Here is a 56,898-nt window from a genome sequence, read left to right on the forward strand (position 1 = left end):
CACGTTTGCGCCAGCCGACGAGTTCAAGTCCGAGCTCCTTCAACACGGGATGCGTGAACCAATTCCGATGCCCCGCGGGAGCGCGGAAGAATCGCACCTTCACGCCCGTGACTTCCTCGATCGCCCGCTGACATCCCTCGATCTCGCGGCGGGTGCGAGTGGGTCCATATCCCCAGAAGAAACCAACCGGGTGAGTCATGGTGTGATTCCCCAACTCATGGCCGCGACGAACAATCTCGCGCGCCAACTCCGGGAAACGTCGTACTTTCTCGCCGATCACGAAGAAAACCGCCTTGCGGCCATGCCGGTCGAGCAGATCGAGGAGGGCCGGTGTGTCCTCGGGGTCAGGCCCATCATCGATGGTGATCAGCACGTCCTTCCCATGAACCCGACGCGCGATGGGGCCGAAGATGCGGGCATTCGGCAGGAAGGTGCCACAACACCAAAAGGCAGCGGCGGCAAGCATCACCGCCACGCCGCCCCGCCAACCATAGTGCCACACGCCAAAGCCCGCCGGCACATGGATCACGACCGCGATGAGCCAGCGGACCGCCGCGGTGCAAACGATATCCGCCGTCATCAACGCGCGCCAGATCAAGACCATGGCTCCGGCGGCATTTGCCAACAGCATCGCGAACCACAGCCACATCGCCCAAGCGACCTCGCAGTCCGGCACCATGAACCACTGGAAGGCCGCCCACAGCGTCAGCAACAGTGCCCAGCGCCGCCATTGCGCGGTGGCGTCATTCCCGCCCAAGACGTAGGCGACGACATGCAAGACAACCAGCAATGTGGGTAGCACGCCACACCACGCCAGCCACGGCCCGCCGATCCACCACAAGCCATCGAACACCGCGGCACCCGCCACCAGCGGGATCAGCACGGAAAGCACCCGCCACTCGAAGCGATGGTGGCCCGCACCCTCGGCCATGTGAACGGCATCGCCTGACAGCGTCCTCAAGCGTCCGCCAAAGGCTTGGAAAATCGACGTCACCGCACGATTCGGCCGATCTTTCTCCAGCACGATCACGCGGTCCCTCCTTTCTCGCGGCGCAGCACCGGCTCGAAGACAAACCACTGTTTCCAATGCTCCTTCACCCCGCTTAGGATCGCCCCGGCCCAAACCGGCGTGGCCGGATCCTCGCCACGACCACGGACGCGCGCGGGCAACTCCAGCGGCGCGTGGACCTGCACACGATACCGCCGCCAGCCATCGCGCACGATGAACAGCGGAAACACCGCCGCACCCGTGATCCGGGCAAGATAGAGTGGCCCCCGCGGCAGCCGCATCAGCAGGCCCGGCTCGACCTCGGCCTCCATCGGCGACACCTCGAAGATCACGCGATCCCCCTGCACCGCGACGATATCGCCTTGGTTCAGGTAGCGGGCGAGCTCGACGCCTAACATCTCGCCATCGAGGTTGAAGCTGGTGCGGAAGTACGGGTTGAGCCGTTCCTTCTCCGCGATCTCGGCCTCGCGCAGCGCCTGCATCTCCGGCTCGCGCTCCGGGGCGCGCACCGCGTGGATGACTCGGCCGAACTTCTCCGAAAACAGCGGCGCGGCCATGTCATAGTTCCCCATGTGCGCGGTCAGCACCATACAGCCGGCCGGGCGCGACTTGAGGTCTTCGAAGTGCTCGAGCCCCTCGATGATCCAGTCCACCGCGCCGGTCCCCGTCTCGCAGCGCATGGCATCCACGTAGGTGAAGGCGAAATTCAGGAACACCCGGTAGGCACCCGTCCAAGCGCGTACGGCGGACCACGAGGGAAAGAGCGCCCGCAGGTTCCCCGCAACCGCCCGGCGCTGGGACTTCGCCACCGCGAAAAACAGCAGCGTCCACGGCGGGATCAGCACCGGCTCCAGAAACCACGGCGTCACCTTGAGCCCGCGCATCAGGAGGCGCGTCGGCAGATCGCCGAAGATCCCGATGCGCCGCCAGCGGCTGTGCTTTTTTTCCTCCAAGGCCCGGCGAGGTAAGCGGGCTGCCCCGCTGCGGGCAAGTTCAGCGTTCCTCGCCGCCGACGAAGGTCTTGAAGACGGTGTAGTCGTTGTTCAGCAGGACGAGGTCGGCCAGGAAGCCCGGCGCGACCTTGCCAAGGTCCTCCAGCCCGAGCGAGCGGGCCTGATTCCACGAGGTCACCTTGATCACCTCGTGCAGCGGCAGGCCGGTCGCGCCGACCAGGTTGCGGAAGCCTTCATTGGCCAGCAGCGTGGACCCGGCCAACGCGCCGCCTTCCTTCAGACGGGCGATCTTGTCCTTCACGACCACTTCCAGGCCGCCAAGGCTGATCTCGCCCTCCACGATCCACGACGCGGCGACCGAGTCGGTGATCATCATCAGGCGGTCGATGGGGATGGTGGTGAAGACAAGCCGCAGCATGTCCGGCGAGAGGTGAATGAGGTCGCTGATGAGCTCGATCATCAGGCGGTCGTCCACCATGCCGGCGCCAATCACGCCGATCTCGCGGTGGTGGAGCGGCGTCATCGCATTACCGTAGTGAGTGAGATGGGTCAGCCCGGCATCGCAGGCGGCAAAGACCTGCGCCGCGGTCGCCGAGGTGTGGGCGGCGGAGCAAGTAATGCCAAGGGCGCGGCAGCCCTCGATCAGCTCGATCGCGCCGGGCATTTCGGGGGCGAGGGAAAGCACCAGCGCGGGCATGATCGCGTGCAGTTCCTCGATCTCCGCGAAATCCGGCGGGCGGACATACTGCGGATTCTGGGCACCGGCGCGCTCCTTGTTGATGAAGGGTCCCTCGACATGCATGCCGGGGCAGCGGGTCAAGCCGCCCTGATCGCGGAAGGCAGCAACCTTCGCGGCGATCGATTTCAGCTTCTCCCGCGGCTGGGTCAGGGTGGTCGGCAGCCAGGTGGTCACGCCTTCCTGGAGCTTGCGGAGCGCGATGTGGCGCAGCGAGTCGAGCGAGTCGTCGCACACGTCCGCACCATCCGCGCCATGGCTGTGGATGTCGATGAAGCCGGGAATCAGGAGCTTGCCGGCGGCGTCGAGCTTGTGATCCACGCTGGGCAGGTTGTTGCCCTCGATGACGGCTTCGATGCGATCGCCTTCGATCAGGACAGCGGCGCGGGCGAGGTCGAGGTCCGGAGAAACGACCCGCGCGTTGGTGATGAGCTTTCTCATGTGTTAGAGGGAGGCGTGACGCGACAGCTTCTGTGACGAAGCCGTCGGTTTGGCGAGCCGGGATTTTTGCGGATTCGCGCAGCGGCGGCTTGGCATCGGTCCGGCGGTGGGTATCGGTGGGGCATGGGAAAGACGATGCTGAAGCTCGCCGGAGCCGTCTCCTGCGTGCTGGCCATGGCCGGCTGCGGGGGCGGAAGGATCGAAAAATGGGAAAATGCGAACAGCGCCCGCCACGGGATGCTCAAGCCCGGCGCCGACCTGCTGGGCGTGACCGTGCCGGTGCTCCGCGCCCGCGGCCTGGAACAGGTCTGGGGCGCGCCGAAGATCCAGCGCGACGGCGAAGGAGGCTACTGCCTGACCTACTCCGATCCCCGGACCCCTTTCACCCGCCTGATCATCCACGGGATGGCGGAGCCGCTGCCGAAGCTCTCTTCCCCGCCGAAGCTGGGCGGCGAGGACATGCGCAACAATAACACCTTGGCCGGCGACCAGCGCGAACGTGAGCAGGAGTGGCGCACGGTCACCGTGCTGGAGGAAAAGGTCCGCTGGTATCAGGAATCCGCCGGCGGCGGGGCGGATGGAGCCTATTTCAGCACGGAAGGCTTCACGCTCAAGGCCCCGGACGGCCGCAAGGGCCACTACCGGCTGGTCGCGGAGAACGGCGGCAACGCCGCGGAAGCGGTCGCCCGCTGGTTCAGCAGCGTGTCCTTTTAAATCCGGGAATCGTCACGGAAGAATGGCTGACACGGTCGGTTCGAGCTGCTAGACGAAGCGTCCGATGTCCGACCAGCCGTCCGCTTTTTCCGGCGCCCGCGCGGCGATCATTGCCGCGTGTTCCGACATGGAGCGCCTGCTGGGCGGGCTGAATGATTCCCACGGCCGGGTGGCAGACGAGATCCACCAGACGCGCAAGGCCGGGAAGAAGCTGCGCGGCGCACTGGTCATGACCGGCGAGCCGAAGCCATGCATCCGCTGGATCGCGGTGATCGGGCGCATGCTCGGGGGTTCGCGTGATGCCACGGTGCGGGTGAAAACCTGGCACGGGCTGGGCATCGCCACCCCTTCGGCGAACTCGGCCGAGGCGGCGGTAGCCGCGTTGTTGGACCTGGAAGCCCAAGCCTCGAACCGCCGACCGCCACAGGCGGTGATCGATTGGTCGCTGGCGGCGCTCGGCCAGGTGAAAGGCCGGCTGGAAGCGCAAACCGATGAGGAAGTCGCCAAAGCCGCGGAACACGGCGCGGCGAAGCTGGAGCGCCAGCTCCGCAAGCGCCTCAAGCACGCGCTTCAGCGGGTGAGCAACGAGGATTTCCACGACTGCCGCAAGGCCGTGAAGGCGTGGCTCGGCGGCATGGCCCTCGCCGCGCCGGGCGTGGAACTGCCCGCCAAGGAGGAGGCCGACAAGCTGGCGAGCAATCTCGGCGACGAGAACGACCTCGAAGTCTTGGCCGACTGGCTGGACGCCCGTGGCTTTTCCCCGAGCATCTGCCCGGCGGCCTGGAAGGTCCTGCGCAAGCGCCAGGAGAAGATCCGGCGGAGGTCGATCTCACTGATCCGCAAGGAATTGCTCCCGGCGCTGAAGCGGGAGGATTGAGAACGATCGGATGTAGCGGAAGCGCTGCGCGCTTCCGGCGGGGGGCGGCCCGCATCACCGGATCGGATTCGTTTTGGATGGACCCGCCGCCCCCAGCCGGAACGACGAAGTCGTTCCGCTACGAAGTCACTTCGCCACCGGGGTCGCCATGGTCTCGACGCGTTGCTTGTAGGCGAGGCCGAAGCGGTCGCGGAAGCACAGGTCATCCCACGAGGCCCGCCGGGTTTTATCGGTGTCCCGGGACAGGGCGAGCCACTCGCGCTCCTTGGCCGGACGCAGGATCTCGCTGCGGCCAACGATCACGCGGACGGATTTCTCCGGCTGCGGGCTGACTTGGAGCGGCAGGATCGCCTCGGTCTTGGCGGCCGGTAGCACCCAGAAGACCCGCAGGCCGTCTTGGGCGAAATAGCTGTTCCACCACGTCTCCACCATCGCCCGCGCCTCGCTTTGGAGCAGGCCGGTCGCAACCAAGCCCGAGACCATGTCGCGGTATACCGGTTCGACAAAGCTCATGGCGGGATTCGGGACCGCTTCCGCGAAGCCGGAGGTGGGGATCTCCGCCGAGGCATCGGCGCGCAGCCCGTCTTTCATGACCTTCCACCGCGTGGTGCCGCCGCTCTTTTCGAAGACGAAGGCGAACGGGATGTCGCCGCCGGTGCGATTGAGCAGGTGGAGGGTATCGTCGCCGCTCACCGTGGTGGTCAGCCCGGGATCGAAGGCTCCGACGCCGCGGTAGAAGAGAAATCCCTCGGTTTCCCCGTCGGCGGTGCGGATGGCATTGGCCTCGGGGATCCGCGGGCGCATCCAGTGAAGGGAGTCGCCCGGCTTGAAAAGGATCGCATCGCGCGATTCCGCTGGCGACAGCACCCGCGCCTGCCACTCGATCGAGCCCTTCCACGGCTTGGAGAAATCGAGCGTCCACTCCTCCAGCGGCCGCGGCTTCTTCGGATCGGCGGGCGGCGGGGGCACCGGCAGGGCTTCCCCGCCCGTGCGGTCGGGATACCACTGGCTGATGGTGCCGCCATTGAAGCCGACTTTCACGGACACGTCGAAGGCCTCGTCGGAGTGGAAGTAGATGACCGGCGTCTCCATTTTCACGGTCACGCCGCGGACCGGGCGATTGATACCCTTCATGAAGCCGAAGATCGGCATTGCCCCGTGACGGCGGGCCACATCGTCGAAACCACGCTCGATATTGCCGTTCTCCATCCCGAAATGAGAGTAGCTGAAGAGCGGCAGCGCCGCTTCCTCGCGCTCCAGCCCGGCGAGCAGCACGCCGTCCGAACCGGCGACGGTGGTGAAGGTGCCCCACTCGTGGAGCGTGTAGGCCGACGCCGCGGTGGCGCTCAGCAGCAAGGCGGTGATCGTTTTCATAACGGTCCACCATCACCATGCAAAGCTGAGGCAAACAAGGCCGCTAGTGTCGCTTTACGCCGAATTTACCCGCCCCCCGGGCGAATCCGGGGCGGAGAAAAGAATTTCCACTCGTCGCCGCGGGCTGCTACCCATCGGCATCGTTCGCAAGGAAACCATGAAACTCACGCTCCGCTCCCTCGTCGCCCTTTCCCTCGCCATCGGTGGAATTTCCGCCGCGCAGGAGAGCACCCGCCTGAAGATCGCCACGGTGGACATGCAGGCGCTGTTCCAGGAGTTCAACCCGACCAAGGACGCCAAGGCCAATTTCGAGGTGGAGCAGAAGAACGTCGGCAAGCAGTTCGATGACCGCCGGGCCCGTCTCTCTGAAATGAAGCAGGAGCTGGACACCCTCCAGAAGCAACTGGGTGACCCCTCCATCGCCGACGCCAAGAAGCAGGCTCTTTTCACCGACCGCCAGGTCAAGCAGCAGCAATGGGAAGCCTTGCAGCGCGAGGCGGAAGAATTCGGAAAGCGCAAGCAGCGCGCGATGCAGGAGCAGATGACGCTCCGGATGAAGGATATCCTCGAAAGGATCCGCACCAAGGTGCAGAAGCACGCCGAGACCGAGGGCTACGACTACGTCCTCGACAAGACCGGTGCCAGCACCTCGCAGGTGCCTGTGCTGCTTTACACGAAGGATGCCACCGACATCACCGAGTCTCTGCTCAAGACCATCAACGAAGGTCTGCCTGCTCCGGCTCCGGCCCCGGTCGAGGAGAAGAAGTAATCTCCGCCCGGACGGCCCGCCTCACCAGACGACCGTCAATCCGGTGCCGATCACGCACGGCATGCCGAGCTTGCCGGAAATCGGCAGCCCAAGGTTACCCATGGCAAGCGGCAGAACCATTCGATCGCGTTCGCGTCTATTCGCGGCCATTCGCGGTTTTAATCACAGCATCGCCCGATACTCCGTCAGCGCCTGATCATAGATCGTGGCCAGCGAGATCTCCGGCTCCAGGCGCGAGCCAGCGGCAGGCTTGCAGAAGTCAGCCTGCAAGCTGGTAAGATCGTGGCCGCAGGCATGAGCAGCTCGCAACGCCGCCCCGAGGCCGGCTCCATTGGCGATGGCGAAGCGCTCGACCGGGGCTTGAAAGACATTCGCGATCAGTTGCGCGATGCCATTGCTCTGAGACGCACCACCGGTAAGCCGGATCAGGTCCGCCTTCTCGCCGATCCACAGGCTGTGCAGGCGCATGTTGAGGAACTGGCCTTCGAGCAACGCCCGCACTTGCACGGGTGCTTCGGCATCGGCGGGGAAGTTGCGGACCGGGCCATCGAAATCGCGGCGCGGGGTGATCTCGGGGCCGTAGAACGGCAGCATGCGCTTGCCCTCGTTGCCTGCGGGAGTCTTGGCCAGGCCGTCGCGATCGAAGGCCGACCAATCGAGACCAAGTTCATCGCGCAGCGCCTCGCGGGCGAGCGAGCCATTGCGGAAGCAGATCAACGACATGAAGCCGCCGGCGGGATTGCCGAAGACGTGGCCGAAACCCTGCGGATCGGTCACCGGCTTCTCCATCGCGGCGAAGAAAGTATCCGAGGTGCCGAGCGAGATGACGATGGTGCCCGGCGCGGTCGCCCCCATGCCGACCAGCGACGAAGGATTGTCGCCGGTCGAAAGCACGACCTGGCAACTACTAGGCAAGCCGTACTTCTGGACGAAGTAGCTGGAAACCGGCCCGGCGATGCTCGCCGAAGCGCCGGCGGGCGGCAGCTTCGCGCGCAGGTCCGGCGCGGTGGCATCGAGCAGGGCATCGTCCCAATCGAGCGTCTGCAGGTTCAGCAGGTTCATCCCCGCACCGTCGCCGTGATCGATGGCGATGGATTTCCCCGCCATTACCGAGCCGACGAAGGAGCTGACGAGGTGGATGACCGCGGTCTTGTGGTAGGCCGCGGGATCCAGCTTGAAGAAGCGACGGATCTGCGGGCCGGTGAAGCGCTCGATCGCATTCGAGCCGGAGATCCGGCAGACCTCGGCATTCCCGCCGACCGCGTCAGCGATCTCGGCGCACTCGGCGCCGGTCGAGGTGTCCATCCAGATCGGCGCGGTGGCGCGGGTCAGCGCCGGGGAAAGCTGGCCTTCCAGCGATTCGGAGGCACTCAGCGCGGCGAGTCGCGCTTCCAGCGTGTCGTCAAAGTAGAGCGAGCCATGCTGCTGGCCGGAACAGGCGACCGCGGTGATTTGCGAAAGGTCGAAGCCATCGGCGAGCTGCTCGAAGACGAGATCGAGCGCCTCCATCCACATCCGCGGGTCGGCGTGGACCTCGCCACCCTTGCCCCCGGGAATGAAGCCGCTGGGCGAGTGATAGGCCGGCAGCGCGGCCCCGAAATTGACCGAGACTTCGCGGACGATTTCGCCACGGGCGGGATCGATGACGAGGGCGGAAAGCGACTGGGTCGAGGAATCGAGACCAAGGAACATGGGATGAATTAACCGTTTCACCTTTCCGGCTGGCCAGCCGGAAACGCGGCATCGCGGGCCGTGTCGATTCGCACGGATTGGCGCTTGGCAGCCCCCCTCCCCGCTCGCACGCTCCGCGCATGGAGTCCCACGAATGGCGCGAACGCAGTGCCGAAGGTCTGCGCTTTTGGCGCGCGTCCCGCCACGCGAATCGCTGGACCTTTCAAACCACCCTCAAGACCGATCCCGAGTGGCACCCGATCGATCCCGTGCCTAAGGAAGTGTGGGAGGCGCTGCGGGATGTGCTGTGGCGCAAGTACCAGCGCAAGCGCTGCCCGTGGGAGTGGGTCGAGCAGATCGACAAGATTTTGGCCGGGGACGAGGAATGACCGCTTGCGAACGCGGGCTCGCTTGACCCTACGAGGCAGGTAGAATGCTCGTATGGGTCAGCCGGTGAGATTCATTACAGATGAACACGGAACACGGATCGGCGTTCTCATGGATCTCGCCGACTACGAGAGCCTGCTGGGGGATCTGCACGATCTAGGGGCCATCGTTGATCGCAGGACCGAGCCAGCCATCCCGCACGAAGAACTACTGAAACTGCTCCGCGCCGAGGGACTGCTACCGGATTGAGCTGCGGAAATCGACGCTACTAGAAACCCCTCACCACCCCGCCTTGCCCGACTCGAACCCCCGCTCATAGCACAGCGGTGCGCGCCCTTGGCTCAGCATCCCCGGCACCGGGGTGATGGTGTCGATTTCAATGAGCCGCTTGCCCTTCATCCGTGCCAGCTCGGTGCGGTGGCGGTGGAGTTCATTGCAGACCGTGTGATGCGAGGCGCCGATGGACGTCGCGATGGTTTCCCACGAAACCGCCGGGCCGCTGTTTTCCTCATGGCGGATGCGATGGACGACGATGGTGTCGATCGCCGGGTCATCCAGCCAGTGCTCGAAGGGAGCCTCACAAGCCACGCCGCCATCGAGATAGCGCTTCTCGCCGACCCGCTGGATGCGGATCAGGCAGGGCACGGCACAGCTGGCCACGATCAGCTCCGCGAGGGGGCCACTGCGCAGGATTTCCGTGCAGTGGAGGTCGGCATCGGTCACGGCGATGTCCATCACGGGCGAGACCAGCGAGGAAAGATCCGCGCCATTCAGCAGGCCGTGGAGCTTTCTCACCGCATGTTTTCCGGAAAGAAGCCCGGTGGACCAGAAAGAGGTGCAAACACCGGGGAGACGCCAGAGGGCCGCCCAATCGAAAAACGACCAGCGGAGCGAGGGATCGAGCACCGCCGCCTTCAAGTCTTCCCCGCGAATGCCCGCGGCATGGAGCGAGCCCGCCAAGGCCCCTGCAGAGGCCCCGGACAGTCGCTCCGGGTAGAGTCCCGCGGCCGCCAGGCCATTCAAGAAACCGGCGTGGGCGTAGTAACCGAGGAAGGAAGATCCAAGGGCGACAGCGAGACCGGGCGTGACAGGGTGCTCCATGGGCGGCGCGCGGAAGGTAGGCATCCCCGCCGCCGTGGCGAGTTTTCAGTTTCCAGCGGGCGGCAGGGAGGCGATGGTCCCGGCGCGATGTCAGCCACGGCAGTGAATTTCAAGATCGGAAACGAGAAGCTGGTCCGCGTGATGGACGCGGCCTCGGCCCATCTGCGCGGCTTGCTCGAGAAGCAGGGCCGGCCGGAAGGCGGCCTGCGGATCGCGGTGATCGGCGGCGGTTGCAGCGGCCTGCAGTATAAGATGGATCTCATCGATGGCCCGCGCGACCGCGACATCATGGTTCCCAGCAACGGCGTGAACGTGGTGATCGACCCCAAGAGCGCCCTATTTGTCAGTGGCAGCGAGCTGGATTGGTCGGATGACCTCCAGCAGGGCGGCTTCAAGGTGAGCAACCCGAACGCCATCGTCACTTGCTCCTGCGGCGAGAGCTTCGCGGCGTGATTTGATGTGATGGACCCCTTCGCGATGCTCGGTCTAGAGCCGCGGCTGGCGCTTTCCGAGGTGGAATTGCGCGCGGCCTTCCGCGAGGCGGGCAAACGGGACCACCCGGACGCCGGCGGTAGCAGCGAGGATTTCGCCAAGGTGCAGGAGGCCTTTGCGCAGCTCTCCCGCCCATCAAAGCGCCTGCGCGCCTGGCTAGCGGCGAAAGGCGTCACCGGCGACGAGCGCGGCGCGATCTCACCCGGCTTGGTCAATATTTTCGGAAAAGTCGGCTCGGCACTCCAGCAGGCGGACGCCGTGACCCGGCGCCGCGAGTCGTCGCTCAGCGTGCTGGCCAAGGCGATGCTGGAGCCCGCCGTGCAGCAAGCGCGGGAAGCGCTGGAGGCGGCCCTTGAGGATGTGGCCGCCGCAACCGCAGCCGAGGAATCCCAGTTTCCCGCCATCGAAGCCGGCGAGGGCGACCCATGGCGGACCGCCCGGGACCTGGCATTTCTCGAAAAGTGGCAGGCCGAGCTGAAATCCCGCTTCGCAGGCCTGTGGTGACCCCTCATTTCCAGTCTTGAGTCTTGCGTCTTCAAGTCTTGCGTCTCTTCCAAAGAATTTGCCTTGACGCTCAGAGCTACCCGGCCATTCTCCCCGCCCCGCGCAAGCAACCCCTTTCCTACCATGGCCCGAGTCTGCAGTATCCGAGGAAGCCGAGTCCGTTCCGGCGGCAAAATCAATCGTTCCGGTCTCGCCAAGAAAAAGGGCGGTATCGGTCGCCACGTGACCAAGGTCGTGAAGCGCAAAGTCGCTCCAAACCTCCAGTCCAAGCGCATCTGGGTGCCTGAGCTGAACCGCTGGGTACGCCTCACGCTGAGCGCCAAGGCGATCAAGACCATCAACAAGAACGGTGCCTACGTGACCCTCAAGGACGCAGGTCTGGTCTGAACCACGCTACCTGAGCTAAATTTTTGCCAAGAGGCCCGGAGGAAACTCCGGGTCTTTTGCTTTTGCTGCGGCAAGCCAAGGACGGGATAAGATCAAGCGTTCCCCTCCTGCGGAACATCGATCAAATCATCGCACGCTTGAGTGCGATGCTGCCTGGCATCCAGGTCCGGCAACTGGAGGCCTCCCATCCAGGGGCCGATGACGACGGGCTGTGGTTCATCCGCATACCCGGTCGCACGGGGTCGCACGGGAGAAGTCCAATTCGAGTCTTCTCACGGCATCTGTCCTTTCCTTATTCGACGCAGATTTTTACGAAGGAGAGATTCACGGGTAAGGATATGGATGAGGTGATGGAGACCGTCTGCATCGATTCAGCGATTGCCCGGCCCGCTTATGAGCACCGTTGCATTCCGCGCTAACTTCGGGCGCCCGGGCTTCTGTTAGAAAAGCGTTCAACCCTGCCAGCGCAATGCAAGACGCACCAAATCACGCGTTTGCGTAGGTAGGAGAGATTTTCATTCAGGGAAGTGAGTATAACGGTTAGGATAGTTGCCGTTCTCTCCTAACACCCCCTCTCCCCTCCCCTGAATGAAACCCGTTGATCGCGCGTACGCGCTTGCCTTGTCGTTGCTTTGTGTCGGGACATCTAACACCCACGCGGAGATTATCGCTGCCACTCACGTCGACTGGTCGAATACCGGCTACGTCTCACCGACCGTCCAGAACCCGGTGAGCGGCTTCAGCTATGGATACTACCCGGCGAATACCGGAACCACCGGCACCTTCAGTACCGCCGGCATGTTCGCCGTCACCAATCCCGACGGCCAATTCTGGAACGGGGCCGATGGCGGGAATACGCCGGCCCAGAGCCAATACGACATTCACCCTGGTCTGGGCGGTGTGACTGCAGTCCGTCGCTACACGGTCTCCTCCGGCAGCGAACCCCTGGTATCCGGCCCGGTCCGTGTGGTGGGCCGCTTCTTTGAATTGAATAGCGGGTTCACTCACGTCTTCGTCACCACGGATCCGGACGGTGATGCCGGTCCTGCTGAACGCACCACGATCGTTCCTTCGCAGGATCCTGTTCCCACCCCTTCGGTCGAGGTCACCCTTCCCAAGCCGATACCCTTCGATGTGACGCTCAATGTGTCGCCGGGCGCGACCATCGACTTCGGTGCCTTGGCAATGGACAACGCGTACTCCGACAGCACCGGCTTGATCGCTTGGATCGTGAACGGCAACACCGCGGTTCCCACCAATCTCGTGTCGAGCCAACTCGGGTCCCCAGACTGGGGCTTTTTCAACGGCTATCAGGACGTCCGCGGACTCTGCTACGGCATGGCCACCGATGGCGTCACCGGCGGAACGGATCAAACTACCTTCGACCTTACCGGCGGCGGCTATCCCTACCAATACGCCGGCCTTCTCTATCTGGAAAATGCCGGCAGCGGAAAGGCCACGCGTTTCGATTCGATGCGGATCGATGTGACGTCTGCCAATGACTTCCCCCAGGCACCGCAGCTTTTCCTGCTGCGCCACAACTCCGACCCAGCCTCGATCAACCCCGTCGCGGACGACCGCTACGAACGCCTGCCTGTAGCAGCGGTGCGCCACGCGGCCAACACCAGCGGCCAGCCTTACTACACCTTCGATCTCACCTCGCTGCCCGTTTCGCAACGCGCGGGCTACGGCTTCGCGGTCCTCGGATCGAGCGTGAATAACAGCACTCCGATCACAGTGTCGGAAATTTCCGCGGTAGCGAGCCGCGTCTCCTCGAGCGAAGTGGTGTCGACCAAGCCCTTCCTCGTTGAGTGGACCAACGGCCACCGCTACGGCGTCTCCGCCACCCGCGGCACGTGGGAGCAAGTCCAGGCAGAAGCGGCTGCCTTGGGCGGCTACCTGGTGAGCTTGGGCAGTTCCACGGAGAACGATTTCGTCGCCCAGACCTTCACGGATACAGAGGGCTGGTACATCGGCATGAAGCAGAATTCACCCGCCCCCGCGCTGGAACCGGCGGGTGGCTGGGAATGGGCCAGCGGTGAACCGATGGCCTATACCCGCTGGCATCCCGGTGAACCGAACAACTACTTCGGCGCAGGCGAGGATTACGCCATGATGCTTCTCGGCGTCAGCAGCGCCGGCACATGGCACGACGTGAAGATCGGCGGCTACCCGGAGACCTCGAATTACCGGGGCATCATCGAACAACCGACGTTGGGCGCGGGCGAGCGGAACTTCTTCGTCTCCTCCGTCCATGGCCGCTCTAACATCTTCGACGCCGGACTGGCCTCATCAACCCAAGGCGGGATCCTGCCGCCATCGATCAACCTGACCGGCCTCGGCGGCAAAGTCCTACATTTCCCGAAGATCCACGGCAAGCTCAACACCGGCGTGGATCTCAGCGGTCCGGATGGCGCGCACACTCCCGGACGCTCCTGCAATCTGAATGCCGTCGGCGGCATCTCCGGCTACGTGAATGGCAATAACACGCCCGCCCTTGTGGGGGTGTTCCTGGGTGCCGCGCAACCTTCCACCGCACCCGCAGCCATCGATTTCTCGGCGAGCCAAACCGGCGAGAACTTCACCACCCTCTCCCCTCTGCTCGGCCAGATCTTCTTCATCGGCGATGGCCTGACCAGCCAGGGAGTGGCCCAGCAATTCACCATTCCGGCAGGCGCGGAGAAGCTCTACTTCGGCTATCCGGATGGCCACACCGGCCAGCTCTATCATGGCCCACCGCTCGGCTGGAGTGACAACAGCGAATCGATCAGCGTGCGCGCCACGATTGCCCCGGACCCCGTGCCGACGATTGGCCTGACCTTTCCGATCACCGGCGGCCAGCTCCATGTCGGCGGCGGCACCAGCCCCTTCAACTTCACCCTTCTCTCCGGGGCCCTGCCTCCCGGTCTCGTGCTCTCCAGCACAGGCCTGGTCACCGGCACTGCCGGCAATGGCCCCTACAGCTTCACCGTGAAGGTCACGGATGCGAATGGCGCCCACGCCAACCGGAGCTTCAGCGGCGTGATCCAGAATCCCATCCAGGTGCCCACCTCGCTCGTCTCGTGGTGGTCCGCAGGGAACACCTTGGCGGACGTCATCGGCAATAATCATGGCTCGATGAAGAATGGTCCCCTTCCCGGACCCGGCCAACCCGGCGGCCAGAGCTACGGTCCCGGCAAGGTAGGCCGCGCCATCGTCCTCGACGGCGTGAACGACTTCATCCAGGTGCCGCACGATCCCTCGCAGGACATCACCGGCGACCTCACCATCGAAGGCTGGATTCATCCGACGGCGAATTCGGTGAGCGAGCCGACCATCATCAGCAAGCGCTCGCTCGATAACAACAACTGCACCTATGTGCTCTTCCTGCGCGGCGATGGCCGCCTCAGCTTCGCCTCGCGCAATGGCGGCGGGGTGTGGCAGGATCCTTCGACCACTGCGGTGGTCCCGCTCAACCAGTGGACCCATGTCGCCGCCACCATCGGCAGCGGCCAGCTCAAGCTCTACATCAATGGCGCGGTGGCCTTCAGCGGCGCGTATGCCGTGACCCGCCCCTCCGTCACCGCTTCCCTGACGATCGGAGCCACGATCACGAATACCTATACCGAGACGAACCCCTCGGGCCCGTTCCCCGGCTCGATCGACGAACTGGCTCTCTACAGCCGGGCCTTGAGCGCGCAGGAAATCTCCGCGCTTCATCTCTCGGGCACCGGTGGCAAGGCGCATCATGACATCAGCCGCGACTTCGCGCCGATCTCGAATCCCAACGGCTCCTGGAGCTACTGGAGACAGCCATCCAATGCCCTGACCGGAACCTACAACCCCGCCACCGCCGCGCTCATGACCGGATCGGGCACGGATGCCCCGCTCGCCTATTTCGTCAACGGCTCCTCGGTCTCCTTCAATACGAACGAGAACTACTATGGCCGGGATAGCGGCGGCACGAGGTATGATTGGTTGGGCCACCAGTTCGGCATGGGCCCGAGCTCCAGCGGCGACTACGCGGTGCTCCGCTGGACTGCTCCCGCAAGCGGCCAGTATGCCGTCTCCGGCAACTTCGCCGGGTCTGACACGCGGCCCACCACCGTGGACGTGCACATCTTCCACAATGCCGGCGAACTCACTCCCGCAGGCAAGCGCTACCTCGATACCTACCGCGGCGACGGTGTATCCCACACGCAAGTGATCACCGTGGCAGCGAATGACACCGTCGACTTCCTCGTGGGAACCGGCGGCAACGGCTGGACCTACGACAGCACTTCCCTGGCCGCATCAGTCACGCTGCTTTCGGTCACCCCTTTGCCTAAAATCGCGGTGGAGCAACCGGCGGGCAACGCCTTGGCCGACGGCAACAGCACGCTGGCCTACGGCGCGGTCACGCTCGGAGCCTCGCTCACGAAGACAATCACGCTCCGCAATACCGGCACCGCCTCTCTCAACGATCTGGCCGTGACGGTGGATGGATCGAATGCCGCGGAGTTCGTCCCACCTGTTAGCCTCAGTGCCACGACGCTCGCTCCGGGAGCCACGCTGACCTTCGACGTGAATTTCACACCAGGAGGCTCGGGCTCGCGCAGTGCCGTGCTGCACATCGCCAGCAATGACACGCCGCGTAGTCCCTTCGACATCGCGCTCACCGGCTCCGGTTACTCCGCGGTGGGCAACAAGGTCTTCGCCTGGGGCGACAACGACAATGGTGAGATCGGCGACGGCACCACCATCGACAAGCTCAGGCCGGTACCGATCATCATGACCGGAGCACTCGCCAGCCAGCAGGTCACGCAAGTGTTCACCTCGTCTTCGCGCAGCCATGCGATCACCGCGGACGGCAAGGTTTACTCATGGGGATACAACGCCGACGGCCAAATCGGGGACGGCACCAAGATCTACCGCAAGGAACCGGTCGCGGTGAACATGAGCGGGGCCTTGTCCGGCAAGGTGGTCACCACCCTTGCCATCAGCATCGCCCACACCTTGGCCCTGACCTCCGAGGGAAAGGTTTACTCTTGGGGTAACAATTACACCGGCCAGCTCGGTCTGGGCGACACGACGGATCGCACCACGCCGCAACTCGTCCAAGGTGCCTTGGCCGGCAAGACCATCACTAGCATTGCTGCGGCCTTTTCCCATTCCGTTGCATTGGCTTCAGATGGAACCCTCTACGCTTGGGGTAGCAACTACAACGGGATCCTGGGTGATGGCACCACTGCCACCCGCCTGGCTCCGGTGGCAATGAATACCGCCAGCACCTTGCTTGCCGGCAAGACCGTCACCGCGATCACTTGCGGCTACTATCACAACGTGGTGCTCACCAGCGACGGCAAGGTCTTTGCCTGGGGATTCAATGGCAACGGCTACCTCGGCGATGGGACCACGACCGAGCGCTTCTCGCCGGTGGCGGTGAACGGCAGCCTCACCGGCAAGACGGTGACCAAGATCGTGGGCAGCAATTACCATCATCTGGCACTCACCAGTGACAACCAGCTCCATGCGTGGGGAGTCAATCTCTACGGCAACCTCGGAGACGGTACCAACACGGATCGTCACTCGCCGGTGCTGGTGAACTCCAGCGGCGCGCTCGCTGGCAAAACCTACGCCCAGATCTTCGCCGGCGGCGGCTGCTCCATGGTACGGACCACCGATGGTGGGCTCTTCACCTGGGGCATGGGCTTGGGTGGCCAGCACGGCAACGGGGATGAATCCGATATCAACCTTCCCACCGCGGTGGACATGAGCGGTGTGCTTGCCGGACGGACGTTGGTGACGGCGAGCATGCAAGGCTTCCACGCGCTCGTGGTCGCCTATGCTCCTCCGGCTCCGGAAATCGTGGTGGAGAATGAGGCCGGAACCGCCCTGGCAGCGGCCGACACGTATCGCCAGGACTTCGGCCCCGTCCAGCCGACCAAGCACAAGACCGCAGTGATCACGATCCGCAACACGGGCGATGACCTGCTCGGCAACATCGGCGCGACTATCGACGGCGCAGGTGCAACCGACTTCAGCGTGGTCAGCAGCAGCAGCGGCACCACCCTCACCCCCGGTGGTACCCAGACACTGACCATCACCTTCACCCCCACCGCCCAAGGAACGCGGGAAGCGGTTCTGCACATCACGAGCAACGATTCGGACGAGCCCGCCTACACGGTCGAGCTCGAGGGCTACGGCACCCAGCCCATCACCGAGTGGCGCGAGCAATTCTTCGAAACCACTGAAAACACCGGCGATGCCGCGGACGATGCCGACCCGGATGGCGATGGCGTCGAAAACCTGCTCGAGTTCGCCACCGGAGCCGATCCCACCGAGAGTGGCGTGATTGAGACGCCAGTCACCCGGCCCCTCGCCGGGATGATCGACTTCACCTACACGCGCAACAAGCTCGCCGCCGCTGAAGTGCAGTGGACCGTGGAGTGGACCGACACCCTGGAGGGAGGCTGGAGCTCGAATGGCGTGAGCGAAACCGTGATCGAGGATGACGGAACGGTGGAAACCGTGGTCGCCACCTTGCCCGCCGGGCCGGATGGGAAGCGTTTCGTTCACCTCAAGGTGATCCGGCCCTGAACTCCCAAGGGCCGGAAAAAGCGACGGCGGCGGGATTTTTCCCGCTGCTTGTCGCTTGACGCCTGCGGGACGCATCGGTTTCTTCCCGCCCGCCATGCTCCACCAGGTGCTCAAATCCAAGCTTCACCGGGCGATGATCACCGCCGCCGACGTCGATTACGAAGGCAGCATCGAGATCCCCACCGACCTGATGGAAGTCGTCGGCCTGTGGCCGGGCGAGAAGGTTCTCGTCGCCTCCATCACCACCGGCAACCGGCTCGAGACTTACGTGCAACCTGGCGTCCCCGGCACCGGCAACATTCTCATCAACGGCGGCGCCGCCCATCGCATCAAGAAGGGCGAGCGGGTCGCAATCATGGCTTTCGGCCTTTCCGACACCCCGGTGCTGGCCAAGAAGGTGGTCCTCGACGAAGAAAATCGCGTTCTGCGCGACGGGCGCTGAGTCGAATTTCGCAGGAAATAGCTTTAAACACTTCCAAACAAACCCCTCGACACGAAAACGACGATTTGTTTAAAATTTTTTACTTGAGAAAACTTAACGACTTTTTTGAATAGCGGACTTTTTTAGGGTCGCGCGTGGAGCATTTTGCTGCTATGATCGCCGCGCTATGGCAACCACCACGAAACGCACCCGGTTTTCACGCCGGCTTCCCGATCACGTCACGGATGAACTCTGCAACGTCCTCGCGGAAGACAAGGTGTTTGGCTTCAATGACCTGTTCGAGCGAGTGTTCGACAACCTCAAGGTCCGCAACGCCGTGAGCGGCGGCGAAGAGATGCTTCGCCTGCGCGCTTACGAGAAACTCCAGAACCTGGTAACCCGCGGCCTCGTCGAGAAAATCGGCAAGGAATACAAGGGCACCAAGCGCGTCCACGAGGCTTCCAGCGAGTATCTCGCCCAGCAGCAGGAAGATTGAGCCAGGGGGTGCCGAATGCACCCGTTGTTTGCCCTCCCTTTTGATAAAACCCGCGCCGCAACCCGGCGCGGGTTTTTTTTCTGTCCATGATCCGCTGTGGCTCCTATCACGCGGGCCGGATGTCGTCCCAGTACCTCCCCGTTTTCGTCCAGATCCTCGTGGCCATCGGCTTCGCGGTCGTGAGCCTGACTCTCAGCGTGCTGCTCGGCAAATCCGCCCGCCGCAATGCGACCAAGGACAGCGCCTACGAGTGCGGCATGTTGCCGATCGGCGAAGGGTCACCACGCTTCTCGGTGAAATTCTACCTGGTCGCGATGCTGTTCGTGATCTTCGACATCGAGGTGGTCTTCATGTATCCATGGGCGGTGCAGTTCCGCGACCTCGTTGCTGGTGGCAATGCCGTGCCGCTGGTCTCCATGGCAGGCTTCGCCGGCGTGCTCGCCGTGGCCTACGTCTATGCGCTCAAGAAGGGCGCGCTGACGTGGAAGAACTGACTGGCACTGACGAGTCCGGCTTGCCCAGCGCCATCGCGGCGACCGCGGGAATCGGGATTGCTTGCCCGACGACGAAGTCTTCCAGCAGCAACTGAAGCCATTCGCGCGACACAGTGATCGCCTCGATCACGATCGCGATCTTCCCGCCATCCGCCGGCAGGATTCGGTAGCGGTCGACCACGATGAGGATTTCCTCCGTCTCCCCGGTGAGCATGACTTCCACCAGCAGCATCTTCTCCTTGCTGCGGATCCGCAGATCGTTGAGCTGGCCATAGCGTTCGATGCGGCCCGCGAGCACGCTTTTCGCCGCCCGCGAGGCGAGGTTGTCTTTCAAGGCACCGAGCATGCGCGAACGCTAGACCGCCTCCGCCACCGGTGAAAGCCAGCACCGAGCCATCTTTTTCACGCTCGCCGCGATCGCGTAATGGGCAACCGGGGGGAAATCGGCCATGGTGGTCGGCGTAAGGGATAGTTGCACAGCCCCCCAGACAACTGGGATACGGCCCCCGGACACTGGAACGGTTCCCCCCTCTAGTGTCCGGGGGCTTCCCCACCCGAATCAGGCGCGGCGCGGCTCACATTCCCTCCCCCGGGAAATCTTTCTCCCGACGAGACCCGAATCGAATCTCCGGACCCCAACGGAAAAACGCCGCGCGGAGTGGTGATCCCGGGCGGCGCAGGTTTCTCAAGGACTCGAGGACCTCAGAAGTCGAACAGCGAGGTCACCGATTGTCCGCCATTGATGCGACGGATCGCTTCGCCAAGCAGCGGCGCGATGCCGACAGCCTGGACTTTCGGGCCGGACGCCTGCGGGACCGAGTCGGTGGTGATGACTTCCTCAATCACCGAATTCTGGATTCGCTCCTGCCCGAGATCTCCCAGCACGGCGTGGGAAACGGCGGCAAAGATCCGGCGGGCGCCGTGCTTGCCGAGGATCTCCGCGGCAGCGGTCAGGGTTCCGGCAGTCTCGGTCATGTCGTCGATCAGGATCACATCGCGGCCTTCCACTTCACCGATGACGTTCATCGCCTCCACACGGGTGGCGCTGACGCGGTGCTTCGCGACGATTGCCAGGTCGGCACCCAGCGCGTCGGCATAAGCGCGGGCCATCTTCACGCCGCCCACATCGGGCGATACCACGCACAGGTTCGAGGTGTCCGGATGGCGTTCGCGCAGGTAGTGGATGAGCGCGGGCTTCGCGTAGAGATGGTCCACCGGAATATCGAAGAAGCCCTGGATCTGCGGTGCGTGCAGGTCCATGGTCAGCACCCGGCCGACCCCGGCGGAGGTGAGCAGGTTGGCGACGAGCTTCGCGGTGATCGGCACCCGCGGCTGGTCCTTGCGGTCTTGGCGGGCGTAGCCGAAGAAGGGCATCACGGCGGTGATCCGGCCGGCGCTGGCGCGGCGGGCGGCATCCACCATGATCAGCAACTCCATGATGTTGTGATTCGTCGGCGGGCAGCTCGGCTGGATGATGAAGACATCATCCCCGCGAATGTTCTCGTTGATCTTGACGAACGTTTCACCGTCCGGAAACGCCGTGACGTGGACATCGGCGAGTTTGGTGCCAAGGGTATCGGCAATGCGCTCGGCGAGCGCGCGGTGAGCGGTTCCACTGATGAGTTTCATGCAGGAGCGACGGGGCGGGCGCATCGTCCGCCGGTCATGCCGCATTCCTCAAGGCGAATCCCCGCCGGAAGGGAATTACTTCGCTCCCCTGCCTAGCAGAACAGCCGGGATGGTCTTGAGCAGGATCTTGATATCCAGCCACAGCGACCAATTGTCGATGTACTTGAGGTCCATCTCCACCCATTGCTCGAAGCTGGTGATCTTGTTGCGACCGCCAGCCTGCCACTCACAGGTGATGCCTGGCTTCACGCTCAGGCGGCGGCGGTGGGCCAGCTCGGAAAAGGCGGCCACCTCGTAGAGCGGCAGCGGTCGCGGGCCGACCAGGCTCATCTCGCCGGTGAGCACGTTGAGGAGCTGTGGCAGCTCATCAATGCTGAGTTTGCGCAGCCAACCGCCGAAAGGGAAAATGCGCGGGTCGCGGTCGAGCTTGAAGACCGGTCCGTCCATCTGGTTGCCGTGCTCGGCCTTGATCTGTTCCAGCAAGGCCTCGGCATTCGGCACCATGGTGCGGAATTTCCACATCCGGAACGGCCTGCCGTAATGGCCCGCACGCTTCTGGCAGAAGAGAATCGGAGCACCCGGGCTGTTGAAGCGAATGCCGATGGCCGCAATCAGCCACAATGGTGAACTGACGGTGATCAGAAACAGGGCCCCCAACCGGTCGAAGGCCTCCTTGGTCAGAAGTTCCCAACTCAGCTCCGGTGTGGAACGCAACACCAGCATCGGCTTGTTCCCGATGGAATCGAACACCGGCCGGGCGATCTGGGTGCGGATGAAAGACGCCGCGATCCACGCCTCGACGCCTTGCAGCTCGCAAGCCTCCACGGCCTGCGCCACGCGGTCGAAGGCGGTGCGCCGGGTGGCGAAGATCACCCGCTCCACAGTTTCCCTCTTCAGCAATTCATAAAGCTCCTCCACGGGGCGGGAGGTCAGGTCGAAGCGCTCGACGATGTTCCAGCCACCGGTCGCCTCGGGATCGAGCTCCTCGATCAATTCATCCAGATCCTGTCCAGATCCCGCCAGAACCACCCGCTCGCGGCGTCCTTCGTTCCGCTCGAGGAGGATCATCCGCTTGCGAGTCACCCGGTCGCGCAGCAGCAGCAGGAACGCCACGATCGGCGCACCAATACCGAGGATCAGGCGGCTGGCTTCCTGCAGCCGGGAGAATACCGAGATCAAGCCGAGCACCAGTCCCATCACGGCCAGAGCCTTGACGATCTGTTGCAGCGCCTTGTGGCGGGACTTCCGGCGGACGTGCTCGTAGAACCCGAAATGCTCCAGCACCAGCGGCGTGAAAGGCACCGCGATGTAGAGCACCCAGCTCATGTCCGCGAGGATGGAACTCTCCATCGAGGGCAGCCCGTAGTAGTCACGGATCGGATCACGGACGATCGACGCGAGCCAAAATCCCAGCCAAACCAGCGCCGCATCCAGGAGCTGAAGCGCCTGAATGGAAAAAGCCTGTTTGCGTCCGGTGGACATCGGCATGACGGGGAGTCGTGGGCGACCTGAAGCAGTCGCGCCGACCTTGGATGGGGCGCCTTCCCATGGCAATCACGTAAACGCGGAGGGACAGGCGACAGCTTTGTCACCTTCGCCGGCACCCGGGAAAACACGCAGGCCCCGCTCCTTCCAATGAATCCGGAGCCGCACGATTCGATTGCCATGCCGCCTTTCGCCCCTAAAGTCCCGCCCTCCAAATCATGAGCGAACCCAAGCACGTCGCGATCGTCGGCGCCACCGGAGCGGTCGGCGAGGAAATGCTTCTCTGTCTCGAACAGCGGAATTTCCCCGTCGGAAAACTGACCTTGCTGGCCTCTGCCCGCTCGGCCGGCAAACGCATCCCATTCCGCGGCCAGGACATCGTCGTGCAGGAGCTCACACACGACAGCTTCGCCGGTGTGGACATCGCGCTCTTTTCCGCAGGCGGCGGCATTTCCCTCGAATTCGGCCCGTCCGCGGCAGCCGCCGGTGCGGTCGTGATCGACAATTCGTCAGCCTTCCGGATGGACGATGGCGTCCCGCTGGTGGTCCCGGAAATCAACCCCGCCGCCGCGAAGGATCATCCGAAGGGCATCATCGCCAACCCGAACTGCACCACCATCATCTCGCTGATGGCGCTCGCGCCGCTGCACGAGAAGTTCGGCCTCAAGTCGATCATCGCCTCCTCCTACCAGGCCGTCTCCGGCTCGGGCGCACAGGGCATCATCGAGCTGGAAGAGCAGGTCAAGGCGATCGCCAACGGACTGCCCTTCGAGCCAAAGGTGTATCCGCGCCAGATCGCTTTCAACGTCATCCCGCAAGTCGATTCCTTCACCGCCAACGGCTACACCAAGGAAGAGATGAAGATGCTCAACGAAGGCCGCAAGATCCTCGGTCACGCCGACCTCAAGGTCTCCTGCACCTGCGTCCGCGTGCCGGTCTATCGCTCGCACTCGGTTTCAATCACCGCGCAGTTTGAGAAGCCAGTCGATGTCGAAGCCGCCCGCGCCGCCTATGCCGGCAAGCCCGGCATCCAGGTCGTGGATGATCCGGCGAACAAGGTCTTCCCCGTGCCGCTCGACACCACCGGCAAGGACGACTGCCTCGTCGGCCGCATCCGCAAGAACCTGGTCCTCGACAACGCCCTCGACCTCTGGGTCGTCGGCGACCAGGTCCGCAAGGGTGCCGCGCTCAACGCCGTGCAGATCGCCGAGATCCTCTGACGAGATCGTAGATGGAGGATGGCAGATGGTAGATTTCTTGCCTTTCATCCGCCATCTACCATCTGCCATCTACCATCCATGGATTTAAAGTCCTACCTCGCCACCCGCGCCGCTGAAGTCGATGCCGCGCTCGATGCCTTCTTGCCGAAGGCGAAGGAAAAGCCGGCCACCATCCACGCGGCGATGCGCTACACCGTCTTCGCCGGCGGCAAGCGCCTGCGTCCCATCCTCTGCCTCGCCGCGGCTGAGGCCTGCGGTGGCGATTCCGAGTCCGCGATCCCGCCCGCCTGCGCGGTGGAGATCCTGCACACCTACTCGCTGGTCCACGATGACCTGCCATGCATGGATGACGATGACCTTCGCCGCGGACGCCCCACCTGCCACAAGGTCTATGGCGAAGGCATGGCCGTCCTCACCGGCGATGCGCTCCTTACCGAAGCCTTCCTCATCCTTGCCCAGACCCATCCGGCGAAGCGCTACCCCGTCGGCAGCTACGTCGCCGAACTCGCATTGACCGGCGGCTCGACCAAGCTCATCGGCGGCCAGGTGATGGACCTTGAGGGTGAAGGCAAGAAGCTAACCAAGGCCCAGCTCGTGAAAATCCACGAAGCGAAAACCGCCGCGCTGCTGACCACCTCGATCCGCCTCGGCGCGATGACCGCAAATGCCACCGACAAGCAACTCGAAGCTCTCAGCATCTTCGGCCGCGCCCTTGGCCTCGCCTTCCAGGTGATCGACGACATCCTCGACGTAACAGCCTCCACCGAAGTCCTCGGCAAGACCGCCGGCAAGGACGCCGCGGTCGAAAAGGCCACCTACCCCGCCATCCTCGGCCTGGAGAAGTCCCGCAAGGAAGCCGCCAAGCTCACCAAGGAAGCGATGGATGCCCTGCTACCCCTCGGCAAGAAGGCCCAGCGCCTGCGCGAGATCGCGGACTACCTGCTGAAGCGGGAGTATTGACCGGTCGGAGCCCGTCAGAATGCCCACAGTGAGAGCGTCCGGTTGACGGCGGAGGCGATTGTGGAGGCAAGCGCGAGGAAGAGGAGGCAGTTTCGGGTCTTCGGCGATTCGAGTCGGGAGGGAGGCAGAGGAGTAACCGGGGCCTTAGCAGTCGAGGAACCAAGTCTTTCGGATTTGGATCCGGATGCCTGTGAGCGGTTCAGGGATGGAGGAGAGGAAATCTTCACGGTGCGCCGAGCCGGATGCTGATGCGGTAGAAGCGATGGTCCGGTTCGCCGGCCGGCAGCGGATGGCTGGCAGTCGTTTCGGCGGTGGACTGCCGGGTGATGAGATCGGTCCACTCGTCGAGATCGGCCGAGCTCTGGAGGATATATTCGCGGCCGGGGATCTCATTCCACTCCAGGCCCAGGGATTGTTCGGTGCGGGTCACCCTGAGCCGCGGCAGTGAATCGCCGCGCGCCGGATCGGTGCCGGCCAGCCATTCGGCCTCCGTGTTAAAGCCATCTCCGTCCGCATCGCCGGTGTCATTGACGCGGGTGTCGATCTGGTAGCTCGCGCCGGCTTCCGCAGGAAAATCGAGCACGCCATTTTGGCGGGTCACCGAGCGCACGGAATTGCCGCTGCGGACGAAGGCACCGGGGCTGCTGATGCTCGCGGGCAGGCGGAGCTTGATTGCCTGCGCACGCGACGAGCGCACCGCCAGCGCGGTGGGAATCCCGCCCTGCCAAGCGGCATCCACCTCGTAGCCACCGCGGGCACGGATGCCGGTGAACGAGCCGCTCGCCCATGCCGAGGGCAAGGCCGGCAGCACCGATACCTCGCCGGCATGGGACTGGACGAGCATTTCACACACCGCGGCGGGGAAGCCAAGATTTCCGTCGATCTGGAATGGCGTGTGAGTCGTGTAGAGGTTCGACATCGTGTTGTAGGTCAAGAGACCCCGTACCATGTCGTAGGCCTTATTCGGATCTCCCAGGCGGGCCCACAAGGCGGCGCGCCAGGGCCAAGTCCACGAGCGGCGCGAGTCGCCGGTGGTGCCGCGGTCTTGCAGCGAGATCTTCGCGGCGGCGACATAGGCGGGCGTCTCCACCGGATTGAACTGCGAACCGGGATACGCCGCATAGAGGTGCGAGGTGTGGCGGTGGCCGTCGTGCTCGATCGTCGGCCTTTCCGTGGTCCACTCCATCACCTGCCCCCACGAGCCGATTCCCGGGACCAGCAGGCGCGAGCGCTTGTCAGCCAGCAAGGCGCGGAATTCTGGCTCGATGCCGAGGACATCCGCCGCGGCGATCGTATTCGAGAAGAGGTCCCACACGATTTCCTGCACATAGGAGACGCCGTCCTCGGTCGGCCCGTGCTCGGGCGACCAGCCATTCGGGCCGACCAGCTTGCCATCCGGCCGTGTCACCAGGCGGGCGATCCAGAATTCGCAGATCTCCTTCATGACCGGCCAGGCCGTGCCTTGCAGGAAAGCGGTGTCACCACTGTGGGCATAGTGTTCCCAGTAGTGGCGGGCCAGCCAGGCGGAGGATGGCGTGTCCCAGTCCCACCCGTGCCCGCCGAAGGGATTCACCGAGGTCCGCATGGTCCACCCCGGCGTCTCCGCGCCGAAGGAGGCCTTGGTCGCGGTGCGGCTGAGCGGCGCGATGGCACCGAGGTAGCGGAACAACGGCTCGTGGCACTCGGAAAGATTCGCCGGCTCCGCCATCCAGTAGTTCATCTGGAGGTTGATATTGACGTGGTAGTCGGAGAACCACGGCGGGTTGTTGCTGTTGTTCCAAAGCCCCTGGAGATTCGCCGGCAGCGAATCGCGCGAGCAGGAAATCAGCAGGTAGCGGCCGAACTGGAACAGCAGCGACTCCAAGTGGCGGTCGGTGCCACCCGCCTTGTACGCCGTGAGCCGCGCGGGAGTGAGCGTTTCCGCCGGAGCCGCGCCCAGGTCGAGCGTGACGCGATTGAAAAGCGCGTGATAGTCCGCAAGGTGCGCTGTCTTCAATCCATCGTAGCCGAGGGCCTGCGCGGCATTGAGGCGGGCGGCGACCGGCACCGCGGGATTGATGCCATTGCGGAAGGCCGGGGTGGTGGTGGCATCCAGCGCGTAGTCGGTGGCCGCGGCGTGGAGGATGACCAGCGAGTCGCAATTCTCCGCCCGCAGCGTGTTGCCGGAGACGGTCAAGGAACCACCCGTGTGGAGGACTCGGACCCGCGTGGCGTAGCGCAGGCCGTTGTTCGACAGTACGGCGGCGAAGCCGATCTCGCTGCCTGCAGCCACCGTGGTTTCCGCGTGGGCTCCCACGAGCCTGAAACTGGTGCTGATCTTCCCCGCTTGATCGGCCGAGAAACGGGTGGCGATGATCTGGTGCGGATGCGAGGCGAACGATTCACGGAGGAAATTCACTCCATTCCGTATCCAGGTCACGCGGTGGATGGAATCGGCGACATCGAGCGAGCGAACCAGATTGGCGGGTACTGCCGTGGTCAAAGCCGGCGTCAGCGTGATCTCCGCCACTTGGAAATGAGGGACCGCGGTATTCGGTGCGAAGACGAAGCGATAGTGCGTGTAGGCACCGGATGTCGCGGCGGTGAAGTTCACGGTCTGCTTCCGGTTCGGGAACGGCCACACCGGGGTGGTCGCCGCGCTGAGATTGCGGCTGTCGAGCTGGGTCCAGGAGCTGCCGTCATTCGAGCCCTCGAAGGTCCAGGTCTTCGGATCGCGGGCCGCCACGTCATTGGCCGAGGCCAGCGAGTAGCCGGTGAAGACCACTGGCGCCGGATAGGATGCCTGCCAGATGACGGTCTTGTTGAGGTGCTCGAAGCACCACTTGGTATCGACGCTGCCGTCCACGGACTTGGCGACCGTTTCGGTGGAGGAGGCCGCCATGTGGTCAGCCAGCGTGGGCCAGGACACCGTCGGGCCCGCGGCACCCTCCTCAAGGTAAAGGTCGCCGAAATTCTGATAGGCCCCGAACGAATTGACGTCATAGCCGCCGGAAGGATTGGCGCCGCCCGTCCAGAGGGTGATCTCGTTGAACTGCATCCGCTCGGCAAGTGGGCTGCCGTAGATCATCGCCCCAACCCGGCCATTGCCGATCGGCAGCGCCTGCGATTCCCAATCCGTCGCGGGAGTGGCGAAGCGGATTTCCAGCGGCCCGGCGAGCGCGGCGGCGGCGGCGACGAGCGAAGCCGCGAGGCAGCGATACAGAAAAGCGGAAAGGAACATCGATTCAGGTCAAATTGGAGAGCTTTGCGGAGCCGGTGCCCCGGCTGTATCCATTGTCGTCGGCATGGATTTTCATGGAGATCCTGGCAAGGCAAAGCCGCCAAGCCACGGCCACAGTGGCAGGAACATTACGTCACTCAATGGATATTTCTGTGCCATTTATTGATATAGAGAGACCCAATCGGCATTCCAAATGCTAACCCGCGCCCCGCTGAAGGGTCTCTCGGAATTCGTCGCAGCAAGTCAACCACCCCTCTCCCAGCGCCAACGGCGCGACATCCCTCAGCCCCGGGCAACGTCCATGGTGCCCGCGCGCGGATCATTGCGGCCTGAAGGGCCGCGAGACGGGCGGAGCGCACATCGTCATCGGGCGTGCATCTCCCCTAACAAGTTCGCACATGGGATGTGACCCAATGCCGCTTCCATCCTCTCCTAGTCTATCGGGCCTTCAGCCCTCCTTATGATCTGGATGGCAAACCACGCCCGTTGGGCGGGGCTGAGGGATTACGCCCCCTTGGGGCTTGGAGAATACCGGGTCGTTGACAGGACATCGTGCCGTTGGTGCGAGAAACCATAGACATTCACGCAATAGCCATGGTGTCGAAAATCGACCGGGGCTCCCGTCACAAACACAAGAACCATACCCCCAACGCAAAGGCCCCGACCCACACCGCGCCGATGTGCGCGAGGCCGAAGCTGCGGGCTCCCGGGGTCTCCGCGCGATGATCATGGTGCGGGCCGAAGAGCGCACCGTATTTCATCACAAGCCATCCTCCGAGGATGGTCCAGAAGACGAGGAATGCGACGATGATGAGCTTGATGACGAGTGGCATGGCGGACGAACCGACTCTGCCAGACTCCCCCGCAGTCGATAGGTACAGGTGAAAGAAAATCGCCGGAGTACAGAATCTGTACTGCATTCGTTTCGCGGCGGCTGTATCTGGCGGCGATGGCTAAACCGCCCAAGATCGTTGCCATGCCTACCGCTGCGCCGCTGCACCAGGAGCTTTCCGAAAAGCTCGCCGGATTGATTCGCGCCGGAACCTTTCCCGCGGGCTCGCGCTTTCCCTCAATCCGCCATACCAGCCGCGAGCACCGGGTTAGCATCTCGACGGTGATGGAGGCCTATCGGCACCTTGAGGACGAAGGCTTCATCGAAGCCCGCCCGCGCTCCGGCTACTTCGTCGCGCCCCCCAAGATCACGGCCGACCGCTTTCCCACGACAGCCACGCGCGCATCGAAGCCGCTGAAGGTCGGCTCGATCATCGAGGCGATCATGGACACCGCCGGCGACCCGGCCTTCGTGCCCTTTGCGACCGCGGCACCGGGCGACGGCATCGTGCCGGAGTCGAAGCTCGCCGGGATCACCCGCGAGGTAATGCGCAAGCACGGCGCAGAAGCCCTGCGCTATACACCGCCACAAGGCCGCCGCGAACTGCGCGCCGCGCTTTCCCGACGGCTCTTCGACATCGGCCTGAAGGTCGCACCGGATGAAATCATCACGACCCAAGGGGCCACCGAGGGCCTGCTGCTCGCCCTGCGCGCCACCACGAAAGCCGGCGATCTCGTAGCCGTGGAATCGCCCGCGTACTTCGGCACGCTCAATCTGGTCCGCGACCTTGGGCTGCGGGTCATCGAGATCCCCGTCGATCCACGCACTGGCCTCGTCGTCGAAGCCTTGGCCACGGCGTTGAAGAAGCACGCCATCGCCGCCTGCATCGTGCAGCCGCATTTCCAGAACCCGCTCGGCAGCGTGATGCCCGAGTCTAACAAAAAGGCGCTCGCCGCCCTCGCGGACAAGCACGGCTTCACGATCATCGAGGACGATGTCTATGGCGATCTCTCCCACGATGGAGTGCGCCCGCCCTCGATCGCCATCCACAGCGATCGCGTGATCCATTGCGGATCGGTATCGAAGACCATCGCCCCCGGCCTACGCGTCGGCTGGCTGGTGCCCGGTGCCCACCTCGCGGAAATCCGGCGCTTGAAAGGCATCCAATGCCCTTGGAATGGCACGCTCTCCGAACTCGTCATCGCCGGCTTCCTCGATGCCGGCGGATACGATCGCCACCTCCGCCGCATCCGCGGACTCTACGCCGGCCAATGCGCCCAGACGCGCGAGGCGGTGCTGCGGCACTTCCCCGACTACGCCCGCGTGAACCGCCCCGCCGGTGGCTTCGTGCTGTGGGTGGAAATGCCGGCTGGCTTCGACTCGCAGGCTTTCACCCAGGCCGCGCTGAAGAAAGGCATCAGCCTCTCGCCCGGGACCATCTTCTCCGCTTCCGGCGGCTTGAATCATTGCTTCCGCCTGAGCTGCGGCTTCGCCTTCGGCGAGCGCACGCTGGAAGCCATCGCCACTCTCGGCAAACTCGCACCGCATCACCGCTCGTGAACGCTTCCCGCAAAGGCATGCTCTTCGGGCTGGCGGGCGTGATGGCATTCGGCCTCACGCTGCCCGCCACGCGGCTGGCGGTGGCGTCACTCGATCCGGCCTTCGTCGGGCTCGGTCGTGCCGCGGTGGCAGCGTTGCCCGCGGCAATGTTGCTGTTTCTAACAAAGCAGCCATTCCCATCGCGCGATCAATGGCAGCGCCTCGCCATCGTCGTGCTCGGCGTAATCGTCGGCTTCCCGCTGTCGATCGGTTGGGCAATGCAACGCGTGGATGCCTCGCATGGCGGCGTGGTGCTCGGCCTGTTGCCGCTTGCCACCGCCTGCGCAGCCTTCCTCCGCGCGGGGGAAAATCCATCGCGGCGCTTCTGGGTATGCAGCCTGGCTGGCAGCGTCACCGTCGTTGCCTTCGCCCTTACCGCGAGCAGCGGCAAGCTGACTCCCGCGGATGGCGCGCTGCTATTGGCCGTCGCCTTCGCTGCGATCGGCTATGCCGAGGGCGGCCGGCTCGCACGCGAGCTGGGCGGCTGGCAGGTCATGTGCTGGTCGCTGGCGGCGGCGCTGCCCTTCATCCTCGGCCCGCTGATCTGGCTGGGACTTAACTACGGCGTCCATGGCACCACATCATCGTGGGCGGGTTTCGCTTACTTGAGCTTGGTCAGCTCCTTCCTCGGCATGTTCGCGTGGTATCAAGGTCTCGCCCTCGGTGGCGTGGCGAAGGTCGGCCAGATCCAGCTACTCCAGCCATTCTTCACCTTCCTCTTCGCGATGGCCTTCCTCGGCGAACGCTTCGGCTGGCAACCGGTCGCATGCGCGGCGCTGGTCGCCGGGCTCATCGCCCTTGGCCGCCGCGGCGCTGGTCCCAGAGGTACCAGCCTTCCACTTTCTCGCGCGCCCACGGTGTCTTCCGCAGAAACGTGAGGCTGGATTTGATGCTCGGGTTGTCGAGGAAGCACCTGACCCGGATCCGGCGACCCATCTCTTCCCAGCCGTAACGCTCCTGCAGCGTGCGGACGATGGTCTCCAGCGTCACGCCATGCAGCGGATCCCTCGGGTGCTCTCTCGATGGCGGTGGTTCCTCGCTCATGACTTACGACCCTCGTCGTACTCGTAGAAATCGAACATCGTCATCAGCTCCGCGCGGTCCGCGAAACCCCCATCGGCCTTGGCCTTCTCAAAGAACTCCGTGCCGCCGTCCTCATCGCGCCAACCGCGCTTGCAGGCGAAACCGTTCCACACCAGGTAGTCGATCGCATGCAGTCCGCGGCCTTCACCGAGACACCACGCGAGCGTATCCTCGTCGCTGGCCCCTCCGATAATGCGGGTTTTCACGTCCGCGTAGTCCACCCGGAGAAAGGCGCAAATCCGGCCATCGAACCCCTTCCCGAGGTAGCCGTGATAGTCCTGGCCGAGTTCCCCGGCGGCGTGCAGGCGGATCTTGTCGCACATCCGAGGGAAATAGACGAGTCCGCCGGTTTGATCGTAGGCGCTGCGGGGAAAGCGGGGCATGGCGGGATTCTCGCAGGATCAGGCCGCGGCGCAATTGTCATGACACACGCCTCGCGAGTGCGGCAGCTTCACCAAGAATCGACGCAAATCAGGAGCCTTGGGACCGGGCGACTGAAGACATCCAAGCATCCGATTTTCGGCGCGAAGGCCCGATCCCTTCAAAATTGGCGTTCATTCGCATCCATTCGCGGTTGATATCTCCAAATGCACCCGCGGGAAATCCGCTTGCCGGACCCCGCTGGCTCTGGTTCATTCCCGCCCGTTCCGCGAGGTAACGCCGATGTAGCTCAGGGGTAGAGCAGGTCATTCGTAATGATCAGGTCGGGGGTTCAAATCCCTTCATCGGCTCCACTTCCCACGCATTTTCCCGAAGGTGCGGGAATGCCGGGAGAGCCTCAGGGCTTGCAGACGCTACAGGTGCCGCCCGCCTTGCAGTGGCCGCAGTTTTTACAGTTCTTGCAGGCCGTGCATGTGCCCGTCGGAGAACATTTCGCGTTGGAATAATCGCCGCAGCACGCCGACACGGGCGCGGTCACGCGGGGAATGGACGAAGAGCACCCGGCCAACACGAGGGCGAGCAAGGGGAGGAATTTCATCGCTAGGACCCTAGCACGTGGGATGTGTTCACGCAATTCTTCTCACTTCAGGCCGAAGGGATTCGTCCCCTTCCCGCCCGCGGGTTCTACGATGCCCGTGCTACCGTCGGTCAGGTCGATCCGGCCGCCGGCTTGGCAGACGAGCTTGAGGCGGTCCGGCGAAAGGACCTCCACGGTCATGTCCTTGGCATCACGCTTCAGCGCGCTGATGCCCTTCGCCGCGAGCACGACCTCGCCGGCGTGCGGCGCGGTGAGGACGATCCAGCGGACATTCCCCTGCCCGGCGGCGGCATTGACCTCGAAGCCGCCCTCCGCCGTGAAGCCGCGGAAGACGGTCTTTTCCCACTTCGGCGACAGGGCGGGAAAAACGTGGATGATTCCATTCTGGCTGCGGAAGGCCATTTCCTGCAACGCGGTCGCACAGTGAAGCGGTGTCTCCATGACGGGTGCCGAGCCGCCTTCGCGGTAGAGCGTGTTCGCATCGACGAACTTCCGGAAGCCGTCGAGAAAGCCCTGCGCCCGTGCGCCATCGCCGAGGATCGCGGACATGGCGATGCCGCCGGTGAAGGAGTAGCCCAGCAGCGCGCCTTTCTTCGAGTGCCAATGGTCGAGGTTCGACTTGATCCACTCTGCGCCGTGGCTTTCCGGCGTCACGATCCCGTAGGGATAGATCATGAGCAGGTGCGACCAGTGGCGGTGGCTCTTTGCGTAAGGCATGCCGGCCCCGATGAAATACGAGTCCTCGTCCTTCGGGAAAGGGACCAGCTTCTCTAGGATGCGCCGCCACTCGGGGGCGAGCGGATCCTTCGCGCCGAACTTGCCATCCATCTCTAACAGCGTGCGGCAGCCCCACACGAGACCCGCAAGATCGTAGTTCGCATCGGCCGCCTCGCCATACTCGGGACTGTGGGTCTTCGGCAGGTGCAGCAGTCCATCCGGTCCCTCGGTGAGGAAATGCCGGTGGTAATTCACCGCGCGCTTGAGCAGCGGGAAGAGCTGTTCCTTGCCAATGCGCTCATCCATCGAGACGCGGTAGTGGCGATAGAGATTGTGGCAGATCCACAGCAGATTGCCGGCCTCCATGCCGATGTCGGCACGCTCGCGAATCGGCCGGCCACCCGGTTGGCCAGCCCAGCCGAAGAGGTCCGGCCCGGTATTGCGACAGAGGGCCGCGGAGTCGGCGCGATACTTCTCATCCACCGAGCGGATCATGCCATCGAGTCCCGCCGCGAGGTGCTTCGGCACGGACTCCGCCTCCGTGAAACGGCCGGACGAGTAGAAGGTCGAGTAGCTGAGCTGCACGTTCAGATTCCACCAGGTGGCGGCCCAGCCGGACGGTTGGAGCCACGGGCCGCTATTATCGATCAGGCCGCCCCCGGCCCGGGTAGCCGAGGCCATCTTGTAGATCTGGATCCAGTAGAAGGATTCCCAGTAGGGATCGCCAAAGCTGAAGAAGCTCTTGGGATACCACTGGTGCCACCACTCGCGGTGCGAGCTTTCGAGCGTGGCAAATGCAGCGGCCGCGGATTCCTTCACGAGACCTTGGGCCTCTGCAGCAGGAAGTTCCTTGGTGTCATAGGCCACGGTCCAAAATAGCTTGTTGTCCTTCTGCTCCCACGCCGTGACGTAGCCTCCGCCCGCGGCAAGCGATTGCCCAGAACGACCCTTGCTACGATCTCCCTCGTACTTCGCGGGTGGATTGGGAACGCGTTGGTTGCGGAACTCCGCGGACAAATTTTTCTCCCGGGGACTCACCGCTGGCTCGGCCACGAAGTCGAGCGTGGCTCCACCTTCACCCCCGCTTCGTTTCAGCTCGATGACGCCGGCCCCGTTCGTCGCGTGAATGAAGATCCGCCACGCGACCTCGCCGCGATCGGTGACCAGCTTGCCGCGCGCTTCGGCATTCCACAGGTCGATGCGCGCGGTGCTTTTCGCGGGGTCGATCTTTCCCTCCGTCTTCAACTCGAAGCGCCCGATCGGCAGGCGGCCGCGGTTCTGCACCTCGATCGCGTCCGGCACCTTGCCCTGCCACAGGTCATCGGTGCGGTGGTCGTGGACGCGATTGCTGCCCACTTGAAAACTGAGCGCATTTTCACCTGCCAGGCGGGCCATCATGCCAAGCTCGCCATTGCCCACGAAGGGAGCTTCCCACCACTCCTTGCCCATGCGGTTCCAGACCGGATCGTGGCCGCCGAGAAAGGCAGGCCAGTCGATCCTCTCTTCCAGGGCCGTAGCGGGGAGGAGTAGGGCAGCGATCAGAAATGCGGCGCGCAGGATCTTCATGGAACCGGTAGGCTGACAAACGCCGCCACAAAACGGCAAGCCACATTTGTCATACAAATTTATCCATGCGTCCCGACAGAGGGATTGCACGGGCGGGCGCTTCCGCTAGAGTGACTTGGCATGGACGCCGTTCTGGATCTCCCGCAAATCGGCGACCGGCACGCCTTCAATCTGGCGCGCTGGCAGGAGATTTGCGCCGACCCACAGGTGCGGGCAATCGCGGGCAGGGTCGAGTCGGACGCACACGGTCATATTCTCATGAGTCCACCCCCGGCATTCGAACATTCCCAATTCCAGTATCGGATCGCTCGGTTACTCGGCGAACTTCTTGGACATGACGGTGCATCAACGGAGTGCCCAGTCTCCACGACGAAGGGAATCCGGGGAGTCGATTCGGTCTGGATTTCAGAGGAACGACGGAAACAAGCACTTCGCAGCGGGGTCCTCTTCATCGCGCCGGAGATCTGCGTGGAAGTCCTATCGCCCGGCAACACCCGCAACGAAATGGAAGAGAAGCGTTCCCTTCTCTTCCAAGCCGGAGCCGACGAAGTCTGGTTCTGCGACACCAAGGGACGCATGTCTTTCTTTCTGCGCGACGCGCCCCTGGTGGCTGCCGAAAAGTCGCTCTATTGTCCGGGCTTCCCGGAGTCGATCGGGTAGGCAAAGCTCGGCCGTGCCCATCGCCATGCTCATCCTCGCCTGCGTCTTGTGGGCGGTCAGCTTTCCCGTCATCAAGGCGCTGGACCTGGAGCAAACCGCGCGCCTGCCGGAGGCCTCCAAGGTCTTCTTCGCCGCGTGGCTGCAGATGGCGCGCTTCGCCTTGGCCGCCGCGATCATGATCCCGCTGGTGGTAAGACAGTGGCCAACGCGCAAGGAGGTCATTCAGGGCACCTGGCTCGGCGCATGGGGCGGACTCGGCATGGCCCTGCAGGCATGGGGCCTCGGCTACACCGAGGCTTCCACCTCCGCCTTCCTCACCCAGGCCTACTGCGTGATCCTCCCGCTGGTGGCGTGCGTGAAAACGCGCCGCGCGCCGACGCTGAAGGTGGTGACCGCCACCGCGCTCGTCATCGTCGGCGGGGCGATTCTTTCCGGTGTGAGGCCCGGTGAATTGAAGATCGGCAAGGGCGAGGCCGCGACACTGGCCGCCGCCTTCATCTTCACCTTCCAGATCCTCACGCTGGAGAATCCGAAGTACGAGGGGAATCGTGGCTTGCCCGTCACTTTCGCGATGTGCGTGGCGATCGCGGCGATCTTCCTGCCCGTGAGTGCCTTCCTCGCCCCAGATGCCGCCCATCTGATCTCCCCTGCCGCATCGTGGCCGGCGATCACCTTGCTGCTGGTCCTCGCGCTGGTCTGCTCGGTGGGTGCCTATGGCCTGATGAATACTTGGCAACCTCGCGTCCCCGCCACCGAGGCCGGGCTGATCTACACCACCGAGCCGGTTTTCACCGCCGGGTTCGTGCTGTTCCTGCCAGTGATGTTAGGCCAACTTGTCGGCAGCAGCTATCCGAACGAATCCCTCACCTTCTCGCTGGTGGCGGGAGGTTCGCTGATCCTCGCCGCCAACCTCCTGATGCAATGGAAACGCCGACCCCACCCGCCCGCGATCGCTCCCGCACCCTGAAAGCCCTTCGCTTCATCGGCCGCAATCTGCTGCGGCTGCTGATGGTGGTTCCCGCGCTGTGGTGCTTCGGTGCGGTCAATTACGACGGCCCCTTTCCGGGCTCGGGCAATCTGGTCCTCGCCATCCTGTGGGCGGCACTCACGGTCTTCCTGCTGTTACGCGCCCGCTCAAAGCGCGACCGCTGGCTGTCCTTCGCTGGCGCGCTGGCGCTGGTCATTCTGCCATGGTCATTCAAGCAGCCGCGCAACGACCGCAACTGGTCGCCGGAATACGCCCGCACCGCGAATGCCACGGTGGAGGGCGACACGGTCACCTTCACGAATTTCCGCAACTTCGACTACAAGCTCGATGGCACCATCACCGAACGCTGGGAGACCCGCACCGTCCACCTCTCGAAGCTGCGCGGCATCGACTTCTTCCTCAACTACTGGGGCTCGCCCTTGATCGCGCACCCGATCTTTTCCTTCGACTTCGGCGATGAAGGACACATCGCCTTCTCCATCGAGACCCGCCGGGAAAAAGGCGAGACCTACACCACACTCGGCGGGCTCTACAAACTCTACGAGCTGAGCTATCTGGTCGGTGATGAGCGCGACTTCGTCCGCGTCCGCACCAATATCCGCAAGGACGAGGATGCATATCTTTTCCGGCTCGCTACCACGCCGGAAAACGCGCGGGTGCGCTTCCTCGAATACGTCAGCCAGATCCAAGAGCTCGCCGCCAAGCCGCGCTTCTACAACGTGCTCACCGCGAACTGCACCACCGCCATCCGCTCGCAGGTCCACATCAAGAAGAAGACCGTCCCGGACCTGCGGCTGCTGCTGAATGGCAAGCTCGACGAGATGTTCGCCGAGCACGGCCTGTTCGCGGTGAAGGACCTCCCCCTTGCCGAACTCAAGCAGCGCGGCCATGTCGATGAGCGCGCCATGGAGGCACAAGATGACCCGGAGTTTTCGAAAAAAATCCGGCAAAATGTGCCGGGATTTGCTCCGTAAGTCTGCATTTTATGCAAAGATGTAAAATTGGGTTTTCCTAAGGAAATCGTTGGGTATGAGTGAGGTGCTCCTCATTCCTTCCCATGAAACTCCGCCATCACCTCCCGGCCATGGCGCTGCTCGGCCTCACCAGCAGTGCCTTCGCGCTCAAAATCGAGTTCCGCTACGATTACGACACCAACGGCTTCTTCAACAGCGCCGCAGCCAAGGCCGCGCTCGAAGCAGCCGCTGACTTTTACGAGCCGCTGATCCATGACTCGCTCGCGGCAATCAATCCTGCCGGCGGCAATACGTGGGAGGCCAAATTCACCCATCCAGGAAATGGCACTACCCAATTCCCGGTCGCCAATTTGGTGGTGCCGGCCGATACGATCATCATCTTCGCCGGTGGCCGGGCACTCAGCAGTGCTGGCTTGGGCGGCTACGGCGGCTACGGCGCATCCGGTAGCCAGGCTTGGTTCGATCTCCTCGCTTGCCGCGGCCAAACCGGTGCCTTGGAGACAACGCCAACCGACTTCGCACGATGGGGCGGGGCCATCACGTTCGACACGGGAAGGACGTGGAATTTCTCGCTGACTGATCCCACGGCCCCCGGTTCTGCGGATTTCCTTCCGATTGCCCTCCACGAATTGGGGCATGCCCTGGGGCTTGGCGGCGCACCTTCCTGGACGACCAAGATTTCCGCCAGCACCTTCACCGGAGCGCACGCCGTCCAGGTCTATGGGGGGAATGTGCCTCTTTCGGGCACCGGCCATTGGCGCGACAACTCCTGCGGCGGAACCGATGGCTATCTGGCAAGCGACACCAATAAGATCCTCAGCAAGGCATACGGTGCCTTCGGCGCTCCTCACGGGTTCCCCCAAATCGCCCTGATGGATCCGAGCGTCTGCGGCAACGGCACTTTCCAGAAGGTCATGACCGACCTCGATATCGCCGCCCTCCGGGACGTGGGATGGGAGATCGATCCACCCTTGGATTTGACCGTCCCGAGTCTCGACCCCTCTGCCAGCCCCTTCGTCTTCTCCTGGCCGAGCACCAGTGGCTTCACCTACCGGCTGCAGCGAAGCCCTTCCCTTGCCGCGAATTCTTGGACCACCCTTTCGACCCAAACGGGCAACGGCACCATCCAACAGTTCTCCACTGCCACTCCCGGCCTTGCGACGGCTTTTTACCGTTTGACCACCGATGTTCCGGCGGCTGGCGCGTTGTTCGTCGAGCCTCCTCCCTTGGTTCCCGCTCCTCAATCGGCCCCTTCGATCGACGTCGAGGGTTGCCAATGCGGCACTCCTTGGCTCGACCATTGACCGCCGCTTGACGCGGGCAGCGCCGGCGCTATTCGGGACGTGTGACGCTGCTCAAAACCATCGGCCTCCTGACGCTGTCGAATATCTTCATGACCTTCGCGTGGTACGCCCACCTGAAGGACATGAAGGAAAAGCCGTGGATCATCGCCGCGCTCTTCTCGTGGGGCATCGCGTTGTTCGAGTACCTGCTGCAGGTGCCGGCGAACCGGATCGGGTCGTCCGCCTATAGCACCGGCCAGCTCAAGATCCTGCAAGAGGTCATCACGTTGTCGGTCTTCGTCCCCTTCGCGGTCTTCTACCTGAAGGAGAAGATCACGCTGAACTACCTCTACGCCGCCCTGTGTATGGGCGGGGCGGTGTTCTTCATGTTCCGCGACAAGATCGCCCCGAAGCCGCCGGAGCCTGCTTCGGTGGAAGTTCGGCAGGATGCCGAGTGATCAGGCCAACGGCTTGAACTCGACCTGCTCGATCACCTTCCCTTCGAGGTTCTTCATCACGAAGGTCAGCGCGTTCGCGTCCGCCTTGCCCTCGATCCACGTTGCCCGCTCCGGCTGCGGACCGCCGCCGACGAGCTGGCCGTAGGGAAACTCTTCCGTGCCCGGAAGCCACGCCGTCTGGTGGGTGTGACCGGAGATCACCACCTGGGTCTTCCACGCCACCAGCGAATCGTGCCAAGCCTCGCGGCTGAATCTACTAAAGGCATCGTAGCCGCCCTTCTCGTAGCCGGCATCCGGCACCTCCTTCTTCCAGCGCAGCGGGATGTGGCAGAAGACGACGCGATACGGAGCATCGCGGAATTCCGGGCGGGCGATGACTTGCTTCAGCCACTCAGCCTGCTCCTTGCGGAGCGCTTCAAAGGCGACACGGCCGCCGAAGCTCGGGTGATTGTCCGGCTTGTCCTCGCCGGTGTGCAGGCAGATCACTGCCATCGGCCCACTGCGGAAGGCATAGAACGGCCGGCCGCCGGGCGTGGCCACCATCTCCGGCACCTTGAAGGCCCACTTGCCACGCACGTCGTGATTTCCCCACACCAGCAACAGCGGGCGGTCTTCGCTGACATCCTGACCGGCGGGATGAAGCAGTGTCGGCACCAGCCAGTCCTCCTGATGCCAGTCATTGCAGGTATCGCCATTCCAAAGAAGGAAGTCCCCGCGCGGGGTCGAGGCGTGAAGCTTCTGGATCGTTGGCGCATTCTGGTGCGTGTCGTTCCAGATGACGAAGCTGGTTTCCTTCGCCGCGGGATCGAGGGTACCGAATTTCTTCCACGGCCCCTCCTCCTTGCCGCTGCCATCGGTCGCCTCGGTGATGGCCCGGAGCTGATACTTTCCGCCCGGCTTCAGGCCATCGATCTTCACCCGCAGGATCTCATCGCCCTGCGGCACGAAGCCGAAGCGGTCCGCCGCGGCGGTGCCGCTGCCGCCGTCCTCGCCCTTCCACTCCACCCGGCCGCGGGACAGCTTCGAGACCGCCCAGACCACCTCCACTCCATCGTGGCGCGGGGCCATGATCACCGCCGGGGTCTTCATCAAGGGTCCACTCGCGATGGCCGGCTGCTTCTCCTGCGCGGAGGTCACTCCCGCCACACCAGCCACCGCCCCGCCCGCTACCTTTCCGAGGAATCCACGTCGTTTCATGTCCGTCCGAATACGTCACGAAAGCGCCGAAATCACTCCAAAACCCCACCATTGGCGGAAATGCCAAGGGATTTGGGAAACTCGACAAAGTCGGTCCCCTATCCATCAGCGGGCGGCAATGCCTCGCGGGCCTCAAGCCAGTCCGCAGGAATGCCGGAAACTCCCAGCCGCGCGGTGACAATGGCCCCGACCATCGCGGCATTCGTGTCGCAGTCGCCGCCAGCCTCGACCGTCGAAATCAGCGCTTCCTGGAAATCACCTAACGAGCGAAGCGCCAACCAGATCACGAAGGGCACCGTATCCGGGGCGGTGACCAGCGAGCCATTGCCCAGCCGCCGGCCCACAACCTCCGGCGAAAGCCTTGGATCAATCGTCACCGCCGCCGCGATGCCCGAGCGCGTCTCGCTCTCCGGCGTGCGCTGAAGCAACTCCGTGGCGATGATTTCCAGGGCTGCATCCAGCGCCAAATCCCTCGTTCGCCACGCACAAGCCGTCGCCACCGCCACGGCGATCGCCCCGGCAATCCCCTCCGGATGCCAATGGGTCACCCGCGCCGACTTCATCGCGTGCTTCACGACGAGGTCCAAGTCCTCGGCAAACCACGCCCCTAGAGGAGCGACGCGCATGGCGGCACCATTCCCCATCGAGCCGCCGTTGAAGGCCTCTTTCGACACCCTCTCCCAAGGCTCGCCCTCCCCGATCTGTTGGAGAATGCGGGCCGCCATCTTGCCGTAGCCGCGGTCGGGATCGCGCTTGTAGTTCCTCGCGAAAATCCATGCCAGCAGGTCCTCCTCGATCGCTCCGCAGCGATGGAGGCATTCTTCAATCCCAACCGCCATGGCCGCATCATCCGTCCACCACCACGGTCCGGCCGGCACGCCGAGCGCGACCCGCTTTCTCACCTCGGCATGACCGTAGGCGCACATCTCGCCAAAGGCATCGCCCACCGAGAGGCCTTCCAAGACGACCCGGGGCCGTTGCTTTCTCGCGTCCTCATCCACACGGGAAGACCTAGCCAGTCCGGAAACGAATTCCAATCCGACGTTCATGATTGGACGTCCGACTTCCACCGTTCTAAGTCCTTTCCATGACTCCCGCCGCGCTTGGCTACGCGATGCCCCCTGAATGGTCCCCTCAGACCGCCGTCTGGCTGTCCTGGCCGGTCAATGACGAGCGCCATTGGGGCGGGACGAAGCACGGGCTGATGCGTGAGAAGTTCGCCGAAATCGCCGCGGCGATCAGCCTCTTCGAGCCCATCCGCATCAATGCTCCCGGCTCGGAGCACAAGCTCATCCTCGACGCCTGCAACCGCGCCCGGGCAGTGCCGGAGCGCATCGAGCTCTTCGATCATCCGCACAATGACGTCTGGTGCCGCGACCACGGGCCGATCTTCGTGAAGCACCGCGAGACCGGTGAGGTCGCCGTCAGCGACTGGGGCTTCAATGCGTGGGGCGGCAAGTTCCCTCCCTACGACCTCGACAATGAGATCCCCCGCCGCGTGGCAGACTCGCTCGGCATGAAGTGCTTCGAGGGCGGCATGATCCTCGAAGGCGGGGCAATCGAGATCAACGGCCTCGGCCAGCTCCTGACCACCGAGGCGGTGCTGCTCAACCCGAACCGCAACCCGCGGCTTTCCCGCGAGGACATCGAGCAAAAACTCCGCGACACCCTCGGCGTGCGCGACATCCTATGGCTCAAGCAAGGCATCGAGGGCGATGACACTGACGGCCACATCGACGACCTCGCTCGCTTCACCGACGACGCGACGATCGTCGCTTGCCTCGAAAAGGACCGCGGCTCGCCGAATCACGCCGTCTTGGAAGACAACTTCGCCCGGCTGAAATCCTTCACCCGTCCCGATGGCCGGCCGTTCGAAGTCGTCCACCTCAACCTGCCCGAAGCCTGCGAAGTCCCCGGCTGGCGCTTGCCTGTACTACCCGCATCGTACGTCAATTTCCTGATCGTGAATGGCGGCGTGCTGGTCCCGACCTTCCGCCAGCATCGCAATGACGACCAGGCACTCGGCCAGCTCCGCGAACTCTTCCCCGACCGCACGGTGCTGGCCATCGACTGCCTCGACCTCGTGGAAGAGGGCGGCACGCTGCACTGCATCTCGCAGCAGCAGCCGGCTTGAGCGGGGCGCAGCCCGATAAGGAGTGTGGACGTTCCGTCCACACCGTGTCGACGGAACGTCGACACCCGTTATCTCAAGCTACGCCATGGCAGATCAATCCCCGAACAAGTTCCCCAGCCCGCCGAGTGCGGACCCCTGCTCGCGCCCGCTGGCATACCCGCTGACAATGCGCTGCGCGAGACGCGCGAAGGGCATGCTCTGGAGCCACACCGTGCCGTGTCCCTGCAGGGTGGCGAGGAAGAGACCCTCCCCACCGAAGACCATCGACTTGAGATTCCCGGCGCGCTGGATGTCGTAGCTGATGCCCTTCGTGAAGGCGACCAGGCAACCGGTATCCACGAACAGCTTCTCGCCATTCAGTTCTTTCCGCACCACCGTCCCCCCGGCGTGGACGAAGGCCAGGCCATCGCCATTCAGGCGCTGGAGGATGAAGCCCTCGCCGCCGAAGAGACCCGCGCCGAGCTTCTTGTTGAAGGCAATGCCGAGCTGGGTGCCCATCGCCGCGCAAAGGAAGGCATCCTTCTGACAAAGCAACTCACCCCCATGCTGTGAGAGATCCACGGGAACGACCGTGCCGGGATACGGCGCGGCGAAGGTGACCCGCTTCTTGCCACTGACGCGATTGGTGAAGTGAGTCATGAAGATCGACTCACCGGTCAGCGCTCGTTTCCCGACCGCCATCAGCTTACCCATGAAGCCTTGGTCCGGCGTGGAGCCGTCACCCATCTTCGTCTCGAAGGCGATGCCGTCTTCCATGTAGTTCATCGCACCGCCCTCGGCGATGACGGTCTCGCCGGGGTCGAGCTCGATCTCGACCATCTGGATCGACTCGCCGATGATCTCATAGTCGATCTCGTGCGAACGCTTGCCGCGCATCGGCGGCGGGCTTCCAGCGGGAAGGGCGGGTGGCATGCCGGGACCCTGAAACAGATCGGGCAGGACTTTCGCGGCGGGTTCCCAGCCGGACATGCCTTGGGTCCACATGAGGGTCTGCGGAGTGATCGTGCCGCCCTCGACCAGTTCGGTCAGGTTTTCCTCGGAAGTGGAAGCGGAGGAGCCGGAAGCGCTGTGGTAGTGCCAGGTTTTCATGGTGGGATGGAAAAATAGGAGAGGTGGAAAAACGCGCAAGGATGCATGAACCGGCAGGCGTGGCGAGTGGAGGATCGCCTGAGATTTCCAACCGCCGCCGGGGACCGCTCCGCGTTGTCACCACCGCGCCTACCGTGGGAAGGAACGCCCTTCTAGGTAGGCGCACTGGTAACAGTGCGGAGTGGTCCCTGACTGCGGACTTCTCCCGTGCTTCCACGGCATCACCACCGCGTCTACAAAAGCTGAGTCTCCGCCAGCAAATGGTAGGTCCCCTGCTTCGCAACAAGTTCCTCATGCGTGCCGCTTTCAACAAGCCGGCCGTGATTCATCACGAGGATGGCATCGGCATGGCGCACGGTGGAGAGACGATGTGCGATAACGAGGCTGGTCCGACCCGCCATCAAGCGTTCCAGCGCTTCATTCACCAATCGCTCGCTCTCCGTATCCAGCGCGCTGGTCGCCTCGTCTAACAAGAGAATCCGCGGGTCGGCTAGAATCGCGCGGGCAATGGCGATGCGCTGGCGCTGGCCACCGGAGAGCTTGGTGCCACGCGGGCCGACCATGGTATCGTAACCCTCCGGCAGCGAGGCGATGAACTGGTGCGCATTCGCCTGCTTGGCGGCATTCTCAATGTCAGACGCACTGGCACCCGGCCGGCCGTATTCGATGTTCTCGCGGATCGATCCGCCGAAGAGCATCACCTCCTGCGGTACCACCGCGATCTGCTTGCGCAGCGAGGAAAGCTCCAGCTCCGAGGCATCGGCACCGTCAAACAAAACGCGACCGCTTTCCGGCTGATGGAAGCCGAGGATCAGCGAAAACACCGTCGACTTCCCCGCGCCGGAGGGACCGACAAGGGCCACCCGCTTGCCGGGCGCAACGTGAAATGACAACTCGTGGAGCACCGGCGCCTCAGGCCGCGAGGGGTAGCGGAAACGCACATTCTCAAAGGCCAACTCGCCGTGGAGCTTGTCGGCAGCCCGGCTGCCAGTGAGTTCCGGCTTCTCGGCCATCAGCTCGCGCAGGCGCTCGGTCGCGCCGGACATCGCCTGCACCTGGGAAATGATCTCCGGCATCGAGCCCAGCGAGGCGCCGACGAAGACGCTGAACAGCACGAAGGCCATGAAGTTGGTCTGCGAGATCTCGCCATTCGCCAGCATGTGCGAGCCGAACCACGCGACCCCGGCGATGGTGCCGAACATCGCGAAGATGATGAACGACAGGAACGCCGCCCGTGCCTTCGCACCGCGCAAAGTGACATCAAAGAACCGGGAAAGCGCGCGATCGTAGCGGGCCAGCTCGAACGGCTCGTTCGAGAACGCCTTCACGTCGGCGATGCCCTGCACGCTTTCCTCCATCACCATGCCGGACTCGGCGAGCGCCTCCTGGGCATCGCGCGAATGCTGGCGGACCCGGCGACCGGACATTGCGATGGCGAGCACCACGACGGGAACGCTGGCGAGCATCACCAGCGAGAGCTTCCACGAGAAGAAGAACACGGCCACGAGGCTGCCGAGGAGGATCACGCTATGCCGCGCCGCCTGGGGCAGCGTATTGAGTAGGGTCTCGCGGACGGTCCCGAGGTCGGCGGAGACACGATTGCTGACCGAGCCGGCGCGCTGGTCCTGGAAGAACGGCACCGGCAGCTTCATCAGGTGCCCGAAAAGCTCGCGGCGCAGGTCATTGAGCGCCGCCTCGCCGGAGCGGGTGAAGCCCTTGACGCGCCAGTAGGCGATGAAGGATTGCACGGCCAGCACGCCGAGCAGGATCAGGATTTTCTGGTCGGCCTTCGCCCGGGTCGCCGCGGCATCCAGCCCGTTTTTCCACGAGTCGGCCGGATCGCCGATCAGATCCTTGAGGAAAAGCGGGAACGCCAGCGACAGCCCGGCGGTGACGAACAGCGCGATCACCGAGGGGATGAAGATCTTCCGGTGGGGGCGCAGATAGCCGAGCACCCAGGCGAGCCCGTCTTTCCCACTCCCCTTTTTTGTTTCCGGCTCCGCTTTCGGCATGCGCGGGATGGGAACCCATGCCGCTCCGGGCGTCAAACGTCTAGGCGGACACGTTTGAAGCCCCCGGAAGGCCGGGGAGAACGTTCCCGACGGCCACCAGAACTGCTTGGCCGCACCCGGAGAGTGTGGACCACTTCGTTTTCGGAACCACCTCGGGCGGTCATTCTGCAATCGCTCCACGGAATTTGACGAATCCCGGCAAATGGGTTCCTTTGCGGCCTCACTCCTTCAATGCCTAACACTCCCCCTTCTCCGTCCGCGTCCCCTACCCAGACGAAGTCCGCCCAAGGCAGGCTGCCCCTCTATGTCGGCCTGGCCGCGGCGTTGCTGTTCTTCATCGCCAGCGGCTACAATGCCCAGCGCAAGACCGAGGCCCTCCGCCAGGGCTTCCGGGAGGTGACCCGCACCCACGACGTGATCACCGCGCTGGAGACGGTCGTGACGCTGATGAAGGACGCCGAAACGGGCCAGCGGGGCTTCGTGATCACCGGGGATGAGGCCTACCTCCAGCCTTACCACGCCGCACTGAGGAGCCTTGAGACGAAAATGGAGGAGCTGCGGGATCTCGCTGAGGAAAGCGACGTGCAAAAGCGCTTCTTCTCGGACGTGGAAGTGCTGGTGGCCGCGAAGCTCTCCGAACTCGCCGAAGTGATGACGCTTCGCCGCAGCGATGGTTTCGAGGCGGCGCGAGCCTTGGTCGTCACGAATCGTGGCAAGCAGACCATGGATGACCTCCGCGCGAAGATCGCGGAAATGGAGGATGAGGAGAACCGCGTGCGCCAACTTCGCATCGCCGGCATGGAAGAGGCGCACCGGGTGGCGCTCGCCAATGGAATCGCCACTCCGATTCTGGGCATCGTGCTGTCGATCATCGTGGCCTCGCTGCTGCGGCACACGATGGTCCAACGCCAGCGCCAGCAATGGCTGCAAACGGGAAGACTCGAATTGGCCGAAGCGATTTCCGGAGAGCGCACCTTGGACTCGCTGGCAGAGGGCGTCCTTGGATTCCTCACCCGCTACGTGGGTGCCCACGCCGGTGCCTTTTTCGCCCGGCGCGAAGGCCACTTCAAGCGGGTGGCGATGACCGGCGTGCCGCTGGACGCAGGCGTGCCGGAGCAATTCGCCACCGGCGAGGGCCTGCTGGGGCGGGCCGTGGTGGAGAAGACGCCGCAACGGATCGACGATGTCCCGGAGAACTACCTGACCGTGGGCTCCGCACTCGGCCAGGGCCGGCCGCGCCACCTGCTGATCCTTCCTGCATCCACCGACAATCTGGTGAACGCGGTCGTCGAACTCGGCTTCCTTCACACGCTGGATGAAAAGAAGCAGGAGTTTCTCCGCCAGATTTCAGAGCTGATCGGGGTGGCGGTGAAGTCCGCCCTCTATCGCGAACACCTCCAGGCATTGCTCTCGGAAACGCAGCAGCAGTCGGAAGAGCTGCAGGCCCAGAGCGAGGAGCTGCGCGTCTCGAATGAGGAGCTGGAAGAGCAGGGCCGGGCGCTGCGCGAGTCGCAGGCACGGCTGGAACTGCAACAGGTCGAGATGGAGCAGACGAATGCCCAGCTCGAAGAACAAGCACAGACACTGGAAGACCAGAAGGACCAACTTCAGCGAAGCAAGGACGCGCTCGAAAGCCAGGCGCGCATCGTGGAGCAGGCGAGCCGCTACAAGTCCGACTTCCTCGCCAACATGTCGCACGAGTTGCGGACGCCGCTCAATTCCTCGCTGATCCTCGCCAAGCTGTTGGGCGACAACCGCGCCGGCAACCTCAACGAGGAGCAGGTGAAATACGCGCGCACCATCGAGTCCGCCGGCAATGACCTGCTCGAGCTGATCAATGACGTGCTGGATCTCGCGAAGATCGAAGCCGGACACATGGTGATCAAGCCAGCCGCCGTCAAACCCGCCGAGTTGGTCGCAGGTCTCCGCGCCACCTTCGAGCCGATCGCCACCGAGCGGTCGCTGCACCTCACCATGGAGGTCAGCCCCGGCACCCCGGACTACTTCGTGACCGACTCCCAGCGGCTGGTGCAGATCCTCAAGAACCTGCTTTCGAACGCACTGAAGTTCACCGAAAAGGGCAGCGTGTCGCTGACCGTGAAGCCCGCCGGCCAGGGCAAGATCGCTTTCGCGGTCCAGGACACCGGCATCGGGATCGCACCGGAGCAGCAGCGCCTGATCTTCGAGCCCTTCCAACAGGCGGACAGCACCACCGAGCGGAAGTACGGCGGCACCGGCCTGGGGCTCTCGATCTCGCGCGAACTCACCCGCTTGCTCGGCGGCGAGATGACTCTGGTGAGCGAACCGGGCCACGGCAGCACCTTCAGCGTGATCGTGCCCGCAGTGCACTCCGGACCAATGGTGGTGGAAACCACCTACCCTCTGCCAGAGCCCGCGCCCACCAAGGCTCGCGACACCATTGTCACCGTCCAGCTCCCCGATGACCGCGACGCGCTCGCCGCGGGAGACCGCGTGATCATGGTGGTGGATGACGACGAGAAGTTCGCCCAGATCCTCGCCGATCTCGCCCACGAGATGGGCTTCCGATGCCTGATCGCCCCAACCGCCAAGGACGCCCTCGATCTCGCGCGCCAACATCGGCCGGGCGCCGTGGTGCTGGATATCGGCCTGCCGGACGATTCCGGCCTCTTCGTGCTGGAGCAGCTCAAGGGCGATCCCCTCACGCGCCACATCCCGGTGCACGTGGTCTCCGGAAGCGACTACATGCAGACCGCCCGCGCGCTCGGTGCCGCCGGCTACATGCTGAAGCCGGTGAAGCGCGAGCAACTCGTCGATGCCTTCCGCCAGCTCGAGTCCCGCTTCACCCGGAAGATGCAGCGTATCCTGGTGGTGGAGGACGACCCCGTGCAGGCGGATGCGATGCAAAAGCTGCTGGGCTCCGCGGAGGTGGAAACCATCGCCGCCCGCACCGCCGCCGAGTGCCTCCAACGCCTGAAGGAATCCACCTTCGACTGCATGGTGCTCGACCTGAGCTTGCCGGACTCCACCGGTTTCGAGCTGTTGGAAACGCTCAGCACCGAGGACATCTACTCCTTCCCGCCGGTGATCGTTTACACCGGTCGCGAACTTGATCCGGATGAAGAGCAGCGGCTGCGGCGCTACTCGCGCTCCATCATCATCAAAGGAGCAAAGTCTCCGGAGCGCTTGCTCGATGAGGTCTCGCTCTTCCTGCACCAGGTGGTGGCTGACCTTCCGCCGGAGAAGCAGCGCATCCTCGCGCAGTCGCCGAATCGCGATGCCGCGCTGGAGGGCCGCCAGATCCTGATCGTGGAGGACGACGTGCGGAACATCTTCGCCCTCACCAGGCTGCTGGAAGGCCGCGGCGTGAAGCTACAGATCGCCCGCAATGGCCGCGAAGCCCTCGCCGCCCTCGATCGCAATCACCCGCCGATCGATCTGGTGCTGATGGACATCATGATGCCCGAGATGGACGGCTTCACCGCGATGCGCGAGATCCGCAAGCGTCCGGAGTTGAACAGGCTGCCGATCATCGCTCTCACCGCGAAGGCGATGAAGGACGATCAGGAGCAGTGCCTGGCCGCGGGTGCGAACGACTACCTTTCCAAGCCGCTCGATGTGGAGAAGCTGCTGTCCCTGATCCGCGTGTGGATGCCCCGCTGACGTGACATGAGATCCGAAGCCACCCAGTCCGACGATCTCGAGCTGCGTCTGCTGCTCGAGGCGATCCATGAGAAGTCGCGCTACGACTTCCGTGACTACTCGCCCGCCTCGCTGAAGCGTCGGCTGGTGCAGGCGCGCGACCGCTTCCACTGCGCAAGCTTTTCCCAGCTCCAGCACAAGGTGCTGCACGACCCGAGCTTCGTCTCGCAGTTGCTGCCCTATCTCACCGTGCAAGTCAGCGAGCTGTTCCGGGATCCCTCGTACTTCCTCGCGCTGCGCACGCACGTGCTGCCGCACCTGCGGACCTATCCCTCGCTCAAGGTGTGGGTCGCCGGTTGCAGCGCGGGCGAGGAGCTCTACTCGCTCGCCATCCTCTTCCGCGAGGAAGGGCTGGAGAGCCGGACGATCTTCTACGCCACCGACATCAATGTGGATGCGCTGCGCAAGGCCGAGGCCGGCGTCTATGAATTGGACCGCATCGCGTTGTTCACCGAGAACCATCGCCGCGCCGGCGGGAAGACCTCGCTCTCGCGTTACTACACTGCCGCCTACGGTCACGCGAAGTTCGACAAGGAGCTGCGCGCCCGCACCGTCTTCTCCGACCACAGCCTGGTCTCCGACGCGGTGTTCGCCGAGACACACCTGATTTCCTGCCGCAATGTGATGATCTATTTCAACCGCGAGCTGCAGGACCGCGCGGTGGGTTTGTTCAAGGACTCGCTGGCGCGCCGGGGATTTCTTGGTATCGGTGCGAAGGAAAGCCTGCGCTTCTCCACGCACGCCCCCGCCTTCACGGAATTCGACCGCGAACAACGGATCTACCAGAAAGCATGAATCCTTCCCCGTCCGCAGTGGTCATCGGCGCCTCGGTGGGCGCCGTGCAGGCGCTTTCGGTGATCCTTCCCGCGCTGCCCGCCGGGTATCCGCTCCCGGTTTTCGTCGCCGTGCATGTGCCGCCGGACAAGCGCAGCGCGCTCGCCGAGCTCTTCGCCGCCCGCTGCGCGGTCCCGGTCAAGGAAGCGGAGGACAAGGAAGTCGTCTGCGGCGGCACGGTGTATTTCGCCCCGGCGGACTACCATCTGTTGGTCGAGCAGGATTTCACGCTTGCCCTCTCCAGCGATGAGCCGGTGCTCTACTCGCGGCCCGCGATCGACGTGCTGTTTGAGTCCGCCGCGGATGCCTATGGCGATGGTTTGACCGGCATCATCCTCACCGGCGCGAGCAGCGATGGGGCCCATGGCCTGCAGGCGGTGTGCGCTGCCGGCGGCGCCGCCTACGTCCAATCGCCCGACACCGCCGAAGGCTCCGCCATGCCCTTGGCGGCCCTTGCGGCATGCCCCGGGGCTCGAACCCTTTTGCTCGAGGAAATCTCCTCGCTACTCGTTTCATCGTCCTTACCTTCGCCCACCGCTCCATGACCCAGCCCCTTCCGATCAAGTTCCTGCTGGTCGACGACCGTGAAGCGAATCTCATCGCGCTGACCGGCCTCCTCCGTCGCGACGGGCTGGAACTCCTGACTGCTCGCTCCGGGCAGGAGGCGCTGGAACTGCTGCTGGTCCACGATGTGGCGCTCGCCTTGATCGATGTGCAGATGCCGGAGATGAATGGCTTCGAGCTGGCGGAGTTGATGCGCGGCACCGAGCGCACGCGGAAGGTGCCGATCATCTTCCTCACGGCCGGCGCGGTGGACTCGCAGCGGCGCATCCGCGGTTACGAAACCGGCGCGGTCGATTTCCTCGCCAAGCCGATTGATGCGGACAGCCTGATGAACAAGGCGGCGACCTTCCTCGAACTCGCCCGGCAACGCCAAGCGCTGGCCGAGAGCAATGCCAAGCTCGCCGAGGCGGACCGCCGCAAGGATGAGTTCCTCGCCATGCTCGCCCACGAGCTGCGGAATCCACTGGCCCCCATGCGCAATGCCACCGGGATCCTGCGCTCGCCGAATGCCGGACCCGACGAACGCGGCCATGCGAATCAGGTCCTCGAGCGGCAGATCGAGAACATGAGCCGGATGATCGATGACCTGCTGGATGTCTCGCGCATCACCGAGGGCAAGATCGAGCTGCGCAAGACCCCGGTGCGGCTGGACACCATCCTCAATGCCGCCGTCCACCTGGTCCGCCCGGTCGCGGACGCACACGGGCAGGAACTGGTGGTCCATCTGCCCGACGAGCAAGTGGTGCTCGATGCCGACCCGACCCGGCTGGAACAAGTCTTTGGCAACCTGCTTCACAATGCCTCCAAATACGGCGGCAAGGGTTGTCGCATCGAGCTGAGCGCTGAGAAATCCGGCGACGACGTTTTCGTGAAGGTTCGCGACAATGGCCCCGGCATCGCGCCGGACTTGTTGCCGCGGGTCTTCGATCTGTTCGTGCAATCCAGCCGCACGCTCGACCGCGCCCACGGCGGCCTGGGCATCGGTCTTACGGTGGTCCGCCGGCTCGTGAAACTTCACGGCGGCAGCGTCAAGGCCTACAGCGAAGGGCTCGGCCACGGCAGTGAGTTCGTGGTGCGCCTGCCCGTGGTGACGCTGGTGACTCCGCCACCGGAGGAACCGGCTCCAGAGCGGGAGACCGGCAGCTTGCGACTGCTGATCGTGGATGACAATGAGGACGCGGCGATCACCCTGGCCATGTTGCAAGAGCTCGATGGCCACGTGACCCGCGTCGCGCACTCGGGAGCCGCGGCACTCGAAGCAGTCCCGGATTTCAACCCGGAGGTCGTGTTGTTAGACATCGGCCTGCCCGGCATGGACGGCTATGAAGTCGCCCGCCGCCTGCGCACCATGCCCGGCATGGCGGATACCTTCGTCGTGGCCATGACCGGCTACGGAAGCGACGAAGACCGCGCCCTCGCCGCCCAAGCCGGCTTCGATGAGCACCTGGTGAAGCCGCCGGATCTCCAGCTCCTGAGCAAGTGGCTCAAGGAGCGGGCGACCCCGGTCGCGTGAGGCCACGTTTTGAATTCGAAGCGTAGCGGAACGGCTGCGCCGTTCCGGCGGGGCGAGGTCCCAACAAAATTCGCCGCTCGGATTCCAAGTTCGGTCCGCACCCACCCGGCACGACCACCTTGCGCCCGCTACGAGACCATCATCGTCGCCAAAGCCGTCCTCCGCGCCCAAGCATCCGCCTCAATGACGGCCGCCAGCGACGAGGCCGGCGCCGTGGAATGCGCATGCATCGTTTCGCCAACGATGCGCCAGATATCCGGAAAGCGGATCCGACCCTCGACGAAAGCATCCACGGCGATCTCGTTAGCCGCATTGAAAACGGCGGGCAAGGTCCCACCCGCAAGACCGGCCTCACGCGCCAGTCCCAGCGCCGGGAAATCCGCGTGGCGCGGTTCCTCGAAGTCGAGCTTCGCCAGCTTGCCGAAGTCCAGCGGCTGCAAGCCGCCGGCCACCCGCTCGGGCCAGGTCAGCGCATACTGGATGGGAAAGCACATGTCATTCTTGCTCATCTGCGCGAGCACCGAGCCATCGATGAACTCGACCATCGAGTGAACGATGCTTTGCGGATGCACCAGCACATCGATGCGCTCCATGCCAATGCCGAACAACCAGCGCGCCTCGATCATCTCGAGGCCCTTGTTGAAAAGCGTGGCGGAGTCGATGGTGATCTTGCGGCCCATGTCCCAGGTAGGGTGCTTGAGCGCCTGCTCCAAGGTCACGTCCGCCAGCTTCTCCGCGGGCCAGGTGCGGAAGGGACCGCCGGATGCTGTTAGAATGAGCCGCGACACTTCCTTTTCGCCACCGCCGTGTCCGACGAGGCATTGGAAGATCGCGTTGTGCTCGCTGTCCACCGGCAAGAGTTTCACGCCCTTGCGTTCGGCGGCGGCGGTGACGATCTCGCCGGCCATGACGAGGATTTCCTTCGAGGCCACGGCGAGGTCCTTGCCGGCCTCGATCGCGGCGAGCGCGGGTTGAAGCCCGGCAGTGCCGATGATCGCGACCAGCACCATGTCAGCCTCGTCCATCGAGGCGAGTTCGGCGAGACCCTCGGGACCGGCGAGGATGGTCACGTCCGCGGGAATCAGTGCCCGCAGCATTTCCACCTTCGAAGCATCGCACAGGGCGACGCGCTTCACGCCGGTCTCGTGCACCTGGGCGGCGAGCGCATCCACGCTGCCATTCGCCGCAAGGCCGACGAGTTCGATGCGTTCCGGCAGCAGCCGCGCCACCTCCAGCGTCGAGCGACCGATCGATCCGGTGGAACCGAGCAGGACGACTTTCTTGCGTGCCGGCGCGGCGTTCAGGGCGACATCCATTTGAGATAGAAATAAAGCACGGGGGCGGTGAAGCAGAGGCTGTCGATCAGGTCGAGCGCACCGCCGATGCCCGGCAGCATCTGGCCGGAGTCCTTCACATTGAGGCTGCGCTTCACCACGCTCTCCGCGAGGTCGCCGACCACCGCCAGCAAGCAGAGCACGATGCTGAGCACGATCACATGGGTCCAGCTCCCGAGCACGTGCAGGCCGGTCGCGAAGTTCGGCATGTCCTCCTTGAAAAGCGCATAGAGCCCGCAGCCGGCGAGCAGCGCGAAGAAGATCGCGCCGCCGAAGCCCTGCCAGGTCTTCCCCGGGCTCACGTGGGGGATCATCTTGTGCTTCCCGATCATGGAGCCGACGATGTAGGCACCCATGTCGGTGAATTTCGTCACCGCGATCATCCACAGCAGCACCATCGCACCGGGGACCTCGCCCGGGCCGGGGACGAGAAAGACCAGCCGTGCCGCGAAGTTGAAAAGGAACGCAAGGTAAACGAAGCCGAGCAGATTGGATGCGACGGTCTGCAGCGCCTCCAAGCCGCGGATTGGATAGCGGAGCTGGAGGAAAAACGAACCGGCGAGCGCGGCGAAGATGGCGGCGCCATCGAACCAGTCAGCCCCTCCGGCGAAGCGATTCACGCCCATGGTAATCGCATCGCCATGCGGGCCAACCATGATGATCTCCTGAGCGCCAGGAGCGCCCAGCAGCATCCAGTAGAGAATCCCCGAATAGACCACCGCCAGCAGGATGCCGTAGCGCGGGAAGCACTTCACGCCGCCCGCCTTCAGCATGCGGAAGTATTCCACGGTGGCGATCACGGTCAGAATGCCGACCAGCCCCACATAGGCCCATGCCTGACGGCTGGCGAGGGCCGTCGCCACCACCACCCACAATCCCACCGTGCTCACGCTGCGGCGCAGGAAGACGGCACGCTTTGAATTGTCCGGGGCGGGGCTTGGCATCCGCGCGCATCCAAGACGCCGGGGCGGGGCGAGGCAATTTCATTCCGCCGCGCAACCTTGCCGGGGGGGCCGGGTTTTCCCGCTCAACAACGGATGGCCACCCGCAGGACTCCGAGAAATCAACCAAGCAACCGATACGATACGATGAATACGACCCTTAGCCTGATCGCCCTGGCCCTCGCCGGCACCCTCGCCGTGCATGCCCAAGAACCCGCACCGGCACCAGAAGGCGGCCGGGGCGAACGCCGCGGCGGCGAACGCGCCATGCCCCCGGAAGTCGTCAAGGAATTCGACAAGGACGGCGACGGCAAGCTCAACGCCGACGAAGCCAAGGCCGCCCGCGAGGCACGCCAGGCCAAGGCCGAAGAAGCCCGCAAGAAGATGCTGGAGAAGTACGACGCCGACAAGGACGGCAAGCTCAGCCCCGAAGAGCGCACCACCATGCGGACCGAGCTGGAAGCCAAGCGCAAGGCCCTGGTCGAAAAGTATGACGCCGACAAGGACGGCAAGCTCAGCCCCACGGAAATCAAGGCCGCCAAGGACGCCGGCGAGGAAGTCCCCGAATTCCGCCCCATGGGTGGTGGACGCCGCGGTGAAGGCGCCCCCGGTGGCGAAGGCCGCCCAAACCGCCGTGGCCAAGGCGGCGGCGAGAAGCCCGCTCCTCCGGCCGGCGAATAATCGCTGACACACAGGATTCCAATAGAGCCCGGAGCGCGCCCGTCGCCTCCGGGCTTTTTCGTGTCCGATTTGGCCCCCTCGAACCATGAGACGCCCTCACCTCCGGATGAAGCATTCTGCATCCCGCCCTACTGCCGGTGGCATGAAACGCGCTTGAACGGGTCCGCCTCCCGCCTAAGGTTCCGCCCCCCGGCTCCGGGAGCCTTTCCGCTTCAATGTCCTCTTTCATCCAGATCCCCGAAGACGCCCCCTTTTCGACCGAGCAGCGCGCCTGGCTCGGCCAGTTCCTTTCCAACCTGCTGGCCGGTGCCGCCAGTGCTGCCGCCGCCCCGGCCGGTCCCGCCGTTCCGGTGACGATTCTCTGGGGTTCCCAGACCGGCAATGCCGAGGGCCTCGCCAAGAAACTGGTGAAGACCCTCAAGAAAGGCAATTTCGAGCCGGAAGTCTTCGACATGGCCGCCTACGACAAGGGCCGCCTGCCGCAGGAAAAAAACCTGCTGGTAATCACCTCCACCTACGGCGACGGCGAACCGCCGGACAATGCCGCGGAGCTTTACAACTGGCTGCTCAGCGACGCCCCGCCCCGTCTGGAGGGCGTGCAATTCTCGGTGCTCGCCCTTGGCGACACGAACTACCCGGACTTCTGCAAGTGCGGCATCGATTTCGACACCCGCCTCGCACAACTCGGGGCCAGCCGTCTCTTCAACCGCATCGACAGCGACGTCGACTACGACGACCCCTTCAAGCAATGGTCGGACGGCATCGTCGGCCTGCTCGCCCCTGCCGGCGCGCCTTCCTCGAATGGCGCCGCAGTCGAGCAAGTCGAGACCGGCTACTCGAAGAAGAATCCCTTCCCCTCGCCGATCGTCCAGAATTTCAATCTCAACGGCCCCGGGGAAAAGCAGACGCACCACGTGGCTCTCTCGCTGGAAGGCTCCGGCCTCGACTACGAAGTCGGCGATGCGCTCGGCGTCTATCCGCAGAATCCGCCGTCGGTGGTGGATGAGATCCTGGCCGCGCTGCCGTTCAATACCAAGGTCACCGTCCCGCTGCCCGATGGCGGCGAGGTGTCCCTGCGCGACGCGCTGATTTCCAACTACGACATCGGCACGCTGAACAAATCGCTGATCCAGAAGTGGCAGGCCCGCAGCGGCTCACCCTTCCTGCGCTCGCTGGTGCAGGCCGATGACAAGAAGGCATGGGACGACTTCTGCTGGGGCCGCGACCTGATCGATCTCGTCCTCGACTACCCGGCCGACTTCACCGATGCCGAGGACTTCGTCGCCACGCTGAAGAAGCTCCAGCCCCGACTCTACTCGATCGCCTCCAGCCCGAAGGCCCATCCCGGCGAAGTTCACCTGTGTGTGGGCATCGTCCGCTACGACACCTTCGGCCGGAAGCGCGGCGGCATCTGCTCCACCTTCCTCTCGGATCGCGCGAATGGCGTGCAGCCGGGCGTCTTCGTCCATTCTAACAAGGCCTTCCGCCTTCCCGAGAACGGCGATACACCCGTCATCATGGTCGGCCCCGGCACCGGCATCGCGCCGTTCCGCGCCTTCCTCGAGGAGCGCAAGGCCACCGGCGCGAAGGGCCCCAACTGGCTGTTCTTCGGCAATCCCCACAGCAAGTCCGACTTCCTCTATGGAGAGGAGCTGACCGCCTTCCAAAAGGACGGCACGCTCCAGAAGCTCGATCTCGCCTGGTCCCGCGACCAAAAGGAAAAGGTCTACGTCCAGAACCTCATGGTTCAGCACGGTGCCGAGCTCTGGAAGTGGTTCCAGGATGGCGCTGCCTTCTACGTCTGCGGCGATGCCTCGCGCATGGCCAAGGATGTCGATGCCGCCCTCCACACCATCGCCGAACAACACGGCGGCCTCTCAA

General features: G+C 64.1%; 49 protein-coding genes, 1 tRNA gene and 1 pseudogene (2 of these 51 only partly in view). 29 read left to right on the plus strand and 22 right to left on the minus strand.

Going from position 1 to position 56,898, the window contains the following annotated elements:
- The 3 genes in view from OKA05_RS25630 to nagA are tightly spaced (at most 40 nt apart) and all read right to left on the minus strand, a layout consistent with a single transcriptional unit that may run on beyond the window.
- On the minus strand, positions 1-1,024 hold the 5' portion of the coding sequence (locus OKA05_RS25630; RefSeq protein WP_264490070.1) for a polysaccharide deacetylase family protein. The gene continues 281 nt to the left of window position 1, outside the view; only the first 1,024 of its 1,305 coding nucleotides appear in the window; its start codon is at positions 1,022-1,024; the stop codon falls past the left edge of the window.
- Positions 1,025-1,026: 2 nt separating this feature from the next.
- The gene (locus tag OKA05_RS25635; protein WP_264490071.1) at positions 1,027-1,962 is read right to left on the minus strand and encodes an LpxL/LpxP family acyltransferase; all 936 of its coding nucleotides are present in this window, start codon (positions 1,960-1,962) and stop codon (positions 1,027-1,029) included.
- Positions 1,963-2,002: 40 nt separating this feature from the next.
- Complete coding sequence (gene nagA, locus OKA05_RS25640) at positions 2,003-3,139, minus strand: N-acetylglucosamine-6-phosphate deacetylase (RefSeq protein WP_264490072.1); 1,137 nt, start codon at positions 3,137-3,139, stop codon at positions 2,003-2,005.
- A gap of 123 nt (positions 3,140-3,262) precedes the next feature.
- Between nagA and OKA05_RS25645 the strand changes: the two genes are divergently transcribed.
- Positions 3,263-3,853, plus strand: coding sequence for a hypothetical protein (locus tag OKA05_RS25645; protein WP_264490073.1), 591 nt, complete (start codon positions 3,263-3,265; stop codon positions 3,851-3,853).
- Between the two features lie 64 nt (positions 3,854-3,917).
- On the plus strand, positions 3,918-4,730 hold the full coding sequence (locus OKA05_RS25650; RefSeq protein ID WP_264490074.1) for a CHAD domain-containing protein: 813 nt from the start codon (positions 3,918-3,920) through the stop codon (positions 4,728-4,730).
- A gap of 126 nt (positions 4,731-4,856) precedes the next feature.
- On the opposite strand, the gene OKA05_RS25655 is transcribed toward OKA05_RS25650, so the two are convergent.
- Entirely contained in the window at positions 4,857-6,104 is a 1,248-nt protein-coding gene (locus OKA05_RS25655; protein WP_264490075.1) for a hypothetical protein, read from the minus strand.
- A 157-nt stretch (positions 6,105-6,261) separates the two neighbouring features.
- On the opposite strand from OKA05_RS25655, the gene OKA05_RS25660 reads away from it, so the two are divergent.
- Entirely contained in the window at positions 6,262-6,873 is a 612-nt protein-coding gene (locus OKA05_RS25660) for an OmpH/Skp family outer membrane protein (protein WP_264490076.1), read from the plus strand.
- Between the two features lie 21 nt (positions 6,874-6,894).
- Here OKA05_RS25660 and OKA05_RS25665 read toward each other — a convergent pair whose 3' ends face one another.
- Together OKA05_RS25665 and OKA05_RS25670 are read right to left on the minus strand one after the other, a co-directional pair.
- Complete coding sequence (locus tag OKA05_RS25665) at positions 6,895-7,023, minus strand: hypothetical protein (protein ID WP_264490077.1); 129 nt, start codon at positions 7,021-7,023, stop codon at positions 6,895-6,897.
- 12 nt (positions 7,024-7,035) lie between these two features.
- Positions 7,036-8,565, minus strand: a complete 1,530-nt coding sequence (locus tag OKA05_RS25670; protein WP_264490078.1) for a xylulokinase — start codon at positions 8,563-8,565, stop codon at positions 7,036-7,038.
- Positions 8,566-8,684: 119 nt separating this feature from the next.
- On the opposite strand from OKA05_RS25670, the gene OKA05_RS25675 reads away from it, so the two are divergent.
- Both OKA05_RS25675 and OKA05_RS25680 read left to right on the plus strand, forming a co-directional pair.
- Positions 8,685-8,933, plus strand: a complete 249-nt coding sequence (locus OKA05_RS25675; protein ID WP_264490079.1) for a hypothetical protein — start codon at positions 8,685-8,687, stop codon at positions 8,931-8,933.
- Between the two features lie 64 nt (positions 8,934-8,997).
- Positions 8,998-9,180: a hypothetical protein gene (locus OKA05_RS25680; protein WP_264490080.1), complete on the plus strand. Its 183-nt coding sequence runs from the start codon at positions 8,998-9,000 to the stop codon at positions 9,178-9,180.
- Positions 9,181-9,210: 30 nt separating this feature from the next.
- Here the strand turns inward: OKA05_RS25680 and OKA05_RS25685 are convergent, their stop codons facing one another.
- Positions 9,211-10,032, minus strand: a complete 822-nt coding sequence (locus tag OKA05_RS25685; RefSeq protein ID WP_264490081.1) for a patatin-like phospholipase family protein — start codon at positions 10,030-10,032, stop codon at positions 9,211-9,213.
- A gap of 87 nt (positions 10,033-10,119) precedes the next feature.
- On the opposite strand from OKA05_RS25685, the gene OKA05_RS25690 reads away from it, so the two are divergent.
- The 7 genes from OKA05_RS25690 to OKA05_RS25720 all read left to right on the plus strand — a co-directional run bounded on the left by OKA05_RS25690 (position 10,120) and on the right by OKA05_RS25720 (position 19,384).
- Positions 10,120-10,485 carry a HesB/IscA family protein gene (locus OKA05_RS25690; RefSeq protein WP_264490082.1) on the plus strand — a complete coding sequence of 122 codons (366 nt, stop codon included), beginning with the start codon at positions 10,120-10,122 and terminating at the stop codon, positions 10,483-10,485.
- A 9-nt stretch (positions 10,486-10,494) separates the two neighbouring features.
- Positions 10,495-11,028, plus strand: coding sequence for a DnaJ domain-containing protein (locus tag OKA05_RS25695; RefSeq protein WP_264490083.1), 534 nt, complete (start codon positions 10,495-10,497; stop codon positions 11,026-11,028).
- A gap of 123 nt (positions 11,029-11,151) precedes the next feature.
- The gene (rpmB, locus tag OKA05_RS25700) at positions 11,152-11,415 is read left to right on the plus strand and encodes a 50S ribosomal protein L28 (protein ID WP_264490084.1); all 264 of its coding nucleotides are present in this window, start codon (positions 11,152-11,154) and stop codon (positions 11,413-11,415) included.
- 588 nt (positions 11,416-12,003) lie between these two features.
- Positions 12,004-17,973, plus strand: coding sequence for an RCC1 domain-containing protein (locus OKA05_RS25705; RefSeq protein ID WP_264490085.1), 5,970 nt, complete (start codon positions 12,004-12,006; stop codon positions 17,971-17,973).
- 94 nt (positions 17,974-18,067) lie between these two features.
- A complete protein-coding gene (locus tag OKA05_RS25710) occupies positions 18,068-18,415 on the plus strand; it encodes an aspartate 1-decarboxylase (protein WP_264490086.1) in 348 nt (115 codons plus the stop codon).
- A 166-nt stretch (positions 18,416-18,581) separates the two neighbouring features.
- Positions 18,582-18,890 (plus strand): hypothetical protein, encoded by a 309-nt coding sequence (locus OKA05_RS25715; protein ID WP_052573795.1) that lies wholly within the window; start codon positions 18,582-18,584, stop codon positions 18,888-18,890.
- Between the two features lie 86 nt (positions 18,891-18,976).
- On the plus strand, positions 18,977-19,384 hold the full coding sequence (locus tag OKA05_RS25720; RefSeq protein ID WP_264490087.1) for an NADH-quinone oxidoreductase subunit A: 408 nt from the start codon (positions 18,977-18,979) through the stop codon (positions 19,382-19,384).
- On the opposite strand, the gene OKA05_RS25725 is transcribed toward OKA05_RS25720, so the two are convergent.
- From OKA05_RS25725 to OKA05_RS25735, 3 genes are all read right to left on the minus strand, one after another.
- Positions 19,353-19,730 (minus strand): hypothetical protein, encoded by a 378-nt coding sequence (locus tag OKA05_RS25725; protein WP_264490088.1) that lies wholly within the window; start codon positions 19,728-19,730, stop codon positions 19,353-19,355. The genes OKA05_RS25720 and OKA05_RS25725 overlap by 32 nt on opposite strands.
- Before the next feature lie 356 nt (positions 19,731-20,086).
- Positions 20,087-21,013, minus strand: coding sequence for a ribose-phosphate diphosphokinase (locus tag OKA05_RS25730; RefSeq protein ID WP_264490089.1), 927 nt, complete (start codon positions 21,011-21,013; stop codon positions 20,087-20,089).
- A gap of 75 nt (positions 21,014-21,088) precedes the next feature.
- Positions 21,089-22,501: a sugar transferase gene (locus OKA05_RS25735; RefSeq protein WP_264490090.1), complete on the minus strand. Its 1,413-nt coding sequence runs from the start codon at positions 22,499-22,501 to the stop codon at positions 21,089-21,091.
- Between the two features lie 215 nt (positions 22,502-22,716).
- On the opposite strand from OKA05_RS25735, the gene OKA05_RS25740 reads away from it, so the two are divergent.
- Together OKA05_RS25740 and OKA05_RS25745 are read left to right on the plus strand one after the other, a co-directional pair.
- On the plus strand, positions 22,717-23,718 hold the full coding sequence (locus tag OKA05_RS25740) for an aspartate-semialdehyde dehydrogenase (protein ID WP_264490091.1): 1,002 nt from the start codon (positions 22,717-22,719) through the stop codon (positions 23,716-23,718).
- Between the two features lie 78 nt (positions 23,719-23,796).
- Positions 23,797-24,678 carry a polyprenyl synthetase family protein gene (locus tag OKA05_RS25745; RefSeq protein WP_264490092.1) on the plus strand — a complete coding sequence of 294 codons (882 nt, stop codon included), beginning with the start codon at positions 23,797-23,799 and terminating at the stop codon, positions 24,676-24,678.
- Between the two features lie 223 nt (positions 24,679-24,901).
- Here the strand turns inward: OKA05_RS25745 and OKA05_RS25750 are convergent, their stop codons facing one another.
- Together OKA05_RS25750 and OKA05_RS25755 are read right to left on the minus strand one after the other, a co-directional pair.
- Positions 24,902-27,898 carry a glycosyl hydrolase family 95 catalytic domain-containing protein gene (locus OKA05_RS25750; RefSeq protein ID WP_264490093.1) on the minus strand — a complete coding sequence of 999 codons (2,997 nt, stop codon included), beginning with the start codon at positions 27,896-27,898 and terminating at the stop codon, positions 24,902-24,904.
- A 623-nt stretch (positions 27,899-28,521) separates the two neighbouring features.
- Positions 28,522-28,731, minus strand: a complete 210-nt coding sequence (locus OKA05_RS25755) for a hypothetical protein (RefSeq protein WP_264490094.1) — start codon at positions 28,729-28,731, stop codon at positions 28,522-28,524.
- Positions 28,732-28,847: 116 nt separating this feature from the next.
- On the opposite strand from OKA05_RS25755, the gene OKA05_RS25760 reads away from it, so the two are divergent.
- Entirely contained in the window at positions 28,848-30,290 is a 1,443-nt protein-coding gene (locus tag OKA05_RS25760; RefSeq protein WP_264490095.1) for an aminotransferase-like domain-containing protein, read from the plus strand.
- Positions 30,287-31,207 (plus strand): DMT family transporter, encoded by a 921-nt coding sequence (locus OKA05_RS25765; protein WP_264490096.1) that lies wholly within the window; start codon positions 30,287-30,289, stop codon positions 31,205-31,207. Before OKA05_RS25760 ends, OKA05_RS25765 begins: the two co-directional genes overlap by 4 nt.
- On the opposite strand, the gene OKA05_RS25770 is transcribed toward OKA05_RS25765, so the two are convergent.
- Positions 31,119-31,373 (minus strand): VF530 family protein, encoded by a 255-nt coding sequence (locus tag OKA05_RS25770; RefSeq protein ID WP_264490097.1) that lies wholly within the window; start codon positions 31,371-31,373, stop codon positions 31,119-31,121. The genes OKA05_RS25765 and OKA05_RS25770 overlap by 89 nt on opposite strands.
- Positions 31,370-31,795 carry a DUF5069 domain-containing protein gene (locus tag OKA05_RS25775; protein WP_264490098.1) on the minus strand — a complete coding sequence of 142 codons (426 nt, stop codon included), beginning with the start codon at positions 31,793-31,795 and terminating at the stop codon, positions 31,370-31,372. The genes OKA05_RS25770 and OKA05_RS25775 overlap by 4 nt, the downstream gene beginning before the upstream one ends.
- A 276-nt stretch (positions 31,796-32,071) precedes the next feature.
- Here OKA05_RS25775 and OKA05_RS25780 point away from each other — a divergent pair.
- Positions 32,072-32,146, plus strand: a tRNA-Thr gene (locus OKA05_RS25780).
- A gap of 287 nt (positions 32,147-32,433) precedes the next feature.
- On the opposite strand, the gene OKA05_RS25785 is transcribed toward OKA05_RS25780, so the two are convergent.
- Positions 32,434-34,674, minus strand: a complete 2,241-nt coding sequence (locus OKA05_RS25785; RefSeq protein ID WP_264490099.1) for a glycosyl hydrolase family 95 catalytic domain-containing protein — start codon at positions 34,672-34,674, stop codon at positions 32,434-32,436.
- Between the two features lie 120 nt (positions 34,675-34,794).
- On the opposite strand from OKA05_RS25785, the gene OKA05_RS25790 reads away from it, so the two are divergent.
- The 5 genes from OKA05_RS25790 to OKA05_RS25810 all read left to right on the plus strand — a co-directional run bounded on the left by OKA05_RS25790 (position 34,795) and on the right by OKA05_RS25810 (position 39,037).
- Positions 34,795-35,334, plus strand: a complete 540-nt coding sequence (locus OKA05_RS25790) for a Uma2 family endonuclease (RefSeq protein WP_264490100.1) — start codon at positions 34,795-34,797, stop codon at positions 35,332-35,334.
- Positions 35,335-35,347: 13 nt separating this feature from the next.
- Positions 35,348-36,301: a DMT family transporter gene (locus OKA05_RS25795; protein ID WP_264490101.1), complete on the plus strand. Its 954-nt coding sequence runs from the start codon at positions 35,348-35,350 to the stop codon at positions 36,299-36,301.
- Complete coding sequence (locus tag OKA05_RS25800) at positions 36,256-37,296, plus strand: Lnb N-terminal periplasmic domain-containing protein (RefSeq protein ID WP_264490102.1); 1,041 nt, start codon at positions 36,256-36,258, stop codon at positions 37,294-37,296. Before OKA05_RS25795 ends, OKA05_RS25800 begins: the two co-directional genes overlap by 46 nt.
- 83 nt (positions 37,297-37,379) lie before the next feature.
- On the plus strand, positions 37,380-38,600 hold the full coding sequence (locus OKA05_RS25805; protein WP_264490103.1) for a matrixin family metalloprotease: 1,221 nt from the start codon (positions 37,380-37,382) through the stop codon (positions 38,598-38,600).
- Between the two features lie 41 nt (positions 38,601-38,641).
- Positions 38,642-39,037, plus strand: coding sequence for a DMT family protein (locus OKA05_RS25810; protein ID WP_264490104.1), 396 nt, complete (start codon positions 38,642-38,644; stop codon positions 39,035-39,037).
- Here OKA05_RS25810 and OKA05_RS25815 read toward each other — a convergent pair whose 3' ends face one another.
- Positions 39,038-40,234: a metallophosphoesterase family protein gene (locus OKA05_RS25815; protein WP_264490105.1), complete on the minus strand. Its 1,197-nt coding sequence runs from the start codon at positions 40,232-40,234 to the stop codon at positions 39,038-39,040.
- Positions 40,235-40,332: 98 nt separating this feature from the next.
- Positions 40,333-41,283 (minus strand): ADP-ribosylglycohydrolase family protein, encoded by a 951-nt coding sequence (locus tag OKA05_RS25820; protein ID WP_264490106.1) that lies wholly within the window; start codon positions 41,281-41,283, stop codon positions 40,333-40,335.
- 38 nt (positions 41,284-41,321) lie between these two features.
- Here OKA05_RS25820 and OKA05_RS25825 point away from each other — a divergent pair, with 38 nt between their 5' ends.
- Positions 41,322-42,368 (plus strand): agmatine deiminase family protein, encoded by a 1,047-nt coding sequence (locus OKA05_RS25825; protein WP_264490107.1) that lies wholly within the window; start codon positions 41,322-41,324, stop codon positions 42,366-42,368.
- A gap of 93 nt (positions 42,369-42,461) precedes the next feature.
- Here the strand turns inward: OKA05_RS25825 and OKA05_RS25830 are convergent, their stop codons facing one another.
- From OKA05_RS25830 to OKA05_RS25835, 3 genes and pseudogenes are all read right to left on the minus strand, one after another.
- Positions 42,462-43,244, minus strand: coding sequence for a TIGR00266 family protein (locus OKA05_RS25830; protein ID WP_343227001.1), 783 nt, complete (start codon positions 43,242-43,244; stop codon positions 42,462-42,464).
- Between the two features lie 75 nt (positions 43,245-43,319).
- Positions 43,320-43,457 (minus strand): annotated as a pseudogene (locus OKA05_RS29390) (GYF domain-containing protein); the annotation flags it as partial.
- Between the two features lie 233 nt (positions 43,458-43,690).
- Complete coding sequence (locus OKA05_RS25835; protein WP_264490109.1) at positions 43,691-45,469, minus strand: ABC transporter ATP-binding protein; 1,779 nt, start codon at positions 45,467-45,469, stop codon at positions 43,691-43,693.
- A 231-nt stretch (positions 45,470-45,700) separates the two neighbouring features.
- Between OKA05_RS25835 and OKA05_RS25840 the strand changes: the two genes are divergently transcribed.
- The 4 genes from OKA05_RS25840 to OKA05_RS25855 are packed head-to-tail and all read left to right on the plus strand — an operon-like array spanning position 45,701 to position 52,061.
- Complete coding sequence (locus OKA05_RS25840; RefSeq protein WP_264490110.1) at positions 45,701-49,111, plus strand: response regulator; 3,411 nt, start codon at positions 45,701-45,703, stop codon at positions 49,109-49,111.
- A gap of 6 nt (positions 49,112-49,117) precedes the next feature.
- On the plus strand, positions 49,118-49,945 hold the full coding sequence (locus tag OKA05_RS25845; RefSeq protein ID WP_264490111.1) for a CheR family methyltransferase: 828 nt from the start codon (positions 49,118-49,120) through the stop codon (positions 49,943-49,945).
- On the plus strand, positions 49,942-50,529 hold the full coding sequence (locus OKA05_RS25850) for a chemotaxis protein CheB (RefSeq protein ID WP_264490112.1): 588 nt from the start codon (positions 49,942-49,944) through the stop codon (positions 50,527-50,529). Before OKA05_RS25845 ends, OKA05_RS25850 begins: the two co-directional genes overlap by 4 nt.
- Positions 50,526-52,061, plus strand: a complete 1,536-nt coding sequence (locus OKA05_RS25855; RefSeq protein WP_264490113.1) for a response regulator — start codon at positions 50,526-50,528, stop codon at positions 52,059-52,061. Before OKA05_RS25850 ends, OKA05_RS25855 begins: the two co-directional genes overlap by 4 nt.
- 128 nt (positions 52,062-52,189) lie before the next feature.
- Here the strand turns inward: OKA05_RS25855 and OKA05_RS25860 are convergent, their stop codons facing one another.
- Both OKA05_RS25860 and OKA05_RS25865 read right to left on the minus strand, forming a co-directional pair.
- On the minus strand, positions 52,190-53,377 hold the full coding sequence (locus OKA05_RS25860; protein ID WP_264490114.1) for a 1-deoxy-D-xylulose-5-phosphate reductoisomerase: 1,188 nt from the start codon (positions 53,375-53,377) through the stop codon (positions 52,190-52,192).
- The gene (locus tag OKA05_RS25865) at positions 53,362-54,339 is read right to left on the minus strand and encodes a phosphatidate cytidylyltransferase (RefSeq protein WP_264490115.1); all 978 of its coding nucleotides are present in this window, start codon (positions 54,337-54,339) and stop codon (positions 53,362-53,364) included. Before OKA05_RS25865 ends, OKA05_RS25860 begins: the two co-directional genes overlap by 16 nt.
- 144 nt (positions 54,340-54,483) lie before the next feature.
- Between OKA05_RS25865 and OKA05_RS25870 the strand changes: the two genes are divergently transcribed.
- Together OKA05_RS25870 and OKA05_RS25875 are read left to right on the plus strand one after the other, a co-directional pair.
- Entirely contained in the window at positions 54,484-55,017 is a 534-nt protein-coding gene (locus OKA05_RS25870; protein WP_264490116.1) for an EF-hand domain-containing protein, read from the plus strand.
- Positions 55,018-55,232: 215 nt separating this feature from the next.
- Positions 55,233-56,898: the 5' portion of a diflavin oxidoreductase gene (locus tag OKA05_RS25875; RefSeq protein WP_264490117.1), read on the plus strand. Its footprint extends 68 nt past the window's final position; 1,666 of the gene's 1,734 nt are visible here — the first part of the coding sequence; its start codon is at positions 55,233-55,235; its stop codon lies off the right edge, out of view.

Source organism: Luteolibacter arcticus (genome assembly GCF_025950235.1).
GTDB lineage: Bacteria > Verrucomicrobiota > Verrucomicrobiia > Verrucomicrobiales > Akkermansiaceae > Haloferula > Haloferula arctica.

Excerpts from the sequence above, each read along its gene's own strand:
- OKA05_RS25855 (WP_264490113.1), top strand. The coding sequence starts at position 50,526 with ATGACCCAGCCCCTTCCGATCAAGTTCCTGCTGGTCGACGACCGTGAA.
- OKA05_RS25845 (WP_264490111.1), top strand. The coding sequence starts at position 49,118 with ATGAGATCCGAAGCCACCCAGTCCGACGATCTCGAGCTGCGTCTGCTG.
- OKA05_RS25815 (WP_264490105.1), bottom strand. The coding sequence starts at position 40,234 with ATGAAACGACGTGGATTCCTCGGAAAGGTAGCGGGCGGGGCGGTGGCT.
- OKA05_RS25685 (WP_264490081.1), bottom strand. The coding sequence starts at position 10,032 with ATGGAGCACCCTGTCACGCCCGGTCTCGCTGTCGCCCTTGGATCTTCC.
- OKA05_RS25750 (WP_264490093.1), bottom strand. The coding sequence starts at position 27,898 with ATGTTCCTTTCCGCTTTTCTGTATCGCTGCCTCGCGGCTTCGCTCGTC.
- OKA05_RS25820 (WP_264490106.1), bottom strand. The coding sequence starts at position 41,283 with ATGAACGTCGGATTGGAATTCGTTTCCGGACTGGCTAGGTCTTCCCGT.
- OKA05_RS25835 (WP_264490109.1), bottom strand. The coding sequence starts at position 45,469 with ATGCCGAAAGCGGAGCCGGAAACAAAAAAGGGGAGTGGGAAAGACGGG.
- OKA05_RS25850 (WP_264490112.1), top strand. The coding sequence starts at position 49,942 with ATGAATCCTTCCCCGTCCGCAGTGGTCATCGGCGCCTCGGTGGGCGCC.
- OKA05_RS25725 (WP_264490088.1), bottom strand. The coding sequence starts at position 19,730 with ATGCTCGGTGCCTTGAAAGACAACCTCGCCTCGCGGGCGGCGAAAAGC.
- OKA05_RS25760 (WP_264490095.1), top strand. The coding sequence starts at position 28,848 with ATGGCTAAACCGCCCAAGATCGTTGCCATGCCTACCGCTGCGCCGCTG.
- OKA05_RS25690 (WP_264490082.1), top strand. The coding sequence starts at position 10,120 with ATGTCAGCCACGGCAGTGAATTTCAAGATCGGAAACGAGAAGCTGGTC.
- nagA (WP_264490072.1), bottom strand. The coding sequence starts at position 3,139 with ATGAGAAAGCTCATCACCAACGCGCGGGTCGTTTCTCCGGACCTCGAC.
- OKA05_RS25740 (WP_264490091.1), top strand. The coding sequence starts at position 22,717 with ATGAGCGAACCCAAGCACGTCGCGATCGTCGGCGCCACCGGAGCGGTC.
- OKA05_RS25695 (WP_264490083.1), top strand. The coding sequence starts at position 10,495 with ATGGACCCCTTCGCGATGCTCGGTCTAGAGCCGCGGCTGGCGCTTTCC.
- OKA05_RS25870 (WP_264490116.1), top strand. The coding sequence starts at position 54,484 with ATGAATACGACCCTTAGCCTGATCGCCCTGGCCCTCGCCGGCACCCTC.
- OKA05_RS25800 (WP_264490102.1), top strand. The coding sequence starts at position 36,256 with ATGGAAACGCCGACCCCACCCGCCCGCGATCGCTCCCGCACCCTGAAA.
- OKA05_RS25650 (WP_264490074.1), top strand. The coding sequence starts at position 3,918 with ATGTCCGACCAGCCGTCCGCTTTTTCCGGCGCCCGCGCGGCGATCATT.
- OKA05_RS25745 (WP_264490092.1), top strand. The coding sequence starts at position 23,797 with ATGGATTTAAAGTCCTACCTCGCCACCCGCGCCGCTGAAGTCGATGCC.
- OKA05_RS25720 (WP_264490087.1), top strand. The coding sequence starts at position 18,977 with ATGATCCGCTGTGGCTCCTATCACGCGGGCCGGATGTCGTCCCAGTAC.
- OKA05_RS25660 (WP_264490076.1), top strand. The coding sequence starts at position 6,262 with ATGAAACTCACGCTCCGCTCCCTCGTCGCCCTTTCCCTCGCCATCGGT.
- OKA05_RS25830 (WP_343227001.1), bottom strand. The coding sequence starts at position 43,244 with ATGCGCGGCAAGCGTTCGCACGAGATCGACTATGAGATCATCGGCGAG.
- OKA05_RS25655 (WP_264490075.1), bottom strand. The coding sequence starts at position 6,104 with ATGAAAACGATCACCGCCTTGCTGCTGAGCGCCACCGCGGCGTCGGCC.
- OKA05_RS25735 (WP_264490090.1), bottom strand. The coding sequence starts at position 22,501 with ATGCCGATGTCCACCGGACGCAAACAGGCTTTTTCCATTCAGGCGCTT.
- OKA05_RS25770 (WP_264490097.1), bottom strand. The coding sequence starts at position 31,373 with ATGAGCGAGGAACCACCGCCATCGAGAGAGCACCCGAGGGATCCGCTG.
- rpmB (WP_264490084.1), top strand. The coding sequence starts at position 11,152 with ATGGCCCGAGTCTGCAGTATCCGAGGAAGCCGAGTCCGTTCCGGCGGC.
- OKA05_RS25805 (WP_264490103.1), top strand. The coding sequence starts at position 37,380 with ATGAAACTCCGCCATCACCTCCCGGCCATGGCGCTGCTCGGCCTCACC.
- OKA05_RS25665 (WP_264490077.1), bottom strand. The coding sequence starts at position 7,023 with ATGGCCGCGAATAGACGCGAACGCGATCGAATGGTTCTGCCGCTTGCC.
- OKA05_RS25645 (WP_264490073.1), top strand. The coding sequence starts at position 3,263 with ATGGGAAAGACGATGCTGAAGCTCGCCGGAGCCGTCTCCTGCGTGCTG.
- OKA05_RS25715 (WP_052573795.1), top strand. The coding sequence starts at position 18,582 with ATGGCAACCACCACGAAACGCACCCGGTTTTCACGCCGGCTTCCCGAT.
- OKA05_RS25865 (WP_264490115.1), bottom strand. The coding sequence starts at position 54,339 with ATGCCAAGCCCCGCCCCGGACAATTCAAAGCGTGCCGTCTTCCTGCGC.
- OKA05_RS25730 (WP_264490089.1), bottom strand. The coding sequence starts at position 21,013 with ATGAAACTCATCAGTGGAACCGCTCACCGCGCGCTCGCCGAGCGCATT.
- OKA05_RS25755 (WP_264490094.1), bottom strand. The coding sequence starts at position 28,731 with ATGCCACTCGTCATCAAGCTCATCATCGTCGCATTCCTCGTCTTCTGG.
- OKA05_RS25710 (WP_264490086.1), top strand. The coding sequence starts at position 18,068 with ATGCTCCACCAGGTGCTCAAATCCAAGCTTCACCGGGCGATGATCACC.
- OKA05_RS25775 (WP_264490098.1), bottom strand. The coding sequence starts at position 31,795 with ATGCCCCGCTTTCCCCGCAGCGCCTACGATCAAACCGGCGGACTCGTC.
- OKA05_RS25785 (WP_264490099.1), bottom strand. The coding sequence starts at position 34,674 with ATGAAGATCCTGCGCGCCGCATTTCTGATCGCTGCCCTACTCCTCCCC.
- OKA05_RS25840 (WP_264490110.1), top strand. The coding sequence starts at position 45,701 with ATGCCTAACACTCCCCCTTCTCCGTCCGCGTCCCCTACCCAGACGAAG.
- OKA05_RS25860 (WP_264490114.1), bottom strand. The coding sequence starts at position 53,377 with ATGGATGTCGCCCTGAACGCCGCGCCGGCACGCAAGAAAGTCGTCCTG.
- OKA05_RS25675 (WP_264490079.1), top strand. The coding sequence starts at position 8,685 with ATGGAGTCCCACGAATGGCGCGAACGCAGTGCCGAAGGTCTGCGCTTT.
- OKA05_RS25825 (WP_264490107.1), top strand. The coding sequence starts at position 41,322 with ATGACTCCCGCCGCGCTTGGCTACGCGATGCCCCCTGAATGGTCCCCT.
- OKA05_RS25790 (WP_264490100.1), top strand. The coding sequence starts at position 34,795 with ATGGACGCCGTTCTGGATCTCCCGCAAATCGGCGACCGGCACGCCTTC.
- OKA05_RS25670 (WP_264490078.1), bottom strand. The coding sequence starts at position 8,565 with ATGTTCCTTGGTCTCGATTCCTCGACCCAGTCGCTTTCCGCCCTCGTC.
- OKA05_RS25705 (WP_264490085.1), top strand. The coding sequence starts at position 12,004 with ATGAAACCCGTTGATCGCGCGTACGCGCTTGCCTTGTCGTTGCTTTGT.